The sequence below is a fragment of the Streptomyces sp. ISL-94 genome (assembly GCF_018614075.1).
Taxonomy (GTDB): domain Bacteria; phylum Actinomycetota; class Actinomycetes; order Streptomycetales; family Streptomycetaceae; genus Streptomyces.
The window spans coordinates 1-49,771 of the sequence record NZ_JAGGOZ010000066.1; the positions used below are offsets into that span (position 1 = coordinate 1).

At 72.6% G+C, this 49,771-nt stretch carries 40 protein-coding genes and 1 pseudogene; 20 read left to right on the top strand and 21 right to left on the bottom strand.

What is annotated here, in order from left to right:
• Positions 1 to 225, top strand: a pseudogene (locus J7E94_RS21000) (hypothetical protein); the annotation flags it as partial.
• A 46-nt stretch (positions 226 to 271) separates the two neighbouring features.
• On the opposite strand, the gene J7E94_RS21005 reads toward J7E94_RS21000, so the two are convergent.
• The 8 genes from J7E94_RS21005 to J7E94_RS21040 form a co-directional block, all read right to left on the bottom strand.
• A complete protein-coding gene (locus J7E94_RS21005) occupies positions 272 to 1,111 on the bottom strand; it encodes a PaaX family transcriptional regulator C-terminal domain-containing protein (protein WP_215017665.1) in 840 nt (279 codons plus the stop codon).
• 111 nt (positions 1,112 to 1,222) lie between these two features.
• Complete coding sequence (locus tag J7E94_RS21010) at positions 1,223 to 1,993, bottom strand: Asp/Glu racemase (protein WP_285440806.1); 771 nt, start codon at positions 1,991 to 1,993, stop codon at positions 1,223 to 1,225.
• Between the two features lie 10 nt (positions 1,994 to 2,003).
• Entirely contained in the window at positions 2,004 to 2,918 is a 915-nt protein-coding gene (locus J7E94_RS21015) for a fumarylacetoacetate hydrolase family protein (RefSeq protein ID WP_215017667.1), read from the bottom strand.
• Between the two features lie 60 nt (positions 2,919 to 2,978).
• Complete coding sequence (locus J7E94_RS21020; protein WP_215017669.1) at positions 2,979 to 4,091, bottom strand: cupin domain-containing protein; 1,113 nt, start codon at positions 4,089 to 4,091, stop codon at positions 2,979 to 2,981.
• Entirely contained in the window at positions 4,088 to 5,158 is a 1,071-nt protein-coding gene (locus tag J7E94_RS21025; RefSeq protein ID WP_215017670.1) for a carbon-nitrogen hydrolase family protein, read from the bottom strand. Before J7E94_RS21025 ends, J7E94_RS21020 begins: the two co-directional genes overlap by 4 nt.
• 12 nt (positions 5,159 to 5,170) lie before the next feature.
• Positions 5,171 to 7,588, bottom strand: coding sequence for a bifunctional salicylyl-CoA 5-hydroxylase/oxidoreductase (locus J7E94_RS21030; protein WP_215017672.1), 2,418 nt, complete (start codon positions 7,586 to 7,588; stop codon positions 5,171 to 5,173).
• A gap of 97 nt (positions 7,589 to 7,685) precedes the next feature.
• Complete coding sequence (locus J7E94_RS21035) at positions 7,686 to 8,183, bottom strand: thioesterase family protein (RefSeq protein WP_215017674.1); 498 nt, start codon at positions 8,181 to 8,183, stop codon at positions 7,686 to 7,688.
• Positions 8,184 to 8,231: 48 nt separating this feature from the next.
• Positions 8,232 to 9,896: an AMP-binding protein gene (locus J7E94_RS21040; protein WP_215017676.1), complete on the bottom strand. Its 1,665-nt coding sequence runs from the start codon at positions 9,894 to 9,896 to the stop codon at positions 8,232 to 8,234.
• A gap of 177 nt (positions 9,897 to 10,073) precedes the next feature.
• On the opposite strand from J7E94_RS21040, the gene J7E94_RS21045 reads away from it, so the two are divergent.
• The 4 genes from J7E94_RS21045 (at position 10,074) to J7E94_RS21060 (ending at position 13,837) form a co-directional block, all read left to right on the top strand.
• Positions 10,074 to 10,652 (top strand): hypothetical protein, encoded by a 579-nt coding sequence (locus J7E94_RS21045; protein WP_215017678.1) that lies wholly within the window; start codon positions 10,074 to 10,076, stop codon positions 10,650 to 10,652.
• Between the two features lie 134 nt (positions 10,653 to 10,786).
• Positions 10,787 to 11,503, top strand: coding sequence for a DUF4142 domain-containing protein (locus tag J7E94_RS21050; protein ID WP_308345401.1), 717 nt, complete (start codon positions 10,787 to 10,789; stop codon positions 11,501 to 11,503).
• 4 nt (positions 11,504 to 11,507) lie between these two features.
• The gene (locus tag J7E94_RS21055) at positions 11,508 to 12,869 is read left to right on the top strand and encodes a DUF1996 domain-containing protein (RefSeq protein WP_215017680.1); all 1,362 of its coding nucleotides are present in this window, start codon (positions 11,508 to 11,510) and stop codon (positions 12,867 to 12,869) included.
• Positions 12,870 to 13,045: 176 nt separating this feature from the next.
• On the top strand, positions 13,046 to 13,837 hold the full coding sequence (locus tag J7E94_RS21060) for an RNA polymerase sigma factor (protein WP_215017682.1): 792 nt from the start codon (positions 13,046 to 13,048) through the stop codon (positions 13,835 to 13,837).
• A gap of 148 nt (positions 13,838 to 13,985) precedes the next feature.
• Here the strand turns inward: J7E94_RS21060 and J7E94_RS21065 are convergent, their stop codons facing one another.
• A complete protein-coding gene (locus J7E94_RS21065) occupies positions 13,986 to 14,828 on the bottom strand; it encodes a helix-turn-helix domain-containing protein (protein ID WP_308345402.1) in 843 nt (280 codons plus the stop codon).
• Between the two features lie 853 nt (positions 14,829 to 15,681).
• Between J7E94_RS21065 and J7E94_RS21070 the strand changes: the two genes are divergently transcribed.
• The 5 genes from J7E94_RS21070 to J7E94_RS21090 all read left to right on the top strand — a co-directional run bounded on the left by J7E94_RS21070 (position 15,682) and on the right by J7E94_RS21090 (position 21,453).
• Entirely contained in the window at positions 15,682 to 16,551 is an 870-nt protein-coding gene (locus J7E94_RS21070; RefSeq protein ID WP_215017686.1) for a hypothetical protein, read from the top strand.
• Positions 16,542 to 17,996, top strand: a complete 1,455-nt coding sequence (locus tag J7E94_RS21075) for an NADH-ubiquinone oxidoreductase-F iron-sulfur binding region domain-containing protein (RefSeq protein WP_308345403.1) — start codon at positions 16,542 to 16,544, stop codon at positions 17,994 to 17,996. Before J7E94_RS21070 ends, J7E94_RS21075 begins: the two co-directional genes overlap by 10 nt.
• A gap of 152 nt (positions 17,997 to 18,148) precedes the next feature.
• Complete coding sequence (locus tag J7E94_RS21080) at positions 18,149 to 19,141, top strand: SCO0930 family lipoprotein (RefSeq protein WP_215017688.1); 993 nt, start codon at positions 18,149 to 18,151, stop codon at positions 19,139 to 19,141.
• A gap of 98 nt (positions 19,142 to 19,239) precedes the next feature.
• Positions 19,240 to 19,680 carry a hypothetical protein gene (locus J7E94_RS21085; protein WP_215017690.1) on the top strand — a complete coding sequence of 147 codons (441 nt, stop codon included), beginning with the start codon at positions 19,240 to 19,242 and terminating at the stop codon, positions 19,678 to 19,680.
• Positions 19,681 to 19,869: 189 nt separating this feature from the next.
• Positions 19,870 to 21,453 carry an alpha/beta hydrolase gene (locus J7E94_RS21090; protein ID WP_215017692.1) on the top strand — a complete coding sequence of 528 codons (1,584 nt, stop codon included), beginning with the start codon at positions 19,870 to 19,872 and terminating at the stop codon, positions 21,451 to 21,453.
• Between the two features lie 227 nt (positions 21,454 to 21,680).
• Here J7E94_RS21090 and J7E94_RS21095 read toward each other — a convergent pair whose 3' ends face one another.
• Both J7E94_RS21095 and J7E94_RS21100 read right to left on the bottom strand, forming a co-directional pair.
• Positions 21,681 to 23,063 carry an MFS transporter gene (locus J7E94_RS21095; protein WP_308345404.1) on the bottom strand — a complete coding sequence of 461 codons (1,383 nt, stop codon included), beginning with the start codon at positions 23,061 to 23,063 and terminating at the stop codon, positions 21,681 to 21,683.
• A 70-nt stretch (positions 23,064 to 23,133) separates the two neighbouring features.
• Complete coding sequence (locus J7E94_RS21100; protein ID WP_215017694.1) at positions 23,134 to 23,760, bottom strand: hypothetical protein; 627 nt, start codon at positions 23,758 to 23,760, stop codon at positions 23,134 to 23,136.
• Between the two features lie 136 nt (positions 23,761 to 23,896).
• Here J7E94_RS21100 and J7E94_RS21105 point away from each other — a divergent pair, with 136 nt between their 5' ends.
• On the top strand, positions 23,897 to 24,574 hold the full coding sequence (locus J7E94_RS21105; protein WP_215017696.1) for a response regulator transcription factor: 678 nt from the start codon (positions 23,897 to 23,899) through the stop codon (positions 24,572 to 24,574).
• Positions 24,567 to 26,000: an ATP-binding protein gene (locus J7E94_RS21110; protein ID WP_374224478.1), complete on the top strand. Its 1,434-nt coding sequence runs from the start codon at positions 24,567 to 24,569 to the stop codon at positions 25,998 to 26,000. Before J7E94_RS21105 ends, J7E94_RS21110 begins: the two co-directional genes overlap by 8 nt.
• Before the next feature lie 3 nt (positions 26,001 to 26,003).
• Here the strand turns inward: J7E94_RS21110 and J7E94_RS21115 are convergent, their stop codons facing one another.
• The 6 genes from J7E94_RS21115 to J7E94_RS21140 all read right to left on the bottom strand — a co-directional run bounded on the left by J7E94_RS21115 (position 26,004) and on the right by J7E94_RS21140 (position 35,108).
• On the bottom strand, positions 26,004 to 26,417 hold the full coding sequence (locus tag J7E94_RS21115; protein ID WP_215017699.1) for a PaaI family thioesterase: 414 nt from the start codon (positions 26,415 to 26,417) through the stop codon (positions 26,004 to 26,006).
• 61 nt (positions 26,418 to 26,478) lie between these two features.
• On the bottom strand, positions 26,479 to 28,503 hold the full coding sequence (locus tag J7E94_RS21120; protein WP_215017701.1) for an NADPH-dependent 2,4-dienoyl-CoA reductase: 2,025 nt from the start codon (positions 28,501 to 28,503) through the stop codon (positions 26,479 to 26,481).
• 230 nt (positions 28,504 to 28,733) lie between these two features.
• Positions 28,734 to 31,763: a glycoside hydrolase family 38 C-terminal domain-containing protein gene (locus J7E94_RS21125; RefSeq protein WP_215017703.1), complete on the bottom strand. Its 3,030-nt coding sequence runs from the start codon at positions 31,761 to 31,763 to the stop codon at positions 28,734 to 28,736.
• 59 nt (positions 31,764 to 31,822) lie between these two features.
• On the bottom strand, positions 31,823 to 32,716 hold the full coding sequence (locus J7E94_RS21130) for a carbohydrate ABC transporter permease (protein ID WP_251056993.1): 894 nt from the start codon (positions 32,714 to 32,716) through the stop codon (positions 31,823 to 31,825).
• Positions 32,713 to 33,735, bottom strand: a complete 1,023-nt coding sequence (locus tag J7E94_RS21135; protein ID WP_374224479.1) for a carbohydrate ABC transporter permease — start codon at positions 33,733 to 33,735, stop codon at positions 32,713 to 32,715. The genes J7E94_RS21130 and J7E94_RS21135 overlap by 4 nt, the downstream gene beginning before the upstream one ends.
• Positions 33,736 to 33,773: 38 nt before the next feature.
• Entirely contained in the window at positions 33,774 to 35,108 is a 1,335-nt protein-coding gene (locus J7E94_RS21140; protein ID WP_215017705.1) for a sugar ABC transporter substrate-binding protein, read from the bottom strand.
• A gap of 513 nt (positions 35,109 to 35,621) precedes the next feature.
• Between J7E94_RS21140 and J7E94_RS21145 the strand changes: the two genes are divergently transcribed.
• Positions 35,622 to 36,092 carry a universal stress protein gene (locus J7E94_RS21145; RefSeq protein ID WP_308345405.1) on the top strand — a complete coding sequence of 157 codons (471 nt, stop codon included), beginning with the start codon at positions 35,622 to 35,624 and terminating at the stop codon, positions 36,090 to 36,092.
• Positions 36,093 to 36,123: 31 nt separating this feature from the next.
• Here J7E94_RS21145 and J7E94_RS21150 read toward each other — a convergent pair whose 3' ends face one another.
• On the bottom strand, positions 36,124 to 37,077 hold the full coding sequence (locus J7E94_RS21150) for a serine/threonine dehydratase (protein WP_215017710.1): 954 nt from the start codon (positions 37,075 to 37,077) through the stop codon (positions 36,124 to 36,126).
• 14 nt (positions 37,078 to 37,091) lie between these two features.
• The gene (locus tag J7E94_RS21155) at positions 37,092 to 37,769 is read right to left on the bottom strand and encodes a TetR/AcrR family transcriptional regulator (protein ID WP_215017712.1); all 678 of its coding nucleotides are present in this window, start codon (positions 37,767 to 37,769) and stop codon (positions 37,092 to 37,094) included.
• Between the two features lie 193 nt (positions 37,770 to 37,962).
• Here J7E94_RS21155 and J7E94_RS21160 point away from each other — a divergent pair, with 193 nt between their 5' ends.
• The 7 genes from J7E94_RS21160 to J7E94_RS21190 all read left to right on the top strand — a co-directional run bounded on the left by J7E94_RS21160 (position 37,963) and on the right by J7E94_RS21190 (position 48,086).
• A complete protein-coding gene (locus tag J7E94_RS21160) occupies positions 37,963 to 39,651 on the top strand; it encodes a ricin-type beta-trefoil lectin domain protein (protein ID WP_308345406.1) in 1,689 nt (562 codons plus the stop codon).
• A 268-nt stretch (positions 39,652 to 39,919) separates the two neighbouring features.
• Complete coding sequence (locus tag J7E94_RS21165; RefSeq protein ID WP_308345407.1) at positions 39,920 to 42,349, top strand: alpha-N-acetylglucosaminidase; 2,430 nt, start codon at positions 39,920 to 39,922, stop codon at positions 42,347 to 42,349.
• Positions 42,350 to 42,571: 222 nt separating this feature from the next.
• Positions 42,572 to 42,904: a hypothetical protein gene (locus J7E94_RS21170; protein ID WP_215017714.1), complete on the top strand. Its 333-nt coding sequence runs from the start codon at positions 42,572 to 42,574 to the stop codon at positions 42,902 to 42,904.
• Entirely contained in the window at positions 42,897 to 43,976 is a 1,080-nt protein-coding gene (locus tag J7E94_RS21175) for a polyprenyl synthetase family protein (protein ID WP_215017715.1), read from the top strand. Before J7E94_RS21170 ends, J7E94_RS21175 begins: the two co-directional genes overlap by 8 nt.
• A gap of 70 nt (positions 43,977 to 44,046) precedes the next feature.
• Entirely contained in the window at positions 44,047 to 45,228 is a 1,182-nt protein-coding gene (locus J7E94_RS21180) for an oxygenase MpaB family protein (protein ID WP_308345408.1), read from the top strand.
• A gap of 122 nt (positions 45,229 to 45,350) precedes the next feature.
• A complete protein-coding gene (locus tag J7E94_RS21185; RefSeq protein ID WP_308345409.1) occupies positions 45,351 to 46,940 on the top strand; it encodes a molybdopterin-dependent oxidoreductase in 1,590 nt (529 codons plus the stop codon).
• Between the two features lie 78 nt (positions 46,941 to 47,018).
• Complete coding sequence (locus J7E94_RS21190; protein ID WP_215017717.1) at positions 47,019 to 48,086, top strand: esterase family protein; 1,068 nt, start codon at positions 47,019 to 47,021, stop codon at positions 48,084 to 48,086.
• A 48-nt stretch (positions 48,087 to 48,134) separates the two neighbouring features.
• Here the strand turns inward: J7E94_RS21190 and J7E94_RS21195 are convergent, their stop codons facing one another.
• Entirely contained in the window at positions 48,135 to 49,388 is a 1,254-nt protein-coding gene (locus tag J7E94_RS21195) for a cytochrome P450 (RefSeq protein WP_308345410.1), read from the bottom strand.
• A gap of 84 nt (positions 49,389 to 49,472) precedes the next feature.
• On the bottom strand, positions 49,473 to 49,771 hold a 299-nt coding region (locus J7E94_RS21200), incomplete at its 5' end, for a putative Ig domain-containing protein (RefSeq protein WP_215017719.1).

The following is a 49,771-nucleotide window of genomic DNA, read 5'->3' on the forward strand; positions in this document are numbered from 1 at the left end:
ACAACAACAACTCCCAACCCCTACGTCCGTGACGGCCTCGCCGCGACGATGCACGCGTCCTGGATCTCCTTCATCCGCACCGGCGACCCCCACCACGCCCCCATGCCGCGCTGGGACCGCTACGACCGGGACTCCCGTACGACGATGGCCCTGGACTCGGTGACCACGGCCGTCGGCGACCTTGCAGGGTACTGGCGCCGCCTGCACCACCCCGCGACGCCGTAGCCGCACCGGTCGCCCCGCACGATGCGGTCGCCCCGGACGACACGGTCTAGGACTCGGGCGTCGCCTCGTCCAGGCCGGTGACCTGCCGTACGTGCAGCAGGCTCGGCTCGGCGAGCACGTCGTGCAGCTGCTGGAAGATCCGGCGCGCGGCGACCGCGTTCCAGTCCGCGGGGAGCAGCTCGCTGGGCAGACCGGGGTCCAGGTAGGGCAGCCGGCGCCATTGGGTGAGCATCGGGACGTAGTGGCGGAAGGCCTCGCCGCCGTCGATCTCGCGCTGCTGCGCGAGACCTTCGGCGACGGACCCGTACGCATGGGTGAAGGTGGCGTACTGCTCCTGGATCGCCGGGAAGTCCCACCACGAGCTGACCGTTCCGGGCAGGTCGCTGAAGGCGGCGTAGTCAGCGGCGAACAGATGCACGTAGTCGCTGAGTCCGCGCCGTATGAGCATGTCGCGGGCGTCGTCGAGCAGCCGGCCGGGGGCCAGCCACACGCCCGGAGCGATGTTCCCGAAGCCGAGCCAGGTCAGCCGGGTGCGCAGCTGGTAGCGGTAGGACCGCTCGGACTCCGGCACGGAGAAGACGGCCATCGCCCAGCCGTCGCTCAGCCGCGCCGGTTCCAGGCTGCCGAAGATGCGCCGGTCGCCCTCGTCGAAGACGGGCCGCACGGCCGGGCTCAGCCGGTAGCCCGTGGCACCGCGGCGCTCCGCCTCGAGGACGGCCTTCTTCTTCAGGCGGGAGATCGCCGAGCGCGCCGCCGGGCCGTCGACGTCCAGTTCGGACATCAGGGTGATCAGGTCGGCGACCGAGATCCAGCCGCCGAGGCGGCGCAGGAACGCCCCGTAGACCGTGTTGATCAACGAGCTGGGCCTGAGGGGACTGTCCGCCATGATCGCCTTCCGTCGTGTGCGGTCGCGATCCTACCGAGCCGTGCGGGCGGGGCACGGTCCAGGTCCGGGGTGCGGGGCCCCGGGGGCGCGACGACGGGTGGCGCCGTGCCGTCACTGCGCATAGGCGCCCGACAGGAGGTGGCCCGCTCCGGGGGCCACGGCCGGCAGGTCCAGGGCGCGCAGCATCTGGTGGGCCGTGCACACCGCGGCCGAGACGACGGGCTTGCCGAGGAGCTGTTCGGCCTCCTCGATGGCGCCCAGCGAGGGCATCTGGACACAGGCGGAGAGCACGACGGCGTCGGCGTCGGCGTGGTCCAGCGCCCGGGCGAGCCCCGGGAGCCGGGCCGGGTCGTGGGCGGCGACGTCGAGGTTGTCGGGGATCTCCAGGGCCTCGTAGTCGAGGACCTCGATGCCCTCATTGGTGAGGTAGTCGACGACCGTCTTCGTCAGCGGCCGCATGTAGGGGGCGATCAGGGCGATCTTCTTCGCTCCGATGGTGTGCAGGCCGTGGACGAGGGCTCCGGCGCTGGTGACGACGGGGGCGGCGGCGCCGTTCTCGACGGTACGGGTGTGCAGGCGCTCCTCGGACGTGCGGTGGTAGCCGAAGCCCATGCTCATGATGGCGACGAGGCAGGCGTAGCCGAGTACGTCCACGCGGGCGTCGGAGAGCTCGACGGCGCACCGGTCGGAGTCGGCGTCCATGGCCTTGAGCTGCTCCGGGGTCACATGGGTCATGCGCATCCGGCTGGAGTGGAAGGTGAAGCGCTCCGGGGCGACGGATTCCCGGGCGCGCAGGATCGCCGGCACCTCGGTCTCCATCGTGACGTTGGAGCTCGGCACGATCTGGCCGATGCGGTAGGTACGGGGGGTACGGGCGGACATGTTTCGCTCCTCAGCGGGCGCAGCGGGCGTCGACGACGGGGTTGGTGAGGGTGCCGATGCCTTCGACGGTGGCCTCGACGGTGTCACCGGGGTGCAGGAACTCGGGCGGGACCATGCCGGCCCCGACGCCCGCGGGCGACCCGGTGGCGATGACGTCACCGGGTTCGAGGGTGACGCCGGAGGAGATGTCGGCGATGAGGCGGGCGATGGGGAAGAGCATGTGCCGGGTGTTGGACTTCTGCTTGGTGACCCCGTTGACGCGCAGGGAGAGGTCGAGGGCCATGGGGTCGGGGATCTCGTCGGCCGTGACGACTGCGGGGCCGAAGGGGGCGTAGGAGTCCTGGCCCTTGGAGAAGAACCACTGGCCCGAGCGGCGCTGGTCGCGGGCGCTGATGTCGTTGACGATGCTGTAGCCGAAGATGTGGTCGTACGCGTCCTCCTCGCTCACCCGGAAGGCGGTGCGGCCGATGACGACGGCGAGTTCGCACTCCCAGTCCAGCTGGGTGGTGAGGTCGGCGTTGTGCAGGATCGGCTGTCCCGGGCCGGTGACGGCCGTGGCGGGCTTGCTGAAGAGCACGGGGCGCGGGGGCCGCTCCTTGTCGGTGTCCAGGCTGCGGCTGGACTCCTCCACGTGCTCGACGTAGTTCAGTCCGACTCCGATGATCTTCCCGGGGCGCAGCGGGGCCGCGAACGCCACCTCCTCGATCCGGTGCACGGCCTCGGCCGGCCACGCCGCGGGGCCGCCGGCCAGCAGGCGTCGCGCGGTGTCCCGGGCGGGGGCGCCCGCCCGGATGAACGACAGGAGGTCCAGGGGCAGCGGTTCGCCGGCCAGGCCGGCCAGGGTGGCGAGGTCGACGACGAGGTCGTCGGCGTGTGCCCCGAGGCGGAGGGGCGGACCGTCGTGGGTGTAGCTGACCAGCCGCATGGGTGGGTGCTCCTTGCAGGTGAAGGGTGAAGGGGTGAGAGGTGAGGGGTGAGGGGTGCTTCAGGCGGTGGGCTGGTGCCCGCCGTTGTCGGTGTACGCCTCTTCGCGGTGGAAGCCGAGCGAGCGCATGACGGGGAAGTCGTTGAAGGAGAAGAGGCAGGCGTCCTCGGACCGGTCGAGGTTCTCGTGCTCGTGCCAGGCCCAGGAGGGCACGCAGAACATGTCGCCCTGCTGCCACTCGAAGCGCTGTCCGGCGATCACCGAGACGCCGCGCCCCTTGGCCGCGGTGTAGATGACCGAGCCGGTGTGCCGGTGGGCCGAGGTGGCCTGGCCGGGCCGCAGGAGCTGCATGTGGGCGCCCATGGTGGGCATGACCGAGCCGCCGGTGAGCGGGTTGGTGTACTCCGCGATCACGCCGTCGTACGGGGAGCCCTCGGTGGCCTCGGCCAGGTTCAGCAGGGCCTCGTAGGTGGGCTCCCAGGGGAAGGCGAGCAGCGGCGAGTAGGGCCGGGTCCACTTCTCCACGCCGTACGGAAGGAGGTTCGCGCCGTACGTCAGGACCGAGGAGTTGATGACCTTTCCGGGGGTCTGGTACAGCTCGGGGTGGACCTCGTAGAACCCGGCGTCCAGGGCGTTGACCAGCGGGATGTCGAGTCCGTCCTGCCAGATGACGGGGGCGTCGTCGGCTTCGTTGCCGTGCTCGTGCCAGGTGCCGTTCGGGGTGATGGCGAAGTCTCCGGGGCCGACCTTCAGCTTCTGGCCGTCGACGATCGTCCAGGCGCCCGTGCCCTCGTGGACGAAGCGCAGGGCGGCGGCCTGGTGGCGGTGGGCGGTCATGGCCTCGCCGGGGCCCATGATCTGCAGGCCGGTGTAGAGGAGTCCGACGGCGGCGCTGACGTCCTTGCGGCCCGGGTTGACGAGCATGACCACGCGGCGGCCGGCGTCGTCGGCCTTGACCAGGTCCAGGGCCTTGCGGACCAGGGGCCGCAGTTCGCTGTAGCGCCAGAGCACGGGGACGGACTTGGGCTGCGGGTACCAGGGCTCGATGTCGTTGGCCACGGTCCACAGCGCGCCTGCTTCGAGCTGGGCGAGTTCGCCGTAGAAAGCGGTGAGTTCGGGCGATTCGGATACGCGCGCGCGGCCCAGCCGGCTGTCGTCGTACTCGGTGGTCATGCGTCCTCCTTGGTGATGCCTGTGATGTCTGCGATGCCGGTGGTGTGGGTGATGTCGGTGGTGTGGGTGATGTCGGTGGAGAGGGGTGCCGCGCTGTGCGCCGGGTCCGTCGCGAAGGTCACCGGGGTGCGGGGGCGGTTGTCGACGTGGAGCTGGAAGACGTCGAAGCGGTTGTAGTGGCCGACGATGTCGTGCATCTGCTTGGGCTGGATGCACCGGGCCAGGTCGATCTCGGCGTAGACGATGCCCTCTTCGTCCACGAGGGGTTCGGTGACGGGGCGGCCGTCGGGGCCGAAGATCCCGGACAGGGCGCTGCGGGGACGGGTGAACTGTTTGCGCAGCTCCTCGTCGTCGCCCGCGATGGCGTCCACGATCTCCGGGGAGACGGTCGAGCAGGCGACGACGGAGAAGACCTTGCCCTCGAAGCTGTGGGCGGCGGTGCGGACGGCGATGGCGTCCGCCATGTCGTAGTCGGCCGGTGCCACGGGCAGGGCGATGTAGCAGGAGGCGTGGACCAGTTCGCCCTGGGCGAGGAGGGCGAAGCGGGCCAGGGTGTTGGTGTTCTCGCCGCAGGCGAGGGCGCCGAGCGGGCCGACGGGGGTGTGGTGGACCTTGAGCGAACTGCCGTCTCCCCCGGTCCAGGTGAGCTTCTCGGCCCAGGTGGGCACCAGTTTGCGGTGCACTCCGATGAGTTCGCCGTCGGGGCCGATGGTGAGCAGGGTGTTGTAGAGGACGCCGAGGCTGTGGGAACCGCGCTCGTTGACGCCGATGACGAGGACCACGCCGTACTGGCGGGCGGTGGCGCGCAGTTGGTCCACGTACGGGCCGGGGACGTCGACGGCCGAGCGGTAGAGGCGCTCGAACCAGGGCGAGCCCTGCACCGGGTTCATCGTCCAGTTCCAGTACGGATACCCGGGGACGAACACCTCGGGGAACACGACGAGTCCGGCGCCGCCTGCGGCCGCCTGTGCGATGAGCCCGACCGCCTTGTCGACGGTCGCCGCCGCGTCGAGGTACACGGGGGCCGCCTGCACGGCCGCGGCGGTGAAGCGTGGCAGATTGTCCATCGGTTCTCCAGGTCAGCGGGCGGCCGCGGCGGCGGCAGCGGGGACGTGCGGAACCCAGCGCTGGTGCACGGGCGCGGAAGCCTCGCGGAGCAGCTGGAGGCGGGGCGGGACGCGGTCGGTGCGCGCAGCCGGCGGGCGGCCGCTGCCGGCCCGCCAGGAGGCGGGCCACGGTGCCGCCGGGCCCCGGTAGCCCTGGGCGGCCGCGGCGTGCAGCGTCCACAGGGGGTCGTGGAGCTGGGCGCGGCCGACGGCGCACAGGTCGGCCCGGCCGGCCAGGATGACGGAGTTCACGTCGTCGTACGTGGAGATCGCGCCGACGGCGATGGTGGGCACCCCGGTGGCGTTGCGGATCAGGTCGGCGTACGGCGTCTGGTAGCTGCGGCCGTACCGGGGCCGCTCATGGGCGACGACCTCGCCCGTGGACACGTCGACCGCGTCGGCGCCGGCCTCGCCCAGAGCGCGGGCGATCTCGACCGCGTCGGCCTCGCTGGTGCCACCGGCGGCCCAGTCCGCGGCGGAGATGCGGACCACGAGCGCCTTGCCCTCGGGCCAGACGGCTCGCACCGCGCGCAGCACCTCCAAGGGGAAGCGCAGCCGGCCGGTGAGGCTGCCGCCGTACTCGTCGGTCCGCTCGTTGGTCAGCGGCGAGAGGAAGCCGGACATCAAGTGGCCGTGGCCGTACTGCAGTTCCAGGGCGTCGAAACCGGCACGGTGGGCGCGTTCGGCGGCGGTGGTGAAGTCGCGTGCGATGTCGTCCATGTCCTGGCGTGTCGCTTCCCGGGGGATCCCGGCGTGCTCGTCCCAGGCCAGCGGGGAGGCGGCGACGAGCGGCCACCCGTCGGCCCCGAGCGGGACGGCCCGGCCGTCCGCTCTGGGCACGCCGGTCGCGGCGCGGCGGCCGGCGTGGGTGAGCTGGATGCCCAGGCAGGTGTCCGACTGGCCGTGCACGAAGTCGGTGATGCGCCGCCAGGCGGCCTCCTGCCCGTCCGTGTACAGGCCGGGGCAGCCGCGGGTGGCCCGGCCGTCGGCGCTGACCGCGGTCATCCCGGCGAGGACGAGTCCGCTGCCGCCCAGGGCCTGGGTGCTCAGGTGGACGAGTTCGAAGTCGCCCGGTACCCCGTCCCGCGCGGTGTACAGCGCGGTGGGCGGTACGACGACACGGTTGCGCAGGCGCAGGCCGCCGAGCCGGAACGGGCGGAACATCGGCGGGACGGTGGTGGCGGTGGGGGCCCCGGCGGCGGTGGCGCCGGGCCGGGTGGCCGTCAGGGCGCTCTCGTCGGCGTGCCAGGAGTCGACCGCTCTGGTGAACTCCTCGTCGCGCACCCGCAGGTTGTCGTAGGTGACGCGACGACTGCGGGTGAGGAGGTTGAAGGCGAACTGCGGGGGCTCCTGGGCCGTGTAGCGGCCGACGTTCTCGAACCATTCGAGGCTGGCCTGGGCGGCGCGCTGGGTGGATTCGACCACCGGCCGGCGTTCGGCCTCGTAGGCGGCGAGCGCCGAGCCGACGTCGGGGTGTTCGTGCAGGCAGGCGGCCAGGGCCAGGGAGTCCTCCATGGCGAGCTTGGTGCCGGAGCCGATGGAGAAGTGGGCGGTGTGGGCGGCGTCGCCGAGCAGGACGACGTTGCCGTGGCGCCAGGAGGCGTTGCGGACGGTCGTGAAACGTATCCACTTCGAGGCGTTGGGGATCAGCCGGTGGCCGTCGAGGTGGTCGGCGAGGATCTCCTCGCACCGCCGCACGCTCGCCTCGTCGCTCTCGCCCCGGGCGAACTCCCGGTCGGCGAGCGCCTCGAAGCCCGCCCGCCGCCAGTCGTCCTCCGCGATCTCCACGATGAAGGTGCTGCGCTGGTCGTCGTACGGGTAGGCGTGGACCTGGATGCTGCCGAAGTCCCGCTTCTCGACGATGAAGGTGAACGCCTCGAAGACGCGGTCGGTGGACAGCCACATGTAGCGGCAGTGGCGCTCGTCCAGGTCCGGGCGGAAGCTGTCGGCGTAGGTGTCGCGGGCCGTGGAGCGGATCCCGTCCGCGGCGACCACCAGGTCGTAGCCGGCCGAGAGCTCCTCCACGGGCGGGGCCTCGGTGCCGTAGTGCGCGCGCACCCCGAGCTCGGCGCAGCGGTTCTGCAGGATCTCCCGCAGCCGGTTGCGGTCCAGGGCGGCGAAGCCGTGGCCACCGGAGACATGGACCTCGCCGCCGTAGCGGACATCGATGTCGCTCCACCGGGCGAACTCCGCGGACATGGCCGCGAACACGGCGGGGTCGGCCTGGGCGATGCCGTCCAGCGTCTCGTCGGAGAAGACGACGCCGAAGCCGAAGGCGTCGTCGCGGGCGTTGCGCTCCCAGAGCGTGATCTCCCAGTCCGGTGAGAGCTGCTGGGCCAGGGCGGCGAAGTACAACCCGCCGGGCCCTCCTCCGATGACTGCTACACGCACGGTGTTCCTCCTTGTGGTTCCGGACAGCAGATTATGCTGCACATTTGGCGATCGTCAAGAATGCAGCATATTTGCTGGGATGGGGCATCGCCTCGGGTCACGCGAACAGCTCGGGGGCCTGCGGACCGGCCTTGGTGAGGACCTCCCGCACGTCATCGGGCCAGGGCGTGGATCCCGTGGCACGCGCCGCCGAGTGGGCGATGACCATGCGCCCGGTGGCGGCCGGCTCCTCCCCCTCGCCGCGGACGGTGAAGGCGTAGTGCAGGGAGCTGGTTCCGACCTTGACGACCGCCAGTTCGGTGCGGACGGTCTCGCCGAACCACAGCCGGGCCCGGTAGTCGGCTTCGAAGCGGACGCGGGGGGTGCTGCCGAAGAGGTGGGCCAGACCCAGTCGCCGCAGCAGGACGGCCTCGGCCGCCTCGACCCAGCGCACCACGGTGGAGTGGTGGTAGTGGCCGGCCGCGTCCGTGTCGGGCCATTCGACGCGCCGCTCGATGACGACGCCGGGCAGGTTCTGCGCCAGGGCTTCGGGGCATCCGGCGGCGCAGCTGTCGGTCGGTGCGGAAGGCGCCTGCCGCGGGCGGGAGATGTCCATGATGGTGTCTTTCGTTCGGCCGGCGAGGGGTGAGGGTGAGGGTGAGGGCTATCCGGCGGGGGCGTCGGCGTGCGCGGGGGCGTGGGAGGGGGCCTGGGCGTGGGCGCGCTTGCGCAGCTCGGCACGCTGGAGCTTTCCGTTGCTCGTGCGCGGGAGATCGGTGACGAACTCGACGGCGCGCGGGTACTTGTAGGGCGCTACGGTCCGCTTGACGTGGTCCTGGAGCTCCTTGACCGTCGCCGCGTCGGACGCGACACCCGGGCGCAGGATCACGTACGCCTTGACGACCATGCCGCGCTTGTCGTCCGGGGCCCCGACGACGCCGCATTCCTCGACGTAGGGGTGGGTGGCGAGTGCCTTCTCCACCTCGGGGCCGGCGATGTTGTACCCGGAGGAGACGATCATGTCGTCGCTCCGGGCCACGTACCAGAAGTACCCGTCCGCGTCCCGGACGTAGGTGTCGCCGGTGATGTTCCAGCCGTTCCTGACGTACACGCTCTGGCGCGGATCCTCCATGTACCGGCAGCCCGTGGGGCCGGTGACGGCGAGGAGTCCGGGCTGCCCGTCCGGAACGGGCTCGCCCTCTTCGTCGACGACGCGGGCCCGGTATCCGGGGACCGGCCTGCCCGTGGAGCCGGGCCGTATGTCGCCGTCGGAGGCCGAGATGAACACGTGGAGCATCTCGGTGGCGCCGATGCCGTCGATGATGCCGAGTCCGGTGGCGGCGTGGAACTCCTCCCACACGGCCGCGGGCAGCGCTTCTCCGGCGGACACGCAGCGGCGCAGGCCGGCCAGCCGGTGCACCGCGCCGGCCGCCATGATCGCCCGGTAGGCGGTGGGCGCCGTGAAGAGCACGGTGACTCCGTGCTCCGCCACGAGGTCGGCCAGCTGCCGCGGGGCGGCCTGCTCGATCAGCAGGGTGGCCGCGCCCGCGTACAGCGGGAAGACCACGAGTCCGCCGAGTCCGAAAGTGAAGGCGAGGGGCGGGGTGCCGGTGAAGACGTCGTCCGGGCGGGGGCGCAGGACGTGGCGGGAGAAGGTGTCGGCGTTGGCCAGGACGTCCCGGTGGAAGTGCAGGGTGGCCTTCGGCCGGCCGGTCGTGCCCGAGGTGAAGGCGATCAGGGCGACGTCGTCCGCCGCGGTGGCGACGGTGGCGAACCGGCCGTCCTTCGCGGCGCAGCGCGCGACGAGGTCCTCCTCGCCGGGACCTCCGTAGGCCAGCACGGCAGGGCCGGTAGTGCCGGCGGCGGCGGTGAGCTCGTCGAGGTAGCGGTGGTCGCACACGGCGACGGTGGGCCGGCTGATCTCGCCCAGCTGTGCGAGCTCCCCGGCACGGAGCAGCGGCATGGTGGTGACGGCGACGCCGCCGGCCTTCAGGACGCCGAACCAGGCGGCCACCAGCCACGGGTTGTTGGGGCCGCGCAGCAGCACGCGGTTGCCCGGGACGAGGCCGAAGTCCTCGGTGAGCACGTGGGCGACCTGATTGGCACGTTCCAGCAGGTCACCGTAGGTCCACCGGTCTGTGGGAGTCAGCAGGCAGGGCCGGTCGGCCCCCCAGCGGAGGACGGTGTCGTCGAGGATCCGCGCGGCGCAGTTGAGCCGGTCGGGGTAGTGCAACTCCGGTAGGTCGAAGTGCAGTTCGGGCCAGAGCGGGAAGGGCGGGAGCCGGTCACGGCAGAACGTGTCGGCATGGGCGGACGGGGACAGCTCCATGGGGCGGCACCTCAATCTCGGGGCAGCAGGGGGAGTGGAGCAAGTATCTCGCTAATCTGCCGACCGTCAATGATTCGCGATATCCGACTGTGTTAACAGCGTGTTACGCGCCTTAAGTCAATGAATCGGGGCATATCACCAGAAGAGGAACCATTCCCCCGCCCTCGGGAGGCTGACATGGCACGGCTGTCCGTCGACGGCGGTCTGCTCGCGGTACGCCTGTCCTGGTGGGAGAAGATCGCGGCCCGGCAGAAGGGTCCGCGCGTCCCCTTGGCGGCCGTGGCCGAGGTCGCCGTCGTCACGGACTGGTGGCGCCCGCTGCGCGGCAGGCGGGCCCGGGGCACGCTCGTGCCCTCCGTGCTGTGTCTGGGGACCTGGCGGCACGCCACGGGTCAGGACTTCGTCGCCATCCGTGCCCGGCACCTACGGGTGGTCCGGGTCGATCTGCGGCCGCCGTCGCCGTACGCCCGCATCTCTGTCAGCGCCCCGGAGCCGGAGGAGACGGCCGCGGCCCTTCGGTCGGCCCTGGCCGACCGGCCCGGCGGCAGTCCGCGCGTAGGCCGCGGTCCGCACGTAGGCCGCGGTCCGCACGTAGGCCGCGGTCCGCACGTAGGGCGCCGTCCGCGCGTAGGCCGGCGTCCGCACGTGGGCCGGCGTCCGCACGTGGGCCGGCGTCCGCACGTAGGGCGCCGTCCGCGCGTGGGGCGCGGCAAGATATCAGTCTTTCGAGTGGTCGCCCGGATGTTTATCCAATAGTGATGGCCCTCCCGCTACGGCACCGCAAGGGGCACTAGCGTCCCGTGACACCCCGGGAACGCGGGTGTGCCCCGCACGGCGCGTGCGGCCCCCCTGCCCCGCCACCCTCCCGGCCCACGGAGCAAGGAGGCACTGTGCTGTCATTCCGGCGGAGGTCCATCAACAGCCTGTCGATGGCCGCGAGATACACGATCGGAAGCGGCTTCGTCATCACCGCCCTGGCCGTCACGCTGATCGCCCTGCTGATCCCGGTGGACAATTTCGGCGGCCGGACCGCGGCCGCGGCCGGGCGGCCGGCGGCCGAGGACGACGGCGCCGGGATCCTCAGTACGGCGTACGGTCCGCTCACCCCCGCGGACCGCGACTTCGTCCGCAAGGTACGGCTCGCCGGGCTGTGGGAGCTGCCCGCCGGCCGGCAGGCCCAGCAGCGCGGCACGCGCGCCGCGATCCGTACGGCCGGGGAGCACCTCGTCGAGGGCCATACCGAACTGGACCGGCAGGTCATCCAGGCCGGCCAGGCCCTCGGCATCGACCTGCCCAACCAGCCCTCCGCGCAACAGCAGGACTGGCTGAGCCAATTGACCCGGGCCAAGGGCGACGAATACGAGCGGCTGTTCATCCAGCTGCTGCGCCGCGCGCACGGAAAGGTGTTCGCGCTGCTCGCGCAAGTACGGGCACAGACACGCAACTCCATGGTCCGCGCCCTCGCCACCTCCGCCAACACCACCGTCCTGGACCACATCACGGTCCTGGAGGACAGCGGGCTGGTCGACTTCGACGCCCTCTCCGACGCGACCCCAGCCCCCGTTCCGTCCCCTCCCCCGTCCGTCCGACGAAGTGAAGTGAAGTGATCGCATGAGTGAAAAGGGCCATAAACGCCCCTGGTTGTCGAAGCGGCTGCTGGCCACGGTCGCCGCTCTGGTCCTGGGCGGTGGCGGAGTCGCCGTCGTCGCCGGCAACGCCAACGCGGGCCAGGAGCAGGACCGTACGGCTCAGGTGACGGCCACCATCGACTGTCCCGACGTGGGCGACCGGCTCACGGCCGTACCCGACCAGGCCCGGTCCGAGGTCGACGAGAGCCTCGCCGAGCTCGACGTACAGGTGGCCGAGGCCTACCGGCGGCTCGCCGCCGGCGAGGCGCGCGGCGACGCCCTCCTCGGCGGACTCCAGGGGCAGCGCGAGCAGACCATCACCCGGATGTCCGATGCGATTGCCCGGTCCGCGGACCGGCCCGAGGAACTCAAGACCCTCGCCGGATGCCAGATGAAGCAGGCGTCCGCGCAGGACGACGCCGCGGCGGCCGATCCGGACTCCGCCCGCAGCATCGGGGGCAAGGCCGGCCCGGCGCGGAGCGACTTCGTCTCCATCACCAAGGTCCGGCCGAACGTACGCACCCCCGCACCGGCCGCCGGTGCCTCCACCGGTTCCTTCAGCTCGCGGTGCGGCCGCAACGAGAACGGCCACTCCAACCCCGACAATGTGATCGTCGCGCCCGGCGTCTCCAACGGCGCCCACCACATGCACGACTACGTGGGCAACAAGTCCACCGACGCCTTCTCCACCAACGACAGCCTCGCCAAGGCCGGCACCACCTGCGGCAACGGCGACCAGTCCAGCTACTACTGGCCCGTGGTCCGGCTGCGCGACGGCCAGGCGGAGAAGGACGCCAAGGCGCCCGGCGGCGGGCTGGACGCGAACGTCGGCACCATCCTGCGGCCCAAGCAGGTCACGATCACCTTCAAGGGCAGCCCCGTCGGCAAGGTCACGGCGATGCCCCGCTTCCTGCGCATCATCACCGGCGACGCCAAGGCCTTCACCAACGGCACGGCGAACGCCAACGCCTCGTGGAGCTGCACCGGCTTCGAGGACCGCCAGCTGAAGGACAAGTACCCGATCTGCCCCAAGGGCAGTGACGTGGTGCGCACCTTCACCTTCCAGAGCTGCTGGGACGGCCGGAACACCGACAGCGCCAACCACCGTACGCACGTGGCCTTCCCGGACCGCAGCGGCCGCTGCGCGAAGGGCTTCACCGCCGTTCCGCAACTGGTGCAGCGGATCACCTACGGCATCGCACCGGGCGCCCGGTTCGCCGTCGACAGCTTCCCGGAGCAGCTGCACAAACCGGTGACGGACCACGACGACTTCATCAACGTCATGTCGAACGGCCTGATGGCCACCGCCGTCGACTGCATCAACGGCGGGCGCGCCTGCCGCTGACACCCGCGGCGGTCCCTGCGGATCTCCCCCACCCCCAGTACTCCCGGGCGCGGCGCACCCCTCCCCCACCCCTCGCGCCCGCCCGGGACAGGTGTTGGCCCGAAGCCGGCTTCGGGCCGACACCGCACAGCTGTGGCCGGGCCGGCCCGGTCCCGAACGACCCTGCGAGGAGTCCCATGTCCGGCTCTCGTACATCCGCAGACACCGACGGGGAACTCACCCGCCGGCTCAGGAGGGGGTTCGGCGCGGGCACCGCGGACCCGGCCGTGTGCGACCTCCTCTACCGGCGCCACCGGCGGGCGGCCCTCGCGTACGCGCGCACCTGCTGCCGGACCCCCCAGGACGCGGAGGACCTCGTATCGGAGGCCTTCCTGCGGACCCTGCAGGCCGTCCGCTCCGGCGCCGGCCCCCGGGGGCCCTGGCGGGCGTACCTGCTGGCCGTCGTGCGCCATACCGCCATGCAGTGGCGGGACGGTGAGGGCCGCACCCTTCTGACTGCGGACTTCGACGCCTGGTGTCAGCAGGCGGGCACCGGCGGAGACCCGCAGTCCCGGCTGCTCGCGGGCGAGGACCGCCGGCTCGTCGTGCGTTCCTTCCACACGCTGCCGCCGCGCTGGCAGGCCGTCCTGTGGCACACCCTCGTCGAGGAGGACCCGCCGCACCAGGTCGCCGCACTGCTGGGCATCAGCCCCAGCGCGGTGACCTCGCTGGCCTTCCGGGCTCGGGAAGGACTGCGCGAGGCGTATCTCCGCGCCCATCTGGACACCGTGGCGGACGGCCGGTGCGGCCACTACAGCGGCATGCTCGGCTCGGCGGTGCGGCGCGCCGCCCGTACGCACCCGCCGCGCGGGCTCGCCGTGCACCTGGCGGCGTGCGGGCCGTGCGCACGGGCGTACGCGGAGCTGATCGATCTCAACTCCACGCTGCGCGGGGCGGCTGCGGGGCCCGGCCCGGCTGCCGCTGCCTGAGCGCTGCCCGTCAGCGGCCTTCGTGAACGGGCCTCGTGAGCGCGCCTCGTGAGCGCGCCTCGTAAGCGCGCCTCGTAAGCGCGCTCGTGAGTGAAAGCGGCCCGGCCCCGTGGTGACGGGACCGGGCCGACAGCCGTCCGGCCGTGGCTCACAGGCCGTTGACGCGCGCCATCCGCCCGACGACCACGGGGGTGAAGTCCGCGGTGACGACACGGGCCGTCCTGCGACCCACCCGCGAGTGCTGACGCCGTACCTGGGCCATCAGCCGGCGGCTGCGCAGGGCCATCTCCAGCTCGAACCGGGTGCGCGGGTCCCGCAGTCCGGGTCCGAAGAGTTTCTCCAGCTGCCGCATGCGGTAGCGGACCGTCTGCGGATGCACGCTCAGGGCCTTGGCCGCCTCGGGGGCGCCGCCGCCCTCCAGCCAGGCCAGCAGGGTCACTTCCAGCCGCTCGCTCTGGCGGGGGGTCAGGTCTGCCAGCGGCCGCAGCCACCGGGCGGCCAACGCGTGGGCCAGCGGCTCGTCCTGGAGCAGGAGCAGGGTCGAGAGGTGGTCGTCGACGAAGACGGCACGGGTGTCCAGGCCGCCCGGGCGGGCGGGCGTCAGCGCGAGCAGGCGCAGCGCCCAGCGCAGTGAGGAGGCGGTGTCCCGCAGCGGGACCGCGTGGCCGACCGCCGCGAACCGGCCGCGCAGGGGGAGTTCGAGCGCGGCCCTGGTGTCCGGATCCGGGCTCGGCACCAGCAGGCACGGCCGGCCGCCGAACATGCCGCCGAGGGCGTCGTCCAGCACGGTCGCCAGCTGGTGGGTCTCACCGGGCGTGGCCGGGGCGATGGCCCGTACGGAGGCCGGGAGGGGCCAGCCGGCCGCCTCGGCGAGCTCCGTGAGGGAGCTCTCGGATGAGGCCCGGTCGTCGGTGAGCGCCTTGAAGAGCTCCTGGCGCGCCCGGCTTCCGTGGTCCGCGCCCCCGGCCCCGGCCCCGGCTTCCGCCTCCACCTCGGCCTCCGCCTCGGGATCTGTGGGTGGCGGCAGGGCTTTCAACGCCTGCGGCCCCTGTCGTCCTTGCCGCCCTCGTCGTCCTTGTGCTGTCTGTGCTGTCTGTGCTGCATGTGATGGCAGGTGTTGCTCCTGTTCCTTGTCCGAGTGGCTGCCGCGTCCGTCCCGTTCGGCCGGGGCCTCGCGGTAGCCGAGAGCGGCGAGAAGAGCCTCTTCCACTCGCTGTCTGAGCAATTCGTCATCGATGGCATCGTTGTCATCGATAAGCGTGGAAAATCCCGGAATTCCATGCAGAAGCTCCTCCACTATCTCGGCGGCCAGCGCGGGGAGTTCCCTTCGCAGGACGCGGGTCCACTCTCCGCGTGGGCGGGACCAGATGCGGTTCAGAAGTTCGCACATCGTTTCCTCGTTCGTGCCGGGGTGAGGCCTGCCCGGTGCGGGAGCGACAGGCCTGCCGAGGGCGCTTCTCTCGCCAACTGCCGTGTTCGACGAGTGAGTTGCATCCCTCGTACTACCTCCTGGAGGGGACCGACCCCCTGCGGTCCCGCGGTTTTGCCTTGTTTTTGCGGTCGGGGACGCGTAGGCCGCGGGCAGCGCGGTGGCCAGTCGCAACCTCCACTGGAGGGGAATCTTCCGGGGTTGTTCGATGCGCCGGAGACGCGGTGCGAGAAATTATCACGTTTCGATAAATCCTGTGGAGGGGCCGTGCGGCTCCACGATGCTGCTGCACTCCGGCCCCAAGCACCTCGGCCGGCGCAGGAATTTCACAGCGCTGCCGGGCACGACCGTCAACGACCCCCGGGTGCCGAGCGCCCGCTGGAATGCTCGGCACCCAGGTGCACAGGAGATCTGGATGCCCCTGCCCCAGCTGCACATACCGCGCTCGCACCGGGCCCGCCGCGGGAGTCTTCCCGCGCCCGCGGCTCCGGTCGCCGCCGCGGCCCTCGCCTCCGTCATCGTCGCCGCCCGCGCGGGCGCCCTGACCCACCTATGGGACTTCCTCGACTACGGAGCGGGCGTACTCTCCCTCGTCTCACTCACCGCCACCGTCCTGTGGGGGCTGGTGGCCACCGACCGGGTGCTGCTCGGTCCGGGCCACCGGCTGCTCGCCCAAGGCGTGCACCGGGGCCTGGCCATGGCGGGGCTGGGCTTCCTGGCCCTGCACATCTGGGTCAAGGTCGCGCAGCAGCGGACGACCGCGGCCGCTGCCGTCGTGCCCTTCGCAGACGGAGAGCAACCGGTCCTCATCGGCCTCGGAACACTGGCCGGGTACCTCTTCGTGTCCGTGGCCGTATCCGGCGCGGTGCGCAGTGTGTTCGCCACCAAGAGTCGCTCCCTGTGGTGGCGGGCCCTGCACATCGGCGCCTACCCGGCGTGGGGGGCGTCCCTGGTACACGGGCTCAAGGCGGGGCGGCCGGCCGCCCTCTGGGTGACGGCGGCCTACGCCCTGTGCCTGGTCGGCGTCGCCACCGTGCTCGCGATCCGCCTGAAGTCGCGGATGCACGGCGCTCGTTCGCGCCCCTCGCCTGCTCCGGCGGCCACGCGGGCGCGGCCACGGCCGCGCCCGGGTTCGGGTTCGCGGACGGGCACGGGCACGGTTCCGCGGAGGACCGTATCCGTAGGGCCGGTGCCGCCGCCGCGGCCGGAACGCCCCCCGTACGCCGCCGCGTACGCGCCGGGCGGCTCCGACCGGCAGCCCGCCACCCGAGAGCGGTGGATGTGACCGGCGAGCCGCGCCCCGGCCTCGGCTGCGTGGGCGCCCCCAGACTGCTGGCCGGACTCGACCGGGCCCCGCGCCTCGACCGCGCCGCCCATCTGGCCGTGCACGGCACGCTGCCCCGGTACCGCCCCGACGAACTCGTCGGCCTCGCGGACGACATCGACCTGCGGGGCCGCGGCGGGGCCGGCTTCCCCTTCGCGCGGAAGCTGCGGGCCGTCACCCGCTCCGCCCGGGGACGGGACGCCCCCACTGCCGTCGTCGTCAACGGCAGTGAGGGCGAGCCGAGTTGTCTGAAAGACACCGCGCTGCTGCTGCACGTACCGCATCTGGTCCTCGACGGGGCCCTGCTGGCCGCCGCCGCGCTCTGCGCCGAGGACGTGGTGGTGGCCGTCACCCGGGCGGACGTGGAGCAGTCGGTACGGGACGCCGTCGCCGAGCGCGGCCCGGCCGGCCGCCGGGTGCGCGTGACGAGGCTTCCCGAGCGCTTCGTGACCGGGGAGGGCACCGCCCTCGTCAGCGGGCTGAACGGCGGGGCGGCGCTGCCGTCCGGACAGAAGGTGCGGACCAGCGAGCGGGGCCTGGGGGGTGTGCCGACCCTCCTGTCGAACACCGAGACGTACGCGCAGCTCGCCGTCGCCGCACGGCTGGGCGCGCCGGAGTTCCGCGGGACGGGCCTGCCGGCCGAGCCGGGCACCGTGCTGCTGACCATTGCCGGGTCCACGGTGGTCGAGACGCCGACCGGGGCCTCGCTGGCGTACGTCCTGGAGCTGTGCGGCACCGATCCCGGCCAGGGTGTGCTGGTCGGCGGCTACCACGGCAGGTGGCTGGACGCGGGGTCCGCGCGCTCCGCGCAGGTGTCCCGGCAGTCCTTGGCGTCCCTCGGCGCGGTGTTGGGGGCCGGGGCGGTGCTGCCCCTGCCCGAGGACACCTGTCCGGCCGGCGAGGTGGCGCGGGTGACCCGGTGGATGGCGAAGGAGTCGGCGGGCCAGTGCGGTCCCTGCGTGCGGGGGCTGCCCGCGCTGGCCGACGTACTGGAGGACGCCGTCAGAGGCGGCGGCCGGGCGGCCCTGGAGGCGGTGGAGGCGCGGCTGGGGGCGGTCCGCGGCCGCGGTGCGTGCAGCCATCCGGACGGCACCTCGCACTTCGTGGCCTCGGCGCTGGCCGCCTTCCCCGACGAGTTCCACGACCATGCCCTCGGCAGCGGGTGCGGCCGGCGGGTGCTCGGGGCGCTGCCGCTGCCGCGGGACGAGAGTCCGGAGCGGCTGGTCGTGGACTGGACCCTGTGCAAGGGGCACGGGTTGTGCGTGGACATCCTTCCCGATGTCGTACGGCTCGACGCGGACGGCTATCCGGCCCAGGCCTCCATGCCGGTGCCGGGGCGGCTGCGGCCGAAGGCGCTGCGCGCCATCCGGCGCTGCCCGGCCCTGGCGCTGCGGATCCAGGAATGAGCCGGGCCGGTGCACGGCCGCGGACCGCCTCCGCGTTCATTCTTGGCGCGATCTGACAAATTCCGAGGGATATGAACTTCCGCTCTCCCGAGGCCCGTATGAATAGCCGAGGGCACACGACATCGCGGGACCGAATCCAAAGGAGAGAGATCATGAAGAGAATGCATCGCGGGATATTCGCCGGGTCGGCGGTCGCGGCGCTCCTGCTGACAGCCGGATGCGGTCTCGGCGGCGAATCCCCGGGAAAGAGCAATGCGGTCCAACCGGTGAGCGACAGCAAGAAACTCGGCTCGGGATACGGCTCTGCGTACGGCTCGGAAGCGGATACCGGCTCGGGTACGGGGTACGGAAGCGACCCGGGCACGGCCACCGCGGGCGAAGCGGGGAAGAACGCTCCGGCCGGGCAGCTGAAGGTGGCGGAGCTCCCGGGCCTGGGCGGCGCGGTCACCGACGGGGCGGGCTTCACCCTCTACCGGTTCGACAAGGACACGGCCAAGCCCCCGAAGTCCAACTGCGAGGGGGACTGCGCCCAGGCCTGGCCCGTCGTGGCGGCGGACGATGCCACGGCGGGCGAGGGGATCGACGCGGGCCTGCTCGGTTCCGTCGCGCGGGCCGACGGCACCCGGCAGCTGACCCTCGCGGGGTGGCCCGTGTACCGCTACGCGAAGGACGTGAAGGCGGGTGACGCCCTGGGTGAGGGCGTCAGCGGAACGTGGCACGTGCTGGGCGCCGACGGAAAGCCGGCGGCCGCGGCCAAGAAGCCGGCGCAGGAGGCGGAGAAGGGCGTTGCGCTTTCCGTCCGGCAGAATGCGCAGCTCGGCCCGATCCTCGCGGACGCTGAGGGCCGGACACTTTACCGCTTCGACAAGGACAGTGCCTGGCCGATGAAATTCGGCTGCCTCGATGCCTGCCTGGACACGTGGAAGCCCGCACAGCCCGTCGACCGGACAAAGGTGTCGGGGATCGCCGCCGAACTGGTCGGCTCGGTAAAGCGTCCGGACGGCTCGGAGCAATTGACGATCGACTGCTGGCCGGTCTATTTGTTCACGGGCGACAAGGAGCCCGGCGATATCAACGGGCACAACAAGCAAGGCCTTTGGTTCGCCGTCACCGACAAGGGAAAGAAGGCGAAGGCGGTCGGCTAGGACCGACCCGGCCCCGGCCCCTACAGACCCGTGGTGCCCGGACTCTCCCCACCGGGCACCACGGCCACACCCCGATCAGCCCATCCAGTGAGGACGCCATGCCACGGCCGTCGCCCGACCGCCCAGCCCGCCGGACCCTTCCCGCCATCGCCGTGTGCGCCGCCGCCCTGCTGAGCGGCGGCTGCGCCGGGCACCCGGCGCCCCGGACACCATCGGCCTCGATCGAGGAGATCGCCGCCGCCATCGGCTGCACCGCCGAGGTGAGCGTCCAGGCCGACGAGTTGCGCCAGGGCGGATGCCAGACCGGGCAGGGCGCCTTCCGCATGGTCACCTTCGCCGCCGCCGAGGGCCGGCGGTCCTGGCTCGCCGAGGCCCGTACGTACGGCGGCAGCTACCTGGTCGGCGACCGATGGGTCGTCACCGCCCAGCCCCCCGAAGCCCTTGACACCCTTCGCCTCCGTCTCGGAGGCTCCCTGGACTCCTCCACGGAACACGCCGGTCACACCGGTCACACCGGTCACGCCGGTCACCCGCTCTAGGGGGTGCAGGGGGGTCGCATTGCTTCTGCTCACCTTCGGCCGCACGCCGCGTTGCGGCGGCGTGTCGGCCAGTTGTCCGGATATCGGCTCATTCGTGAGACGCACAAGGCCCGGCCTTCGGGATGATTCGCCCCGGCGCCGCGTGCAACAAGGTGAGCGGGTAAGCGACTTCACCGAAAGGAACGGCCCGTGCGCCTGAAACGTTTCGCACCGCTGCTCGCCGCCGCCGGACTCATCGCCAGCACCGTGCCCCTGCTGACCGCAACGGGGGTCTCCGCCGCCCCGGTCGCGGACCACCTGCGGCAGAAGCCCGCCTGGCACCGCTGCAGTCCCGACCAGCCGGCCTCTTACGAGTGCGCCACGCTGAAGGTCCCGCTCGACTACCGGCGTCCGGAGGGGCGCACGATCGACCTCGCCATATCCCGGATAAAGAGCGAGAACCCCGCCAAACGGCACGGCGCCATGCTGCTCAACCCCGGCGGTCCGGGCGGTTCCGGGCTCGATCTGCCCCTGATGATGAACGAGTTGATGCCGAAGGACGTACGGGAGCAGTACGACCTCATCGGCTTCGACCCGCGCGGGGTCGGCGCCAGTACCCCGATCACCTGCGGGCTGACCGACAGCGAGCAGAACATCGACCGGCCGTACCGCCCGGAGAGCTTCCCCTCCGATGTGGCGTGGGCGCGTTCGGTCGCCGACAAGTGCCGCGAGAAGGCCGGCTCGGTGCTGCCGTACATCACCACACGCAACACGGCGCGCGACATGGACACGATCCGTACGGCGCTGGGTGAGCGCAAGCTCTCGTACCTGGGCTACTCGTACGGGACCTACCTGGGCGCGGTGTACTCGCAGATGTTCCCGGAGCGGACCGACCGCTTCGTACTCGACAGCGGCGTGGACCCGCAGCGGATCTGGCGCGGCATGCTCCAGGTCTGGGCCACGGAGGCCGAGCCCGCCTACGCGCGGTGGACGCAGTGGGCGGCCGAGCGGTCGGGCGAGTACGGACTGGGCGACACCCCGAAGGCCGTGTCCGACACGTTCTGGGGGCTGGTGGCGCGGGCGGACCGGGACCCGATCGACCTCGACGGGCAGAAGGTGACGGGCGACAACATCCGTGCCGCGCGGGCGGTGTTCTTCTATCCGGCGCAGGCGACTCCGATGGTGGCGGCTCTCAAGGCGGCCGCCGAGGGCAAGCCGCTGCCCGCGGGCCCGGCCGTGGCGGAGGCCAAGAAGCTGCTCTCCGGCGCCCCGGCCGCCGAGCCCGCCTCGGACAACGGCACGGCCGTGTTCTGGGCCGTGGTGTGCGGGGACACCGGCACCTGGCCCCGCTACACCGAGCAGTACGAGCGGGACGCGGCGAAGGACAAGGTCAGGTACCCGCTGTACGGGGACTTCGCGTCCAACATCAAGCCGTGCGCCTTCTGGCAGCGGCCGGTCGAGGCGGCCACCCCGATGAGGACGTGGGCGAACGTGCTGACCGTGCAGAACGAATGGGACTCGCAGACCCCGCTCACCAGCGGTCAGGGCCTGCACCGGGCGCTCAAGGGCTCGCGGATGGTACTGGCGGCCGGCGGTGAGGGGCACGGCGTGTACCTCGCCGACCCGAACTCCTGCGCCAACGCCCCGGTCAACACGTACCTGACGACGGGGCAGCTGCCCGCCGAGGACGTGACCTGCCAGAATCCGGCGGGCGGTACGGAGCGGCGCGAGTCGCTGTCGCCGTCCTCTCCGTCGCGTCCGCTGCCGTTCCCGGCCGGGCCGAACCGCTTCTGACCGCACCGACCCGAGTCAACGGGTCCCACGGGTCCAATGGGTCCAATGGGTTCAACGGGACTACGGGTGGAGGCCGTTCGGCAGGTCTGCCAGGCCGGGCGCGGACAGGTAGAGCACCTGGTACCGCTCGGTGGCGTCCTCGTCCTGCGGGACGGCGTCCGCCCACACGACGAACCTGAGCAGTTGCCAGTCGCGGGGGGCGGTACAGAAGGTCCACCGCCCCTCCGCTACTGCCTCCGGGCGGCCTCCTCGCCGGCCTTGACACGGCGGTCCACGCCGGGGGCGTCCTTGCGGGCGGCGCGCAGCGGCGTCAGGAGCCCGGCGCCGACGATCAGCAGGCAGAACGCCCCGCCGGCCACGCTGACCGCCGGGACCCCGTGGCGGGCGGCCAGCACCGTGAGCACGGCCGCACCGACGGGGCCCGACGCGTTGTGCACCGTCCAGAATGCGGAGGTGACCCGGCCGAGCAGGTGGTCGGGGGTCACCTCCTGGCGCAAGGTCATGCTGGACACACCGGCCAGGGTCGTCCCGAACATGAACACGGCGGCGAACACGGCGATCACCGGCACACTGCCGCTGACGCCGATCCCCGCCACCGCGACGCCGATCAGCGTGACGGACGCCAGCCAGCAGGGTCCGAAGCCGAGGGTCCGGCGCAGCCTCCCGGCGCCGAGGGCCGCGGCGACCACGCCGATCCCGCTGAGGGCGATCACGTAGCCGAGGGTGGCGGCGTCCCGGTCCAGGTCGCTGCGGACGTGGTAGATCAACAGGTCGACGGCGCCCATGGTGACGAAGGTCAGCAGGGTGAGCAGCACCGTCAGCGGGCGCAGCAGCGCATGCGTCCACAGGAAGCGGAAGCCCACCACGAACACGTCCCGCAGCACCCGCGCCCCCGCCCCCGCCCCCGGCCGCGCCGGAGCCGCGCCGCCCTCGGCGGGCCGCCGGAACCTCACCCACCCCAGGCTGGCGGCGGAGACGAGGAAGGTCGCCCCGTCCACGCCGAGGGCCCAGTCCGGGCCGACCGCGGTGGTGATGAACCCGGCCGCGACCGGCCCGAGGAGGGTCCCGAGGGCGAAGGTTCCCATCAGCCGTCCGTTGGCGGCGGTGAGGTCCCCGGTGCGGACCAGGGTCGGCACGGCCGTCACGTAGGCCACGTCGAAGAGCGTCTTCAGTACGGTGGCCAGTGCGGTCAGTACGTACAGCAGCCAGATCCGCGGGCCCCCGGCCCACCACACGACCGGCACCGCGCCGAGCAGCACCGCCCGCGCCAGATCGCAGACGATCATCAGCCGGCGGCGGTCCACCCGGTCCGCCACGTACCCGGCGAACAGCCCCGTGCCGATGGCGGTGGCCCCGGAGACGACGGTGATCAGGCCCAGTTGCACGACGGAGCCGGTGGCTTCGAGGACCAGCAGCGGGAGCGCGAGCAGCGAGACGGAGCCGCCGAGGACGGACAGCGCCTGGCCGAGCCAGAAGACGTTGAAGTCCTTGTTGCGCCGGAGCGGGCTCCGCTCTCCGCGGGGTGCGGGGTTCGATGCGATGCTCCGGCCCCTTCCCCCGGTGCGGACGTCGACACCGGCACGGTAAGAGACGGGACCGTGCCCTGTCACCCGCGTTTCCGTTGCCGCACCGGGAGCGGCTGGAGGCGATGCCGTAGGTGGTGGGCTGCGGCCTGCGGTGCTATCGGACCGCGTTGACAGGGGTGTTGCCGGTGACGGTGCCGTCCGTGCCGGACACCGTGACCCTGTGGCGGACTCCGTCCGGTCCGAGCACCACGGCCAGCCAGGCGCTGCCGCCGCCCTCCTGCGCGATCACCCGGATGCTCTCGACCTTGCCGCCGTCCACCGCCGCGGCCGCCTTCTCGGCCGCCTGGCCGATGGCCGGCGACGGCAGGGGCGCGGGCGCCGGCAGCGTCTTCGCCGGGCCTCCGGGGCCGCGTTCACCGTCGCGCGGCTTCGGGCCCGTCTCCCGCGCCTCCTTCAAGGCCTTCAAGTCCTTGAGGTGACCGTCACCGGACTTCCGGACCCGGTGCTCGTCACCGCGGCCCCCGGGGCCCCGCTTCCCGCCCTCGGGGCCGGAGTCGGACCAGGCGAAGCGGGGACCCCCGACCACTCTCCGGTCGTCATGCCCGTCCACCGCCACGGCAACCGCCACCGCCGCACCGCCGGCGATCACCACGGCCGCGCCCAGCGCCGCCCAGCGGGCGCCCTTGCGCCGGGGCACCAGGCGCCCCAGGTTCACGCGCGTGCGCGCGCCGGCTTCCGGGGTGTTCTCGGGCTGCTCGGACGGCGGCAAAGACTCAGACATACCGGGACTCCTCATACACCACCAGGCACGGCACCCGGCTCGTTGCAGAGCATGCCGAGAGGATCCTGAAGCCCACCTGAAGCCACCTGAAGACCTCTTCAGCCGTGCGCGGGCCGGGCCTGAGACCCTGGTCGGCATGCGCGTACTGGTGGTGGAGGACGAACGGCGGCTGGCGGTGGCCCTGCAGCGGGGGCTCCAATCGGAGGGGTTCTCGGTGGACGTGGCCCACGACGGGCCGCAAGGGCTGTGGATGGCCACCGAGCACGCCTACGACCTGATCGTGCTCGACATCATGCTGCCCGGCCTGAACGGCTACCGGGTCTGCGCACGGCTGCGCGCCGCCGGCAACGAGTCGGGGATCCTGATGCTCACGGCGAAGGACGGCGAGTACGACGAGGCGGAGGCGCTGGACACCGGCGCCGACGACTTCCTCTCCAAGCCCTTCTCCTACCTCGTCCTGGTCGCCCGGCTGCGCGCGCTGGCCCGGCGTACGGGCCGCCGCGGCCCGCAGGCCATGCGGTTCGGCGACCTGGTGCTGGACCCCGCCCGGCACAGCTGTGCCCGCGGCGACACCGAGATACGGCTGACGGCCCGGGAGTTCGCGGTCCTGGAGTACCTGGCCCGGCGCCCCGGCGAGGTCGTGCCCAAGAGGGAGATCCTGGAACAGGTGTGGGACATCGCCTTCGCCGGCGATCCCAACGTGGTCGAGGTCCACATCAGCGCCGTACGCCGCAAGATCGACGCGCCGTTCGGCCGTGCGGCTCTGGAGACCGTACGGGGTGCCGGCTACCGGCTGGCGGTCGACGGTGGCTGAGCCCGCACTCCCCCGCCGCCGCTTCCGGCACCTGCGGCGCTTCCTGCGGTGGTCGCGGCTGCGCCGCATGTGGCCCGTGACCGTCCGTGCCCGGGCCACCGTGGGCGCCGTCGTGGTGGTCGCCGCGGCCCTGGCCCTGGCCTCCTTCGCCCTCCTCGGACTGCTGGAGGCCCATCTGCTCCGCAACGCCGAGCGCGACGCCGTGCAGCAGGCCGAAACGCTCGCCCGGCTCGCGGCCTCCGGAGATCTCGACACGATGCGGCCGCCGCTGCACGGTGTCGATTTCGTCCAGGTGGTGAACGCCCGCGGCCGGGTGCTGCGCGCCTCCCCGAATCTGGCCGGAGAACTCTCGCTCGCCCCCGTCAAACCCCTCCGGCCCGGTAAGGCCTTCCACACCTGGAACACCGGCCCGCTCGGGGGCGGGCACCGCCAGCGGGTCGTCCAGGTCACCACGGAGACTCCCGAGGGCATGGTCACCGTCTTCGTGGGGACCTCGCTGCGCGATGTGGACGCGGCCGACGACACCACCGCCGCCGCCCTCGCCGTCGGCGTCCCCCTGCTCCTGGCCACCGTCGCGCTCGTCACCTGGCGGGTCACGGGCCGGGCGCTCGGGCCGGTCGAGGCGATCCGCGCCGAGGTCGCCGAGATCACCGACCGGGACCTGCACCGCCGGGTCCCCGTACCGCCCACGCGTGACGAGGTCGCCCGCCTGGCCCAGACGATGAACACCACCTTGGACCGGCTGGAGTCCGCCGGGATCCGCCAGCGCCAGTTCATCGCCGACGCCTCCCACGAACTACGCAGTCCCATCACGGTGCTGCGCACCCAGCTGGAGGTGGCCCTGGCCGTCCGGGACCCGGAGCTGTGGCCGGAGCTGATCAGCGGCGCGCTCGAGGACATCGAGCGGCTTCAGCAGCTCTCCGCCGACCTCCTGCTGCTCGCCCGCATCGACGCCGCCCCGCCCGTGGCGGCGGTCCGGCTGGACCTGGGCGCGGTGATCCGCGACGCCGTGGAAGCCCGCATCGGAGACCGCGTTCCCGTGCGCACCGCGCTGGAAGACGGCATCGAGGTGGAGGGCAGCGAACTGTGGCTGGCCCGGGTGGTCACCAACCTGCTCGACAACGCCCAGCGGTTCGCCGGCCGGCGGGTGGACGTCGTGCTGCGCGGCTCCGGCGGACCGTCCGTACGGACTGCCGTGCTGGAGGTGGCCGACGACGGGCCCGGCATCCCGCCCGGCGACCGGGAGCGGGTCTTCGAGCGGTTCACCCGGCTCGACGACGCCCGCAGCCGCGACCACGGCGGAGCGGGCCTCGGCCTCGCCATAGCCCGGGACCTGACCGCCCACCACGGCGGCACCCTGACCGCCGAGGACTCCCCGCAGGGGGCCCGGCTGGTGGTCCGGCTGCCGGTCGCGGGGCGGGACTGAGCCTCAGCCGAGCAGGGCGTACACGGTGGAGGCCGTCGCGGACGGTTCCTGCGCCCCCTCAGGGGTCATGGTGACGTCGGCGAAGGCCATCCGCTTGCCGAGCTTGGTGATCCGTACGTGGATCAGCACGTCCGCGCCGACCACCGGCCGCTGGAAGCTCGTCGACTGCTGGACGGTGGTCATCGGGCCGTAGGCTCCGCGCGCGGCGGAGATCGCGATGACGGTGGCGGTGTCGGCGGCCGCCATCAGGGCCTGGCCGCTCAGGCCGCCGCCGTCCCGGGCGAGGGTGTCCGACCAGGGCAGGCGCAGGACGGCGTGCCGGTCGCCGGCCTCCTGGACGGACAGGCCGAGGGCGAGCACCCAGGGGGCGAAGTTGTCGGCGAGGATCTTGTCTGCTTCTGCGGGTGAGAACGTCACCGGGCGATTGTGGCGGCCCGGCCGGACCGCCACAATCCCTTTCGGCCAACGGGCCGGAGCGTCAGAGCGCGGCTGCCAGCTCCGTGCCCTGCCGGATGGCCCGCTTGGCGTCGAGCTCGGCGGCCACGTCGGCGCCGCCGATGAGGTGGGCGTCGACGCCCGCCGCGCGCAGCGCCTCGTACAGGTCGCGGCGCGGCTCCTGGCCGGTGCACAGCACCACGGTGTCGGCGGGTACGAGGCGCTGCTCGCCGCCGACGGTGATGTGCAGGCCCTCGTCGTCGATGCGGTCGTACGTGGCCCCCGCGACGGAGACGACCCCGCGGTGCTTGAGCTCCGCCCGGTGGATCCAGCCGGTGGTGGTGCCGAGGTCGGCGCCGACCTTGGTCGCCTTGCGCTGGAGCAGGTGGACCTGGCGCGGCGGCGCGGGGCGCTCGGGCTTCGCGAGCCCGCCGGGGCCGGTGTAGGCGGTGTCCACGCCCCAGTGGCGGAAGTAGACGTCGGGGTCCTGGGAGGCGCCCTCGCCGCTGTCGGTGAGGTACTCGGCGACGTCGAAGCCGATGCCGCCGGCGCCGACGACGGCGACGCGCTCGCCGACGGGGGCGCCGTCGCGCAGCACGTCGAGGTAGCTGACGACGTGGGGGTGGTCCACGCCCTCGATGTCGGGGGTGCGGGGGGTGACTCCGGTGGCGACGACGACCTCGTCGTAGCCGTGCAGGGCCTCCACGTCGGCGCGGGTGTTCAGGCGGACCTCCACCCCGCTCTCCACGAGCTGGGTGCCGTAGTAGCGGATGGTCTCCTCGAACTCCTCCTTGCCCGGGATGCGGCGGGCGATGTCGAGCTGGCCGCCGATGTGGCCGGAGGCCTCGAAGAGGGTGACGGCGTGGCCGCGGCCGGCGGCGGAGACGGCGCAGGCGAGGCCGGCCGGACCGGCGCCGACGACCGCGACGCGCTTCTTCAACCTCGTGGGGGCGAGGACCAGTTCGGTCTCGTGGCAGGCGCGCGGGTTGACCAGGCAGCTGGTGATCTTGCCGCTGAAGGTGTGGTCGAGGCAGGCCTGGTTGCAGCCGATGCAGGTGTTGATGGTCTCCGAGCGGCCGGCGGCGGCCTTGGCGACGAAGTCGGCGTCGGCGAGGAAGGGGCGGGCCAGCGACACCAGGTCGGCGCGCCCGTCGGCGAGCAGTTCCTCGGCGATCTCCGGGGTGTTGATGCGGTTGCTGGTGACGAGGGGGACGCTGACCGCGCCCATCAGCCGCTTGGTGACCCAGGTGTAGGCGCCGCGCGGGACGGAGGTGGCGATGGTGGGGATGCGGGCCTCGTGCCAGCCGATGCCGGTGTTGATGATGGTGGCGCCGGCCGCCTCGATCTCCTTGGCGAGGTGGACGACCTCGTCGAGGGTGGAGCCGCCGGGGATCAGGTCCAGCATGGAGAGGCGGTAGATGAGGATGAAGTCCGCGCCGACGGCCGCGCGGGTGCGGCGGACGATCTCCAGCGGGAAGCGGACGCGGTTCTCGTACGCGCCGCCCCAGCGGTCGGTGCGCTTGTTCGTGGCGGCGGCGATGAACTCGTTGATCAGGTAGCCCTCGGAGCCCATGATCTCGACGCCGTCGTAGCCGGCCGACTGGGCGAGGCGCGCGGCCCGGACGAAGTCCTCCACCGTCCGCTCGACCTCGATGTCGGTCAGCTCGTTCGGGACGAAGGGGCTGATGGGGGCCTGGAGGGCGCTGGGGGCGACCAGGTCCTTGTGGTAGGCGTAGCGGCCGAAGTGGAGGATCTGCATCGCGATCTTCCCGCCCTCGGCGTGCACCGCGTCGGTGATCACCCGGTGCTCGGCGGCCTCGTCCTCGGTGGTGAGGCGGGACCCGCCCTCGAAGGGGCGTCCGGCGTCGTTGGGGGCGATGCCGCCGGTGACGATGAGTCCGGCGCCGCCGCGGGCGCGCTCGGCGTAGAAGGCGGCGAGGCGCTCGAAGCCGCCCTCGTGCTCTTCGAGGCCGGTGTGCATCGAGCCCATGATCACGCGGTTCGGCAGGGTGGTGAAACCGAGGTCCAGGGGGCTCAGCAGGTGCGGGTACCGGCTCTGGGAACTCATGAGGGGCGCCTCCTCGCGCGGGGGTGATGAACCTGTTCTAGCGAGGCGCGGACCCTTTTGCAACTAAGTGCAAAACCGGTGCGGGGGTCCTCCGCCCCGGGAACCCCGGAACCTCGGGCCCCGGCGCCCTGCCCTGTGGTGCAGTTCACGTCGCATTGAGAGCCGCCTCCGCGGGTAACGGGATGCAGTCGGGCGCTCCCGGAAGGCCGGCCCGGCGGTGCCCAGGGGAGTCAGCCGCGGCGCAGCCGGACCGTCAGGATCTGGAACGGGCGCAGGGTCAGGGCGATCGTGCCGTCCGCGGACGGGGCGGCCACCGCTGAGCCCTCCAGCGGGCGCTCGAGGAGGTCGCTCTCGGTCGCCGCCGTGATCGGGAAACCCGGGGCGAGGGTGGCGGTGGCGCGGCCGCCGCGTGATTCGTAGAGGCGGACGATCACGTCACCGCTGCGGTCCTCGGCCGGCTTGACGGCCTCCACGACCACCGCGTCGTTGTCCACCGCGATCAGCGGGGCCACCGGGCCCGCACCGCGCAGCGCCCGCTCCGGGAGGTTCAGCGCATGGCCCTCGCGGACGGCGTCGCCGATGGTCGCGCCCGGCGCGAGCGAGTACCGCAGGGTGTGGCGGCCCTGGTCGGTCTCCGGGTCGGGGTAGCGCGGGGCCCGCAGGAGGGAGAGCCGGACCGTGGTGGTCTGGCTGCCGTCGGAGCGCACGTCGCGGGTCACGTCGTGCCCGTACGTGGAGTCGTTGAGCAGCGCGACGCCCCAGCCGGGTTCCTCCGCATGGATCCAGCGGTGGGCGCAGATCTCGAATTTGGCGGCCTCCCACGAGGTGTTGGTGTGGGTGGCCCGGTAGACGTGGCCGAACTGCGTTTCCGACGCGGTCCGTTCGGCCTTCACGTCCAGCGGGAAGGCGGCCTTGAGGAACTTCTCCGTCTCGTGCCAGTCCACGACCGCGACGATGTCCACCGTCTTGGCCCCGGCCCGCAGTGTGACCGACTGGACCACCGAGGAGGAGCCGAAGGAGCGGCCGGCGCGGACGGTCACGGACGCCGGCTCGCTCTCGGCGACCTCCAGGGAGTCCAGCTCCACCAGGTCGGTCACCTTGTTGCGGTAGAACGCGTCGATGTCCCACGCGTCCCACATGTTCGGGAAGTCGGGGTGGATCTGGAGCAGGTTGGCCGCGGCGCCCGGGGCGACCGACTCCCGCTCCGCTTCCAGGTCGTAGGCCGAGACGATCAGGCCGCGGCCGTCGATCTCCACCCGCAGCCGGCCGTTGGCCAGGACGTGCCCGCCGCCGTGCCGCTCCTCCACCGTGACCGGCTGCTGCCCGGCCTCGGCGGCCGGCCGGCCCGCGCCGCCGGCCGGGATGCCGCGGCGCGCGTGCGGGGCGCAGTTGAAGACCAGTTCCTCCGTGCCCTCCCCCGCCAGCGCCTGCTGCGCGGCGAGGGTGATCCCCTGGAGCTCCTCCCGTACGGCCGCGTACGTCTCGCGCGCCTCGCGGTGCACCCAGGCGATGGAGGACCCCGGGAGGATGTCGTGGAACTGGTGCAGCAGGACCGTCTTCCAGATCCGCTCCAGGTCCTCGTACGGGTATGCGAAGCCCGGGACGCGCACGGCGGCCGTCGCCGCCCACAACTCGGCCTCGCGCAGCAGCGATTCGCTGTGCCGGTTGCCCTGCTTGGTCTTGGCCTGGGAGGTGTAGGTGCCGCGGTGCAGCTCCAGATAGAGCTCGCCGGTCCAGACGGGCGCGTCCCCGTACTCGGCGTGCGCCTTCTCGAAGAAGGCGTCGGGCCGTTCGATCTCGACCCTGGGGGAGCCTTCGAGGTCCCGCTGGCGCTTGGCGCGGGCGAGCTGCTCGCGGGTGGGGCCGCCACCGCCGTCGCCCCAGCCGAAGGGGGCGAGGGAGCGCGAACCCCGGCCCTTCTCCTGGTAGTTGCGGGCCGCGTGCGCCATCTGGGCGCCACCCAGGTCCGAGTTGTAGGTGTCGACGGGCGGGAAGTGCGTGAAGACGCGGGTCCCGTCGATGCCCTCCCACCAGAAGGTGTGGTGGGGGAACTTGTTGACCTGGGACCAGGAGATCTTCTGGGTCAGGAACCACCGGGAGCCGGAGAGCTTGACGATCTGCGGCATCGCCGCGGTGTAGCCGAAGGAGTCGGGGAGCCAGACGTTGTGGGTCTCGATGCCGAACTCGTCGAGGAAGAACTTCTTGCCGTAGAGGAACTGGCGGGCCATGGCCTCGCCGCCGACCATGTTGGTGTCGGACTCCACCCACATCCCGCCGACCGGCACGAACTGACCGTCCGCGACCTTCTTCTTGACCCGCTCGAAGAGTTCGGGCCGGTGGGTCTTGACCCAGTCGAGCTGCTGCGCCTGTGACATGGCGAAGACGAACTCGGGGTGCTCGTCCATCAGGCTGACCATGTTGGACGCGGTGCGGGAGACCTTGCGCACGGTCTCGCGCAGCGGCCACAGCCACGCGGAGTCGATGTGCGCGTGGCCGACCGCGCTGATCCGGTGCGCGGAGGCGCGGGCGGGGGCGGCGAGCACCCCGGCCAGCCCGGCACGGGCGGCGGCCGCGCTGCCGGGCACGTCGCCGAGGTCCACCGCGTCCAGCGCGGCGTCGATGGCGCGCAGGATCTCGTAGCGCCGCGCGTCGCCCGTGCCGAGCTCCATCATCAGGTCGTAGAGGACTTCGAGGTCCTGGACCAGCTCCCACACCTCGGTCTGGAAGACGGTGAGGTCCATCCGGGCGAGCCGGTAGAGCGGCTGGTCGCCGCTGGTCCGCCGGTCGCCCTCGTACGTGGCCGAGTGGTCGACCAGGACCGGGTTGGAGGCGGCCTCGACGTACCACTCGATCCGCTCGCCGCCCTCGGCGCGGTCGGCCACGCGCACCCAGTCGTTGTACGGGTTGAGCGCCTTGATCTCGCCGCCGTCGGCGCGGTGGACCAGCCCCTCGCACTGGAAGCCGGGCATCATCCGGTCGAAGCCGAGGTCGAGTACGGCCTCCACGGTGCGGCCGGCCCACTCGGCGGGCACGCTGCCGGTGACCTTGAACCAGGTGGTGCCCCAGGCCGGGCCCCACGGGTCGCCGACCGCGCAGGGCTCGTACGTCGCCGCGAGGCCCTCGGCTACGGGTACGGGCTCGCCCGGGGCCTCCCAGCGCTCGACGGTCAGCGGGACCGGATCGGCGTGGACGGCGGGCTTGATGCGCTCCTTGAGGACCCGGCGGAGTCGGTGTTCGGTGATGCTGCGGTCGTCATGCATGACGGCGCTCCAGAAGGGGGGTGTCGGTGTCGTGGGTGGGGGGCTGCGGGGTCTCGGGCTCAGGTCTTGACCGCTCCCTCGCCCACGCCCTTGAAGAAGAAACGCTGGAGGGCGAAGAAGAGCAGCATCGTCGGGATGAGCGCGGCCATCGCCCCGGCGGCGATGAGCCGCTGGTCGTTGACGGTGGTGGCGCCGGCCAGGGTCTTCAGGCCGAGCTGAAGGGTGTAGTGGTCACTGTTGGTCAGGACGAGCAGGGGCCAGAGGAAGTCGTCCCAGGCCCCCATGAAGCTCGTGATGCAGACGACGGCCAGGGCGCCCTTGGCGGCAGGGAGGAAGACCCGGGTGAAGCGGGTCCATTCGCCCGCGCCGTCGAGCACCGCGGCCTCCTCCACCTCCCTGGGGACGGCGAGGAAGGCCGCCCGCATGATCATGATGTTGAGGACGGAGACCGCGCCGGGGAGCCAGACACCGATCAGGGTGTCGACCAGGCCCATCTCGCGGACGGTGAGGAACATCGAGATCATGACGGACTCGAAGGGGAACATCAGGGTCGCCACGAGCACGGTGAAGACGCCCTTTCGGCCCTTCCAGCCGGCCCGGGACAGGGCGTACCCGCCCATCGCCGCGAAGAGCATGTTCGAGGTGATGGCGAGGGCGGCGACGACCAGGGTGTTGCCCGCGTACTGGAGCAGCGGGAACGATTCGGCGACCCGGACGTAGTTGTCGAGCGTGGGCTGCGAGGGCAGCACGCCGTCGTAGACGTTCTCGGTGCGGCCGCGGATCGAGGTCAGGAACTGCCAGACGATCGGGCCGAGCATGACCACGAGCATCAGGACCAGGGTGGCGTACCGGCCGGCCAGGCCGATCCGGTGACGCCGGCGGTCGGCGCCGACGCGCGGGGTCGGCTTGCTCCCGAGGGAGACCGTGCCCTTGGGAGGGACGGGCGTGCTCATCCCTCGTCTCCCTTCGACAGACGGCGGCCCAGCAGGCTGAAGACCAGCGTCAGGAGGAACAGCAGGATGGAGAGGGCGGAGGCGTAACCGGTCTCGCCGGCGAACCCGAGCCCGACCTGCCGGATGAGGAAGGGCAGGGTCCGGGCGCCGCCGCCGGGGCCGCCGCTCTCGCCGCCGAGGATGTAGATCTCGGTGAAGACGCGGAGGGCGGAGATGGCGGACAGGGTGCCGACCAGCAGCATCATCGGCTTCACCTGGGGGACGGTGATGCTGAAGAAGCGGCGGACGGGGCCGGCGCCGTCGATGGCGGCCGCCTCGTAGAGGGCGGTGGAGACGTTTCCGAGCGCGGCGAGGTAGAAGACCATGTAGTAGCCGAGGCCCTTCCACACGGTCACGATCATCGCGGAGACCAGCAGCATCGTGCTGTCGGTCAGGAACGGGATCGGCTCGGAGATGATGCGCAGCTTCTGGAACAGGGTGTTCACGAGGCCGTCGCTGCGCAGCACCCACTGCCAGATCAGGCCGACGACCACGGCGGAGGCGATCACCGGGGTGTAGAAGGCGGAGCGGAAGAAGCCGATGCCGGGGATCTTGGTCTGGACGAGGACCGCGAGCGCGAGCGGAAGGAAGACCAGGCAGGGGACGACGACCACGAGGTAGAGCACGCTGTTGCCGGTCGCGACCCAGAAGTCGGGGTCGGCGAAGGCGCGGCTGTAGTTGTCGAAGCCGACGAAGCCGCCGCCGCGCAGGACCTGGGCGCTGGTGAAGGAGAGGATGACGGTGTTGACGAATGGCCAGAGGCTGAACAGCGCCACCATCACCAGGCCGGGGGCGAGGAAGAGATAGGGGGTCCACCACGTGCGGTGGACGAGCCCCGTCTCGGCCTCCATGGCCTGCTTCGCCCTCTTCGCCTCCTTCGCCTCCTTCGGTTCCTTCCCCCGCTGCGAGGACCGGGCCGGTCGTGGGAATCGGGGAAGTCGGGCCGGGCTCGTGGTCTTCCGCAGGGTGGTCTGTGCCATGCCGTCGCCGTCCGCCTCTTCCCCGCAGCTGCCGCCGGTCACTTCCGGGCCGCGTTGGCGAGGAGCCTGTTGGCTTCCTCCTCAGCCTTCTTCACCGCCGTACGGGCGTCCTGCTCGCCCTTGATCGCCTTCTGCATCTCGCGTACGACGGCGTCGCCGACCTGGTTGGTCCACTGGACGGGGGTGTTGGCGTCGAGTGCCGCGGTCTTCAGCTGCTCGGCGCCGATCGCGCGGGCGACGGTCTCCGCGTCCTTGCCGTCGCCCCGCTCCGCGAAGCGCGGGTCGGCGAGGCCCTGGGCGTTGGACGGGTAGATGGTGGCCTTCCTGGAGAACTCCACCTGGTTGGGGCCGTTGGTGACCCACTTGGCGAACTCGGCCGCCGCGTCGAGGTGCTTGGTGCCCTTCTTGATGCCGAGCGACTGGGCATAGATGCCGATGTGGCCGAGCTTGCCGGTGACGGCGCCCGCGACCTGGGTGTCCGCGTAGACCTGCGGGGCGTTCTGCTTGATGTCCTTGACGAAGCCCGGGGAGCCGGGGCCGAAGACGATCTTTCCGCCGCCGTAGAGCTGGTTGATGTCGTCGGACTTGAGCAGGGACTCCTTGGGCATGGCGCCCTTCGCGTACAGGTCCTTCATCCGCTCCACCCAGGCGACGGCCTGGTCGGTGTCGAAGGTGAACCGGTCCTGCTTCTCGTTGAGGATCGGGATGCCCATCTTCTGCCAGTCCCCGGGCAATCTGCCCTTGGGATCGGCCATGAAGGCGGAGTACTGGCCGCCGGACTTGGCGGCGATCTGCTCGGCGTAGTCGAAGAACTGCTCCACGCTGGTCGGCGGTTTGGCCGGATCCAGGCCCGCCTTCTCGAAGAGCGCCTTGTTGTAGGTGAGGATCTCCGGTGTCACGTACCAGGGGTAGGCGTACACGCCGTCGCCCTTGCCGGGGAGCTTGAACTGCTCCCAGGCGCCGGGCACGTACTCCTTGGCCGACTCGCCGTCGAGCTTGGCGACGTCGGCGAGCATGCCGCGGTCGCCGAGGAGCTGGAAGGAGTCGGTGGAGAGGTTGACCACGTCCGGGAGGGCTCCGGCCTGGGCGTCCGCGACGAGCTTCTCGTTGTAGCCGTCGCCCGGCACGTCCTCCCACTTGACCTTGGCCTCGGGGTACTTCGCCTCGAAGGCGTCGATCACGCCCTGCACGTAGGCCGTGAAAGTGGGCTTCAGCTGGAGGGTGCGGAAGGTGATCTCGCCCGCCACCTTGCCCGTCTTCCCGGACTCCTTCCCGTCCCCGGCCCCTCCGCTCAAGCCGCAGGCGGCGGTCGAGAAGAGGGCGCCGGCCACCAGCGTGGCAACGGCGGTACGGGTCGGGTTCGCACGAGTCATCGTCGCCGCCTTCGCAGGAGTCCGGCCTCATTGCCGGGGGCGGTGCCCACGGTCGTCCGAAAGGAAGTCCTCGTCAATGAGGCGGAGGCCCCGCTGGCCGGTGGTGCGTAGGTCCCGAATGGCGCGAGGGGGCTGCGAGCACCCGGCAAGGCCGCCTCACCCCCTACTCCGACCTGCACTAATGCGCTTTAGTTCAAAGGGGGTTGGCGGTGGTATCGATTTGATAACAACCTGCCTCGCCGTCAGGGGTTTGACTTCTTATCGACGGTTCGCCGAGGCTCGGACTAATGCGCTTTACCCTTCACACGACGAAAGCGCTTTACCCGGCATCGCCGGTACCCGTCAGCCAGGGGGCCTACTTCATGGCGCACTCGGCCTTCTCGGCGAGCTTTCCGTCCGTGAAGCCCTCCAAAGTCGCCGGCTGTCGCGACGATGGTCGTTCGAGGTCAGGCCCCCTCTGCCCTGTATACAGGGAGGAGATCGACTATTCGGGCGAAGCGAGAGGAACCCACCGTGAGCGAGCACACCATCGAGCCTCTGATCGTCGTCGGCGTCGACGGTTCGAACCATTCCAAGGAGGCGCTGCGCTGGGGGGTCGCTCAGGCCAAGATGACGGGCGGCCGGGTGCACGCCGTCATGGCCTGGGAGTGGAACACCCATCCCTTCGCCATCGGCCGCGGCACGGGCGATGGCGCCGAGAGCGAGGCGGTCACGGCCGAGAAGACGGCGCGGCGCAAGCTCGCGGACACCGTCGCCGCGGCCGTCGGCACCTCGCCCGGCGTACCGGTGTTCCGGCGCGTGGAACAGGGTTCCCCGGCCCAGGTTCTGGTCGACGCGTCGAAGGAGGCGGATCTGACGGTGGTCGGCACCCGCGGGTACGGCGGTTTCAAGGGAGCACTGCTGGGGTCCGTGAGCCAGCAGGTCGTGCAGTACTCGACGAGCAGCGTCGTGGTCGTCCGCGAGGACGAGGAGGGGAACGACTGACCGCGACCGGCGGCGACATGGCCCGGGGAACTCAGGCCCCGGGAGCCGCCAGGCCCCCGGAAGCCGCCAGATCCCCGGGGTCCGTGTTCGCACCGCACAGGATGACGGCGACCCGCACGCCCAGCGGCTCCGGCGCGCCCCGCAGGGCGGCCAGCGCGGTGGCGGCCCCGGCCTCGACCACGATCCGGTGCTCCTCCCAGAGCGCGCGCCGCGCGGCCGTGATCGCCTCGTCGGGGACGAGGACGGACCGTACGTTCCCCTCCTGCGCGGCGGCGACCGCGTCCGCCGAGGCCCGGGTCGCCCCGAGGGAGTCGGAGGCCACGGAGTTCACGGCCACGTCCACCGGGCGGCCCGCCGCCAGGGCCGCGTTCAGCGCCCGGCAGTTCTCCGGTTCGGCCGCGATCACCCGTACGCCGTGTTCGCGGGCGGCTGTGGCGACTCCGGCGAACAGTCCGCCGCCGCCGACCGCGACGACCACGGTGTCCAGCCCGGGCAGGGCGGCCCGGATCTCGTCGAGCAGGGTGCCGGCGCCCGCCGCGATGAGCGGGTGGTCGTAGGCGTGGCTGCTCAGGGCCCCGCTCGCGGCGGCGAACTCCTCGCAGGCGGCCAGCGCTTCGGCGTACCGGTCGCCGACGAGCCGTACCTCGGCGCCGTAGCCGCGCAGCCGCTCCACCTTCACCCGCGGGGCATTGGCCGGCAGGAACACGGTCGCGGGCACGGACTGGGCGCGGGCCGCCCAGGCGCAGGCGAGCCCCGCGTTGCCGCCGGAGGCGATGGTGACGCCGGCGGCGGGGAGGGTGCCGGCCGCGTGGTGGGCGGCGAGGAAGTTGCGGGCGCCGCGCGCCTTGAAGGAGCCGGTGTGCTGGAGGTGCTCCAGCGCGTACCAGACACCCTCGGCCCCCGGGGCGACGGTGACGGGCCGCACCGCGCCCGCGATCCGGTCGGCCGCCGCACGTACGGCGGCGTAGTCGAGCTGCAGTTCCATGAGCGGACTCCTCGTCAGGCGGTGGGCGGGGCCTGTCCGGCGGGCCCGGCGGATCCGCCGGGCCGGGCGGCATCGATCAGCTGGCGCAGTGCGCCGTAGTACACCTCGTGCTCGGTCAGCGGCGGCAGTACGTCGGCCAGCCCGCCGGAGAGCACGGGGAACTCCTCCGGGTCCAGCGCGGCCAGGGCCGCCCGCGAGGCGGCGGTGGCGCCGGCCGGATCCCGGTGGTCGACGAAGGCCGCGCTGCCGAGAGTGAGCAGGTACATGCGGCGGTAGGCGGTCATCGCCTCGGCGGCCGTCATGCCCGCGGCCACGCTGTCGGCGAGGGCGGGCTCGACGAGCCGGGCCAGCAGCTGCCGCCCGAGCCAGGGCCGGCCGCCGCGCAGCACGAGCAGGCCGGGATGCGCGGTGAGCAGCCGGTAGAGGGCGGTGAAGCGCTGCTCGGTCGCCTGCGCCCAGTCGGTGCCGGCGGGGATGTCGGGGAGTTGCGCGGCCAGGTGCTCGGTGCAGAGGTCGAGCAGGCCGGCGAGGTCTGCGCAGCGGCGCTGGACGGTGGCGTGGGAGACGTCGAGCCGTTCGGCGAGGGTGCGGAAGCTCAGCCGGCCGGGCCCCTCCTCGTCGAGGATGCGCAGGGCGGCGACGGCGATCGCCTCGGGCGTGGCGTGGTCCAGGGCGGGCGATCTCCTCGGCATGAGATACACCGTAACATACTCCGTACCGTACGGCGTATCACCGTTCTCGCGTGCGAGCGACTACGGCCATATTGCTGGTCATTGACGGATAACCACCGATGTACGTTGACAGCGGGTAGTCACCTGGCTGCACTGGGCGCACACCTGTCCTCGACCGTGCCCCGCCCCACCGCCCCCACGTCAAGGAGACTCCGTGCCGCTTCGCCTGCGCGCCTCGCTCCCCTGTCTGACCGCGGCCGCCCTGCTCGCCCTGGCGCTCTCCCCCGCCCCGGCGGAGGCCGAGCCCACCGCGACCTCGGACACCCCGCTGGCGCTCACCCCGCCCATGGGCTGGAACAACTGGGCGCACTACATGTGCGACATCGACGAGGCCAAGGTCGTCGCGAACGCCGACGCGCTCGTGTCCACCGGCCTCGCCGCCAAGGGCTACGACACGGTCACCGTCGACGACTGCTGGATGGCCAAGAGCCGCGACGCACGGGGCGCCCTGGTCGTCGACACCGCGAAGTTCCCGCACGGCATGGCCTGGCTGGGCGACTACCTGCACGCCAAGGGCCTGAAGTTCGGCATCTACGAGGACGCCGGCTCCCTCACCTGTGAGAAGTACCCGGGCAGCGGCGCCCCGGCGGGCGGCGGCGAGGACCACTACGCGCAGGACGCCCGGCAGTTCGCCTCCTGGACGGTGGACTACGTCAAGATGGACGGCTGCAACCTGTGGGTGCCGGAGGGGAAGACGAAGGAGCAGGCCTACCGGGACGCCTACAACGCGGTGGCCGCGGCCCTGCGCGACAGCGGCCGGGACATGGTGCTGTCGGCCTCCGCGCCCGCCTACTTCCAGCAGGGTGAGTGGGGCGGCTCCGACTGGCACCGGGTCCTCGGCTGGGTCGGCGAGACGGGCCAGCTGTGGCGCGAGGGCAAGGACGTCAAGGTGTTCCAGCCCGCCACGCCCGCCGCCTCGCGGTGGAGCTCGGTGATGGGCAACTACGGCTACAACCGCTGGCTCGGCCGGTACGCGGGCCCCGGCAACTGGAACGACCCCGACTTCCTGATCGCGGGCGCCCCCGGGCTCACCGCGGCGGAGAGCCGCAGCCAGGTCGCCCTCTGGGCGATGATGGCGGCCCCGTTCATCCTGTCCTCCGAGGTCTCCAAGCTGACCCCGGAGGGGCTCGCGGCCCTCGGGAACACCCGGATGATCGAGCTGGACCAGGATCCCATGGGCCGTCAGGGGGCGGTGGTCTCCTCGAACGCCACCTTCGAGATCCTGGTACGGCCGCTCGCGAACGGCGACCGCGCGGTGGCGGTCCTCAACCGCTCGGCGAGCACCCGGGACATCGCGGTGCCGCTGGAGGAGCTGGGGCTGCCGTCCTGCACGGTCGAAGCGCAGGACCTGTGGACCGGCGCGAGGCGGGAGGTCGCCGAGACGCTGACCGGGCGGGTGGCCGGGCACGACACGGGGGTGTGGCGGCTCACCCCGCGCGGCTGCGGGGAGGCCGTGCCGACCGGGCAGCTCGTGGGCGACGGCGTCCGCTGCGCCGACGGGGCCAACACCACCGGTGTCGGCGCTGTCGTGATGGGGGCGTGCACCGGTGCCGCCGACCAGCGCTGGGTCGTGGGCCAGGACGCACGCCTGCGGCTGGCCGGCGAATGCCTGTCGGCAGGCGAGGGCGGTCTGGTGGAGCTGGCGGACTGCGCGTCGGAGCCGGCGGAGCAGCCCGGCCAGCGCTGGGCGCACCGGCGCGACGGCGCCCTCGTCGAGGAGGCGAGCGGGCAGTGCCTGACGGCCCCGGCCCCGGCCGCCGGTACGGACGCCCCGGCCGAGCGGCTGCGGCTGGCCCCCTGCGGCGACCACCGGGTCGACCAGGCCTGGTCGCTGCCGGTCTGAGGGCGGCGGACGGATGACGAACACCGTGCCGATGTCCTCGCCGGACCCCGCCCCGGAGCCTCTCGGGGCCGCGTCGCCGGCCCCCGCCACGGAGGCCCTGGGGGCCGCGTCCGGGACAACGTCCCCGCCGGACCCAGCACCGGCCCCCCTCGGCGCCGCCTCGCCGGCCCCCGCCCCGGAGACCCTGGGCGCCGCATGCGGGGCAACGTCCCCGCCGGACCCCGCACCGGCCCCCCTCGGCGCCGCGTGCCGGGAACGCGGGGCGGGAGTGCGGCTCCGGGGTGTCGGGCTGGTTGCGCTGCCTGCCGCGCTGCTGACGCTGGTGTGCGCGTGGGCGGCACCCGCCGCACCCGCCGCACCCGCACCGCACCCCGGGTCGCCCACGCAGGAGGCCGGCGCACCCGCACCGCGCCCCGGATCGCCCGCGCAGGAGGCCGGCGCACCCGCACCGCGCCCCGGATCGCCCGCACAGGAGGCCGCCGCACCCGCACCGCGCCCCGGATCGCCCGCACAGGACACTGCCCGGCGAGCCGCCGCCGGGCCGGCTGCCGACGGGCGGGCCGGCGGGCGGGTCGCCGCGCCCCGGCCCGGCGCCTTCGACACCGCGCCCGCGCGCGCCGCGCTGGAGCGGCTGCTGCCGCGCCACGCCGGGCAGTTCACGCTCGTGCCCGACGCGGCGGCCGCCGCCGACACCTTCACCGTCTCCGGAACGCCCGGTGCGATCACCGTGCGCGGCAGCACCGGCGCCACCCTGCTCACCGGCGTCGGCTGGTACCTCCAGCACGTCGCCGGGGCGGACATCGGCTGGCCGGGCGACAGCATCGGCATGCTGCCCGCCCGGCTGCCGGGCGTCCCCGCGCCCGTCACCCGCAGCGCGCTCGTGCCCCACCGGTACGCGCTGAACGACACGGACGACGGGTACTCCGGCCCGTACCGCACCTTCGAGGAACACCAGCGGCAGATCGACCTGCTCGCCCTGCACGGCATCAACGAGGTGTTCGTGCAGGCCGGCGCCGAGTACCCGTACTACCGGGCGCTCCAGGACTTCGGCTACTCCGCCGAGGAGCTGCGGGCGTGGATCCCCGGCCCCGGCCACCAGAGCTGGTGGCTGCTGCAGAACCTGAGCGCCTTCGGCGGCCCGGTCTCCGAACGGCTGCTGCGGGAGCGCGCCGAGCTGGGCGGGCGGATCGCCGAGCAGCTGCGCGGTCTCGGCATGACCCCGGTACTGCCCGGCTACTTCGGCACCGTGCCGCCCGGGTTCGCCGCGCGCAACCCGGGGGCCGTCACCGTGCCGCAGGGCGACTGGGCGGGCTTCGCCCGACCGGACTGGCTGGACCCGGCCTCGCCGGTGTTCGGCAAGCTGGCCGCCGCCTACTACGCCGAGCAGCGCGCGGTTTTCGGAGACAGCGCGATGTACCGGATGAGCCCGCTGCACGAGGGCGGCCAGACCGGTTCCGTCGATGTCGGCGCGGCCGCCGGCGCCATCCAGGCCGCCCTCCACGCCGCGCACCCGGGGGCCCTGTGGGCGGTGCTGGGCTGGCAGGACGATCCGACCGCGGAGCTCCTCGCCGGGGTGGACACGAGCAGACTGCTGATCCTGGACGGGCTCTCCGACCGCTACAACCGCCTGGACCGCGAGGCCCGTTGGGGCGGGGCCCCGTACGCGATGGGCACGATCTACAACTTCGGCGGGCACACCACCATCGGCGCCAACACCTCCGTGTGGCTGGAGCGGTTCGGCCCCTGGCGGGCCAAGGGCAACAGCGCCCTGGCCGGCATCGCCTACCTCCCGGAGGGCACCGGGACCAATCCGGCCGCCTTCGACCTCTTCACGGACCTGGCCTGGGATCCGGGGCCGATCGACCAGCGGCAGTGGTTCGCCGAGTTCGCGGCGCGCCGCTACGGCCGCCCCGACCCCGAGGCCGCAGCGGCGTGGGAGGAGCTGCGCAAGGGGCCGTACAGCACGTCCTCGGGGCTGTGGTCGGAGTCGCAGGACAGCCTGTTCACCGCCCGGCCGGCCCTGACTGCGGCGGGGGCGGCGTACTGGAGCCCCAAGTCCATGCGGTACCCGTCCGGTTCGGTACGCCGGGCCCTGGACCACCTGCTCAAGGTGGATCCGGCACTGCGCGCCTCCAGCGCCTACCGCTTCGACCTGGTGGACACCGCCCGGCAGGCCCTCGCCAACCACTCACGGGTACTGCTGCCCAGGATCAAGGCGGCCTACGAGGCCGAAGACCTGGCGCTGTTCCGGCAGCTCGTCGCCGAATGGGCGGACGGAGAGCGCCGGTTGGAGGCGGTCACCGGCTCCGATCCGAACTTCCTCCTCGGCCGCTGGCTCGACCGGGCCCGCTCCTCGGGCGCCGACCGGGCCGAGCAGGACCGGTACGAGTACGACGCCCGCTCGATCCTCAGCGTGTGGGGGCGGCGCAGCACCAGCGAGGGCGGCTTCCTGCACGACTACGCGAACCGCGAATGGAGCGGCCTGATCTCGGAGTTGTACGCGCGCAGGTGGCGGCTCTACTTCGACTCGCTGGAGGAGGCGCTGGTGGGGCGGACCGCGCCGCGGGAGATCGACTGGCATGCCGTGGAGGAGGAGTGGGCCCGGCTGACCACCCGGCATCCGGTGCGGCCGAGCGGGGACCCGTACGAGGTGGCGGCCGGGATCGCGGCGGCCCTCCCCGAGGCGGCCTCCGGCTGACTTACACCATCACCGGCGGTGACGACCACCTCATGCGGTGATCGTCACCCTCCCGTGGGATTCTCGGCACTCGTGCGAGGGAGGAGGCGGCCAGCGGGTCGCCGCCCGGGAGCGGCACTCGGTTCACTGGCCCGGAAACGATCAGGGGCGGCCACCGGAGGATCCGGGGGCCGCCCCTTCCGATGCCACGAGGGCACGGCGCGACCAGGAGGGCACCGAAGCATGTCCCAGACCGAACACGAACAGCGCGCACAGGAGCAGCGGGAACGGCCCGCCAGCACCGCCCCGCCCACCGCGCCCCTGGAGCTGCTGACGCTGCTCGCCGCCGGAGTGGCCGATCTGGCCCTCGACCAGCTGCGGCAGACCGCTGACCTCGCGCAGAACGTCATGGGCCGCTCCGACCTGCGGGAGTTGTTCACCGACGGGGTGGTGGAGCTGCGCAAGCGCGGCGAACTGGCCACCCGCCGGGCCGGAATGGGCAACGAGAACTACCTGGAGACCATGGCCCGGCGGGCCGCAGAGCGCATCGCCGCCGAGGGCCGCCCCTGTGCATGACCACACCGGCTTCAAGGAGCGCATCGACGAGGTGCTGGTCCGGCTGGCCGACGAGGAGGAGCAGGCCCTCCTCGGCCTGAACGTCGAACTCTCCCCGCTCTCCGAACAGTTGCGGCGGTCGCTCGCACGCGGCAAGCGGATCCGGGCGGCGTTCCTGTACTGGGGGTGGCGGGCGGCGGGCCAGCCCGACTGCGAGGGGGTCATCCGGGCCGCCGCCGCGATGGAGCTCGTCCACGCGGCCGCCTGCACCCACGACGACATCATCGACGGCAGCCGGATGCGGCACGGGCAGCTCACCGCGCACGCGGCGTTCGCCGCGGCCGGGCAGCGCCCCACCGCGCTCGCGATGATCCTCGGCGATCTGCTCATGGGATACGCGGGACACGTGTTCACCTCCTGCGGGCTGCCCGGGGCCTACCTCGCCCGGACGATCCCCCTCTGGTCCACGCTGCTCCGCGAGACGATGGCAGGCGAGTTCCTGGAGGTTCTGCGCACCGGCACGAGGCCTCGCCTGGAGTCCCAGATGGCGGAGTCGGGCGTGGCGGAGGCGAGTGCGGCGGAGCCCAAGGTGGCGGAGTCGCTGGAGGTCGCCCGCTACAAGACGGCCAAGTACACGGTGGAGCGGCCGCTGCACCTCGGCGCGACCCTCGGCGGCGGCTCCCCCGCCCTGCTGGACGCCTTCTCCGCGTACGGTCTGCCGCTCGGCGAGGCCTTCCAGCTGCGCGACGACCTCCTGGGCACCTTCGGCGACCCGGCCACTACCGGAAAGTCGAACCTGGACGACCTCCGGGACGCCAAACCCACCGCGCTGCTCGCCCTGACCGTGGCGGCGGCCGGCCCGGACGACCGCCGACTGCTCGCGAAGCTCGTCGGCAATCCCGACCTGGGTCCGGAAGAGGCCGCCTCCGTGCGGGAGTTGATGGAACGCCACCGGGCCCGGCAGCAGGTCGAGGACATGATCCGGGAGCGCATCGGGCGGGCCACCGGCGCCCTGGACACCGCACCCATGCCCGCGGAGGCGCGGGCGGCGCTGCGCGGGCTGGCCGGGACCGCCGCCGAGCGGTCCCGGTAGCAGCCACCGCGGCCGCCGCCCTGGGCCGGCGGCCGGTACCCCACTCGAAGAGACCCGAAGGACGACTGAAGTGAACACCACCAAGACCGCCTCGGCGGGCACCCGTTACGGCGACGACGCGCTCGACACCCTGCGCACGCAGGGGGATCCGCTCGCCGACGAGACCGTCGCCGAGATGTTCCGCCGCAAGGAGGTGGGCGACCTCAACACCCTGATGCGGTTCTTCACCACCGCGGGGGACACGCTCCCCGAACAGCTCCCGGCGTCCGCGCGCGCCTATTTCGAGGCGACGGCCATGCCCCCGAGCTGGGTGGACTGGGACGTCATGGAGCAGGCCCGGCTGTTCTTCATGGACAACGCGGCCCACATCAACACCGGCCTGTCCTTCGCGGCGATGCCCGCGTCCTACGCCGTTCCCCGGCTCGCCCGGCTGCTGTCCTCGACGCACTCCCTCGCGTACCCCTCGCGGCGGATGGCCAACACCGGCCAGTTCGTCACCTACCTCATGCAGACCAACTCCTTCGCGGAGGGCAGCAAGTTCATCCCGGCGGCGCAGAAGGTGCGGCTGCTGCACGCGGCGGTCCGCCACCACCTGCGCAACGGCGGCCACTGGGACATCGAGAAGGACGGACTTCCGATCTGCCAGGAGGACATGATCGGGGGTCTGGTCTTCTTCTCCCTGCTGGTGCTGGACGCCATGCACCGACTCGGCATCCACATGAGCGAAGACGGCGCGGAGGCCTACTTCTACGCCTGGCGGGTCGTGGGCGCCATTCTGGGCTGCGACATGTCAGCGGTGCCCGTGACGCTCGCCGAGGCCCGCGACTACTGCGACCTCTACCTCCTGCGCAACCTCGGCCCCTCACCCGAGGGGGTACGGCTCAACGCCCAGCTGATGCGGATGTACGAGGACGTGGTCCCCGGCACCTTCTTCGACCCCATGGTGCCCGCGACCGTCCGCTACCTCGTGGGCGACACCATCGGCGACTGGCTGGAGATCCCGCGCACGGCCTGGGACACGGCGGCGAAGGCGGTTCCCGTGTTCCTCGGGCTGCTGGAGACGATCGAGGACAGCAGTCCGTACGCGGAGTGGGCGCTCGACAAGGCCGGCTCGCTGCTCTCCGGCCTCGAACTGTCCGCGCTGACCCGGGGCCGGGTGATGCACCACGCCATCCCGGAGGAGCTGAAGGACGAGTACGGGGTGAAGGCGCCGCGCACCGGGCGCTGGGTGCCGCCGGCGCCGGTGCACTGACGCCCGCACTGACGCCCGCGCACTGACGCCCGCGCGCCGTCCCGGCAGCGGCGACGGCAGACCGGGCTGGGCCAGGCTGGGCAGGCCGGGCCGGACCCCGGCCGTCGAGGCACACTGGCCGTGTGAAGGCAGATCCGAGGCGCCCTGGACGGCGGCCGCGCCTGCTCGGCGCCGCCAGTGGCGTGATCGCCGCGTGCGCGGGGCTGGGACTCGCGGAGCTGGCCGCGGCCGCCGTCCGGCCGGAGGCGTCCCCGCTCACGGCGGTCGGCGGGGCCGTGGTCGACCGTACGGCCGCGGCCGTCAAGGAATGGGCCATCCGGCAGTTCGGCACCGCCGACAAGCTGGTGCTCACCCTCGGCATCGTCGCCCTGCTGAGCGCCGTTGCCATCGGCGCCGGGTTGCTGGCCGTGCGCCGGCTCCCCGCCGGGATGGCCCTCGCCGGCGGTTTCGGGGTACTGGGCGCGGTGGCCGCGCTCAGCCGGCCGGAGGCGACGTGGCGGGACGCCCTCCCCTCCCTGGCGGGCGGGGCGGCCGCCGCCGGAGTGCTGTATCTGCTGGTCACGGCGTTGCGGCGGCCGCGACCGGCCGGGGCTCCGGCCGGCGGCGCCTGGGCGGTGGACCGCCGCGGCTTCGGCCGCCTCGTCGCCGCCACCCTGGCTGCCTCGGCCGGGGCCGGGCTCGCCGGGCGCCGCCTCGGGGCCTACAGCTCCGCCGGCGCCACCGCCTCCCGCACCGGCTTCCGCCTCCCCCCGCCCGCCGTGCCGGCGCCGCCCGTACCCGCCGGCGCGGACCTGCGGGTCCCCGGGATCTCCCCCTTCCTCACCCCCAACCGGAACTTCTACCGTGTGGACACCGCCCTCGTCGTCCCCCGCGTGGACGCGGACACCTGGCGGCTGCGCATCCACGGCGAGGGAGTCGCGAAACCCCTCACCCTCGACCTGCGGGAGCTGCTCGCGCGCCCCCTGGTCGAGCACGACATCACCCTCTGCTGTGTGTCCAACGAGGTCGGGGGCCCGTACGCGGGAAACGCCCGCTGGCTCGGCGTCCGCCTCGCCGACCTGCTCCGCGAGGCCGGCGTACGGCCGCCGTCGCAGGGCGGACCTGCCGACCAGCTGGTGGCCCGTTCAGTGGACGGCATGACCCTGGGCACACCCGTCGAGACCGTGATGGACGGCCGGGACGCGCTGCTGGCGGTCGGGATGAACGGGGAACCGCTGCCCTTCGCGCACGGCTTCCCCGTCCGGATGGTCGTACCGGGCCTGTACGGATACGTCTCCGCCTGCAAATGGCTGCGCGAGCTGCGGCTGACCACCTTCGCCGCGTACGACGCGTACTGGGTGCGCCGGTCCTGGGCGGCCCGGGGCCCGGTCAAGACGCAGTCCCGGATCGACACCCCGCGGGCCGGCGCCGTGCTCGTGCCGGGCCGGGTGGCGGTCGCCGGGGTGGCGTGGGCGCAGCACCGGGGGATCGCCCGGGTGGAGGTACGGGTCGACGGCGGTGCCTGGCACGAGGCACGGCTCGGGGACGCGGACGGCGCCGACACCTGGCGCCAGTGGGTGTGGCCGTGGGAGGCGACGGCGGGCCGGCACACCCTGGAGGTCCGTGCCACGGACGGCACGGGCGCGGTCCAGACGGCGGAACGCACCGGCACCCTGCCCGACGGCGCGACCGGCCACCATGCAATGACCGTACGCGTCGGGCCGGGCCCCTGAGGGCGCCGCGGGCGGATTGACGGGACAATCAGCCCATATCTCGCCCCCATCCCGTCGCTTACGTCAGGAGCCGGCGCCGTGGAGCTGACCAGTACGCCGTTCCTCGTCACACTGATCGCCGTCACCGCGCTCGCCATGCTCGCCGCGCTGCTGCTGTGGAACCGGATCTCCGGCCCGGGGTGGGTGCGGTGGCCGGCGCGGGTGCTGATGATCGGGCTCTGCCAGCTCACCGCCATCTGCGGGGTGGCCACCTGGATCAACGGCGATTACGGGCTCTACTCCTCCTGGGACGACCTCCTGGGCACCGGCGCCGGGCAGGACGCGGGCTCGATGACCGGCCCGCCGCCGGGCCGGGCCACGTTCACGCAGGACGGCGACGGCACCCGGACCACCTACTTCCGCGGCTCCCACTCGAAGCTCGCGGGGCAGGTGACGGTGTGGACTCCCCCGGAGTACGGCGCGCCGGGCACGGAGCGGACCCGTTTCCCCGTGCTGATGCTGCTGCACGGCCATCCGGGCACGCCCCGTACGTGGATGGACCTCGGGAACATGCCGGGCGCGCTCGACCAGCTGGTGCAGCTGGGCGCGGCGCACCCCTTCATCGTGGTGATCCCGGAGATCCATCCGGGCGGTGTGAACACCGACTGCAGCAACACTCCGCAGCGCAAGGTCGCCGACTGGCTGGCGCAGGACGTGCCGGATCTGGTCGCACGGCAGTTCCGTACGCTGCCCGCCCCGGCCGGGTGGGGGCTCATGGGCGTGTCGACCGGGGGCTTCTGCGCGGCCAAGCTGCCGTTGCAGTACCCGAAGGTGTTCCGGGCGGGCGCGGCCCTGGATCCGGATCCGCTGACCGGCGATCCGCAGGTGCTGGCCGACCGGACCCTGCGCGAGCGCAACAGCCCGATGTGGCTGGTCGAGCACGCGAAGAAGGCGGACGTCGGGCTGTTCCCGGCCACCTCCGCGCAGGACAAGGACAGTCCGCCCGGGCAGCTGGAGGCCTTCACCAAGGCCGCGGCCGGCAGCGGGGTCCGGGTCAAGACGCTCGTCCGCCCGGAAGGCGGGCACAACTTCCAGACGTGGATCGGGATGTACCCGGAGGCGCTGGGCCGGCTGAGTACGCAGCTCGCACCGCCGAGCGCGAGGTAGCCCCTTCGCCCCGGCGGGAATCCCCGCCGGGGGCGGGATGCGGCGCCGCTACTTCCGTACGAGGCGGACCGGCAGCGACTGCACGTTGTTGCTGATGAAACTGCGCTGGTGGGGGATCTCCGCCTCGGGGACGGCGAGATCCAGGTCCGGGTAGCGGGCGAAGAGCCGCTCCAGGGCGATGGTGGCCTCCAGCCGGGCGAGCGGGGCACCCATGCAGTAGTGGGCGCCGTGGCCGAAGGAGAGGCTGCGGGCGGCTGTGGGACGGGTGACGTCGAAGCGGTCGGCGTCCGGGCCGTGGAAGGCCTCGTCGCGGCCGGCCGCGCTGTAGCCGGCGAGCACCGGGGTGCCCTGCGGGATCACCGTTCCCTCGACGTCCAGGTCGCGGGTGGGGTAGCGGAACGGGAACCAGCTGACCGGGGAGTCCCAGCGCAGCGTCTCGTCGACCACGTCCGACCAGGTCGCCTTGCCGTCCTGGACCAGGGCCAGCTGGTCGCGGTGGGTGCACAGGGCGCGGACCGCGTTGGTGATGAGGTTGAGGGTGGTCTCGTGGCCCGCGACCAGCATCAGGCGCATGGTGCCGATGAGTTCGGCCTCGCTGAGCCGGTCGCCGTCGCCGTCGCCGTCGCGGGCGGCGATCAGGGCGCTGGTGAGGTCGTCCCCGGGGGCTTCCCGGCGGGCGGCCGCGATGACGCCGATCAGGGCGACGAGCTCCTGGAGGGCGGCCATCTTCCCGGCCGGGGTGACGTCGGTCGCGATGATCACGGTGTTGGTCAGCCGGTGCAGCCGGTCCCGGTGCTCCGGCTCGACGCCGAGCAGCTCGCAGATGACGCTCATCGGGAGCGGGAGGGCGAAGTGCGTGTGCAGGTCGGCGACCCCGTCGGGGGCTTCGGCTGCCGCCCGACCGAGGTCGTCGAGGAGTTCGGCCGCCAGCTCGTCGACGCGCGGGCGCAGCCGCTCGACCTGGCGGGCCGTGAAGGCCTTGCCGGCCAGCGAGCGGAGCCGGCGGTGGTCGGCGTCGTCGGAGGTGTGCATGCCCTGGGCGTTGGCGAAGACCCGCAGCGGCCAGTCGGGCGGGATGGTGCCGTCGTGCAGGGCCGGGAAGTGGCGGGCGTCCTTGGCCACGTCGGGGTGGGCGAGGAACTCCTTCAGCGCGTCGTGTCCCAGGACGACCGCGCCGGGCACCCCGCCGGGGAGCACGACCTCGGCCACGGCCCCCTGAGCGCGCAGCCGGGCGTTCAGCGCGTGCGGGCAGCCGCCCGCCGGGTCGATGACGTGCGGGACGGGTGAAGTGGGGGACGGCACGCCGGATCTCCTGACCTGGTGAACGAAACTCGGTCAACAGTGCGGCTTCGGGGGCGGGTTGTACAAGTGCGCCCCCTGGCCGTCTCAGAACCAGTTGACGGTCAGCGCGAAGGAGGTGCCCGCGGTGGCTCCGGCGGAGTCGGTCGCGGTGGCTGTGACCTGGACCGTTCCGCTGCTCCAGGGCTTGCCGGTGATGCGTCCGGAGGCGGCGTCGAGGGACAGGCCCCAGGGCAGGCCGGAGGCGGCGTAGCGGACGGGCTGCTTGCCGCCGGTGGTGGTGAGCTGGATGGTGCACGTCTGGTTGAACTTGCACGTCTGCGGACCGGGGTTGGCGAGCCTCAGGTCACCGGGGGTGGGGGTCGGGGTGGGCGTGGGCGTGGGCG

Excerpts from the sequence above, each read along its gene's own strand:
- J7E94_RS21005 (WP_215017665.1), bottom strand. The coding sequence starts at position 1,111 with ATGGCGGACAGTCCCCTCAGGCCCAGCTCGTTGATCAACACGGTCTAC.
- J7E94_RS21010 (WP_285440806.1), bottom strand. The coding sequence starts at position 1,993 with ATGTCCGCCCGTACCCCCCGTACCTACCGCATCGGCCAGATCGTGCCG.
- J7E94_RS21015 (WP_215017667.1), bottom strand. The coding sequence starts at position 2,918 with ATGCGGCTGGTCAGCTACACCCACGACGGTCCGCCCCTCCGCCTCGGG.
- J7E94_RS21020 (WP_215017669.1), bottom strand. The coding sequence starts at position 4,091 with ATGACCACCGAGTACGACGACAGCCGGCTGGGCCGCGCGCGCGTATCC.
- J7E94_RS21025 (WP_215017670.1), bottom strand. The coding sequence starts at position 5,158 with ATGGACAATCTGCCACGCTTCACCGCCGCGGCCGTGCAGGCGGCCCCC.
- J7E94_RS21035 (WP_215017674.1), bottom strand. The coding sequence starts at position 8,183 with ATGGACATCTCCCGCCCGCGGCAGGCGCCTTCCGCACCGACCGACAGC.
- J7E94_RS21040 (WP_215017676.1), bottom strand. The coding sequence starts at position 9,896 with ATGGAGCTGTCCCCGTCCGCCCATGCCGACACGTTCTGCCGTGACCGG.
- J7E94_RS21045 (WP_215017678.1), top strand. The coding sequence starts at position 10,074 with ATGGCACGGCTGTCCGTCGACGGCGGTCTGCTCGCGGTACGCCTGTCC.
- J7E94_RS21055 (WP_215017680.1), top strand. The coding sequence starts at position 11,508 with ATGAGTGAAAAGGGCCATAAACGCCCCTGGTTGTCGAAGCGGCTGCTG.
- J7E94_RS21060 (WP_215017682.1), top strand. The coding sequence starts at position 13,046 with ATGTCCGGCTCTCGTACATCCGCAGACACCGACGGGGAACTCACCCGC.
- J7E94_RS21070 (WP_215017686.1), top strand. The coding sequence starts at position 15,682 with ATGCCCCTGCCCCAGCTGCACATACCGCGCTCGCACCGGGCCCGCCGC.
- J7E94_RS21080 (WP_215017688.1), top strand. The coding sequence starts at position 18,149 with ATGAAGAGAATGCATCGCGGGATATTCGCCGGGTCGGCGGTCGCGGCG.
- J7E94_RS21085 (WP_215017690.1), top strand. The coding sequence starts at position 19,240 with ATGCCACGGCCGTCGCCCGACCGCCCAGCCCGCCGGACCCTTCCCGCC.
- J7E94_RS21100 (WP_215017694.1), bottom strand. The coding sequence starts at position 23,760 with ATGTCTGAGTCTTTGCCGCCGTCCGAGCAGCCCGAGAACACCCCGGAA.
- J7E94_RS21105 (WP_215017696.1), top strand. The coding sequence starts at position 23,897 with ATGCGCGTACTGGTGGTGGAGGACGAACGGCGGCTGGCGGTGGCCCTG.
- J7E94_RS21120 (WP_215017701.1), bottom strand. The coding sequence starts at position 28,503 with ATGAGTTCCCAGAGCCGGTACCCGCACCTGCTGAGCCCCCTGGACCTC.
- J7E94_RS21125 (WP_215017703.1), bottom strand. The coding sequence starts at position 31,763 with ATGCATGACGACCGCAGCATCACCGAACACCGACTCCGCCGGGTCCTC.
- J7E94_RS21130 (WP_251056993.1), bottom strand. The coding sequence starts at position 32,716 with ATGAGCACGCCCGTCCCTCCCAAGGGCACGGTCTCCCTCGGGAGCAAG.
- J7E94_RS21135 (WP_374224479.1), bottom strand. The coding sequence starts at position 33,735 with ATGGCACAGACCACCCTGCGGAAGACCACGAGCCCGGCCCGACTTCCC.
- J7E94_RS21140 (WP_215017705.1), bottom strand. The coding sequence starts at position 35,108 with ATGACTCGTGCGAACCCGACCCGTACCGCCGTTGCCACGCTGGTGGCC.
- J7E94_RS21150 (WP_215017710.1), bottom strand. The coding sequence starts at position 37,077 with ATGGAACTGCAGCTCGACTACGCCGCCGTACGTGCGGCGGCCGACCGG.
- J7E94_RS21155 (WP_215017712.1), bottom strand. The coding sequence starts at position 37,769 with ATGCCGAGGAGATCGCCCGCCCTGGACCACGCCACGCCCGAGGCGATC.
- J7E94_RS21170 (WP_215017714.1), top strand. The coding sequence starts at position 42,572 with ATGTCCCAGACCGAACACGAACAGCGCGCACAGGAGCAGCGGGAACGG.